Source organism: Dawidia soli, from assembly GCF_018598185.1.
GTDB lineage: Bacteria > Bacteroidota > Bacteroidia > Cytophagales > Cyclobacteriaceae > Ohtaekwangia > Ohtaekwangia soli.
Window position 1 is genome coordinate 57,294 of the sequence record NZ_JAHESC010000022.1, and the last position, 57,671, is coordinate 114,964.

Annotated in this window: 52 protein-coding genes and 1 pseudogene (2 of these 53 cut by a window edge); 19 read left to right on the forward strand and 34 right to left on the reverse strand. The window is 54.2% G+C overall.

The annotated features are described in order from the left end of the window. Nucleotides 1-56, reverse strand: the start of a protein-coding gene (locus KK078_RS15855) for a sialidase family protein (RefSeq protein WP_254091272.1). Its footprint begins 1,048 nt before the window's first position; the window shows 56 of its 1,104 coding nt (coding positions 1-56); its start codon is at nucleotides 54-56; its stop codon lies off the left edge, out of view. 16 nt (nucleotides 57-72) lie between these two features. Next, nucleotides 73-1,839: a cellulase family glycosylhydrolase gene (locus KK078_RS15860; RefSeq protein WP_254091273.1), complete on the reverse strand. Its 1,767-nt coding sequence runs from the start codon at nucleotides 1,837-1,839 to the stop codon at nucleotides 73-75. Nucleotides 1,840-1,996: 157 nt separating this feature from the next. Here KK078_RS15860 and KK078_RS15865 point away from each other — a divergent pair, with 157 nt between their 5' ends. Beyond that, on the forward strand, nucleotides 1,997-4,930 hold the full coding sequence (locus KK078_RS15865; protein WP_254091274.1) for a two-component regulator propeller domain-containing protein: 2,934 nt from the start codon (nucleotides 1,997-1,999) through the stop codon (nucleotides 4,928-4,930). Nucleotides 4,931-5,084: 154 nt separating this feature from the next. Further along, complete coding sequence (locus tag KK078_RS15870; protein WP_254091275.1) at nucleotides 5,085-5,969, forward strand: oxidoreductase; 885 nt, start codon at nucleotides 5,085-5,087, stop codon at nucleotides 5,967-5,969. A 69-nt stretch (nucleotides 5,970-6,038) separates the two neighbouring features. Here the strand turns inward: KK078_RS15870 and KK078_RS15875 are convergent, their stop codons facing one another. Further along, complete coding sequence (locus tag KK078_RS15875) at nucleotides 6,039-6,416, reverse strand: DoxX family membrane protein (RefSeq protein WP_254091276.1); 378 nt, start codon at nucleotides 6,414-6,416, stop codon at nucleotides 6,039-6,041. Nucleotides 6,417-6,817: 401 nt separating this feature from the next. On the opposite strand from KK078_RS15875, the gene KK078_RS15880 reads away from it, so the two are divergent. Both KK078_RS15880 and KK078_RS15885 read left to right on the forward strand, forming a co-directional pair. Then, nucleotides 6,818-7,267, forward strand: a complete 450-nt coding sequence (locus KK078_RS15880; protein WP_254091277.1) for a DUF1579 family protein — start codon at nucleotides 6,818-6,820, stop codon at nucleotides 7,265-7,267. A gap of 11 nt (nucleotides 7,268-7,278) precedes the next feature. Continuing rightward, a complete protein-coding gene (locus tag KK078_RS15885) occupies nucleotides 7,279-7,833 on the forward strand; it encodes an alpha/beta fold hydrolase (protein WP_254091278.1) in 555 nt (184 codons plus the stop codon). A gap of 6 nt (nucleotides 7,834-7,839) precedes the next feature. On the opposite strand, the gene KK078_RS15890 is transcribed toward KK078_RS15885, so the two are convergent. Then, nucleotides 7,840-8,214, reverse strand: coding sequence for a VanZ family protein (locus tag KK078_RS15890; RefSeq protein ID WP_254091279.1), 375 nt, complete (start codon nucleotides 8,212-8,214; stop codon nucleotides 7,840-7,842). Between the two features lie 178 nt (nucleotides 8,215-8,392). On the opposite strand from KK078_RS15890, the gene KK078_RS15895 reads away from it, so the two are divergent. Both KK078_RS15895 and KK078_RS15900 read left to right on the forward strand, forming a co-directional pair. Next, nucleotides 8,393-8,806 (forward strand): SWIB/MDM2 domain-containing protein, encoded by a 414-nt coding sequence (locus KK078_RS15895; protein WP_254091280.1) that lies wholly within the window; start codon nucleotides 8,393-8,395, stop codon nucleotides 8,804-8,806. A gap of 131 nt (nucleotides 8,807-8,937) precedes the next feature. Beyond that, nucleotides 8,938-10,170 carry a restriction endonuclease PLD domain-containing protein gene (locus KK078_RS15900; RefSeq protein ID WP_254091281.1) on the forward strand — a complete coding sequence of 411 codons (1,233 nt, stop codon included), beginning with the start codon at nucleotides 8,938-8,940 and terminating at the stop codon, nucleotides 10,168-10,170. Nucleotides 10,171-10,189: 19 nt separating this feature from the next. Here the strand turns inward: KK078_RS15900 and KK078_RS15905 are convergent, their stop codons facing one another. The 7 genes from KK078_RS15905 to KK078_RS15935 form a co-directional block, all read right to left on the reverse strand. Beyond that, nucleotides 10,190-12,562 (reverse strand): ABC transporter permease, encoded by a 2,373-nt coding sequence (locus KK078_RS15905; protein ID WP_254091282.1) that lies wholly within the window; start codon nucleotides 12,560-12,562, stop codon nucleotides 10,190-10,192. A 131-nt stretch (nucleotides 12,563-12,693) separates the two neighbouring features. After that, nucleotides 12,694-13,293, reverse strand: a complete 600-nt coding sequence (locus KK078_RS15910) for an OmpH family outer membrane protein (RefSeq protein WP_254091283.1) — start codon at nucleotides 13,291-13,293, stop codon at nucleotides 12,694-12,696. 78 nt (nucleotides 13,294-13,371) lie between these two features. Further along, nucleotides 13,372-14,142: a peptidoglycan editing factor PgeF gene (pgeF, locus tag KK078_RS15915; RefSeq protein ID WP_254091284.1), complete on the reverse strand. Its 771-nt coding sequence runs from the start codon at nucleotides 14,140-14,142 to the stop codon at nucleotides 13,372-13,374. A gap of 279 nt (nucleotides 14,143-14,421) precedes the next feature. Then, entirely contained in the window at nucleotides 14,422-16,302 is a 1,881-nt protein-coding gene (locus KK078_RS15920; RefSeq protein ID WP_254091285.1) for a RagB/SusD family nutrient uptake outer membrane protein, read from the reverse strand. A 20-nt stretch (nucleotides 16,303-16,322) separates the two neighbouring features. Next, nucleotides 16,323-19,841 (reverse strand): SusC/RagA family TonB-linked outer membrane protein, encoded by a 3,519-nt coding sequence (locus KK078_RS15925; RefSeq protein WP_254091286.1) that lies wholly within the window; start codon nucleotides 19,839-19,841, stop codon nucleotides 16,323-16,325. Nucleotides 19,842-20,034: 193 nt separating this feature from the next. Continuing rightward, a complete protein-coding gene (locus KK078_RS15930) occupies nucleotides 20,035-21,039 on the reverse strand; it encodes a FecR family protein (protein WP_254091287.1) in 1,005 nt (334 codons plus the stop codon). Between the two features lie 91 nt (nucleotides 21,040-21,130). Beyond that, complete coding sequence (locus KK078_RS15935; RefSeq protein WP_254091288.1) at nucleotides 21,131-21,709, reverse strand: RNA polymerase sigma factor; 579 nt, start codon at nucleotides 21,707-21,709, stop codon at nucleotides 21,131-21,133. Between the two features lie 266 nt (nucleotides 21,710-21,975). Here KK078_RS15935 and KK078_RS15940 point away from each other — a divergent pair. The 3 genes and pseudogenes from KK078_RS15940 to KK078_RS15950 form a co-directional block, all read left to right on the forward strand. Next, a pseudogene (locus KK078_RS15940) lies at nucleotides 21,976-22,206 on the forward strand (VOC family protein); the annotation flags it as partial. Between the two features lie 29 nt (nucleotides 22,207-22,235). Beyond that, the gene (locus tag KK078_RS15945) at nucleotides 22,236-22,547 is read left to right on the forward strand and encodes a GNAT family N-acetyltransferase (protein ID WP_254091289.1); all 312 of its coding nucleotides are present in this window, start codon (nucleotides 22,236-22,238) and stop codon (nucleotides 22,545-22,547) included. Nucleotides 22,548-22,555: 8 nt separating this feature from the next. Beyond that, nucleotides 22,556-23,176: an alpha/beta hydrolase gene (locus KK078_RS15950; RefSeq protein ID WP_254091290.1), complete on the forward strand. Its 621-nt coding sequence runs from the start codon at nucleotides 22,556-22,558 to the stop codon at nucleotides 23,174-23,176. Nucleotides 23,177-23,186: 10 nt separating this feature from the next. On the opposite strand, the gene KK078_RS15955 is transcribed toward KK078_RS15950, so the two are convergent. The 6 genes from KK078_RS15955 to KK078_RS15980 form a co-directional block, all read right to left on the reverse strand. Beyond that, nucleotides 23,187-24,464: an acetyl-CoA C-acetyltransferase gene (locus tag KK078_RS15955; RefSeq protein ID WP_254091291.1), complete on the reverse strand. Its 1,278-nt coding sequence runs from the start codon at nucleotides 24,462-24,464 to the stop codon at nucleotides 23,187-23,189. Between the two features lie 95 nt (nucleotides 24,465-24,559). Further along, nucleotides 24,560-25,024 (reverse strand): hypothetical protein, encoded by a 465-nt coding sequence (locus KK078_RS15960; protein ID WP_254091292.1) that lies wholly within the window; start codon nucleotides 25,022-25,024, stop codon nucleotides 24,560-24,562. Between the two features lie 3 nt (nucleotides 25,025-25,027). After that, on the reverse strand, nucleotides 25,028-25,441 hold the full coding sequence (locus tag KK078_RS15965) for a hypothetical protein (RefSeq protein WP_254091293.1): 414 nt from the start codon (nucleotides 25,439-25,441) through the stop codon (nucleotides 25,028-25,030). A gap of 11 nt (nucleotides 25,442-25,452) precedes the next feature. Beyond that, complete coding sequence (locus KK078_RS15970) at nucleotides 25,453-26,010, reverse strand: RNA polymerase sigma factor (RefSeq protein WP_254091294.1); 558 nt, start codon at nucleotides 26,008-26,010, stop codon at nucleotides 25,453-25,455. A 70-nt stretch (nucleotides 26,011-26,080) separates the two neighbouring features. Then, on the reverse strand, nucleotides 26,081-28,147 hold the full coding sequence (locus KK078_RS15975; RefSeq protein WP_254091295.1) for an ATP-binding protein: 2,067 nt from the start codon (nucleotides 28,145-28,147) through the stop codon (nucleotides 26,081-26,083). Nucleotides 28,148-28,396: 249 nt separating this feature from the next. Further along, a complete protein-coding gene (locus KK078_RS15980; protein WP_254091296.1) occupies nucleotides 28,397-28,897 on the reverse strand; it encodes a CinA family protein in 501 nt (166 codons plus the stop codon). Nucleotides 28,898-29,078: 181 nt separating this feature from the next. Between KK078_RS15980 and acnA the strand changes: the two genes are divergently transcribed. Beyond that, complete coding sequence (gene acnA / locus KK078_RS15985; protein WP_254091297.1) at nucleotides 29,079-31,841, forward strand: aconitate hydratase AcnA; 2,763 nt, start codon at nucleotides 29,079-29,081, stop codon at nucleotides 31,839-31,841. 314 nt (nucleotides 31,842-32,155) lie between these two features. Then, nucleotides 32,156-32,410, forward strand: coding sequence for a hypothetical protein (locus tag KK078_RS15990; RefSeq protein ID WP_254091298.1), 255 nt, complete (start codon nucleotides 32,156-32,158; stop codon nucleotides 32,408-32,410). Nucleotides 32,411-32,437: 27 nt separating this feature from the next. On the opposite strand, the gene KK078_RS15995 is transcribed toward KK078_RS15990, so the two are convergent. The 3 genes from KK078_RS15995 to KK078_RS16005 all read right to left on the reverse strand — a co-directional run bounded on the left by KK078_RS15995 (nucleotide 32,438) and on the right by KK078_RS16005 (nucleotide 35,895). Then, nucleotides 32,438-34,780, reverse strand: a complete 2,343-nt coding sequence (locus tag KK078_RS15995) for a GAF domain-containing protein (RefSeq protein WP_254091299.1) — start codon at nucleotides 34,778-34,780, stop codon at nucleotides 32,438-32,440. A 74-nt stretch (nucleotides 34,781-34,854) separates the two neighbouring features. After that, complete coding sequence (locus KK078_RS16000; RefSeq protein ID WP_254091300.1) at nucleotides 34,855-35,460, reverse strand: chemotaxis protein CheB; 606 nt, start codon at nucleotides 35,458-35,460, stop codon at nucleotides 34,855-34,857. Nucleotides 35,461-35,649: 189 nt separating this feature from the next. Beyond that, nucleotides 35,650-35,895 carry a hypothetical protein gene (locus tag KK078_RS16005; RefSeq protein WP_254091301.1) on the reverse strand — a complete coding sequence of 82 codons (246 nt, stop codon included), beginning with the start codon at nucleotides 35,893-35,895 and terminating at the stop codon, nucleotides 35,650-35,652. Between the two features lie 248 nt (nucleotides 35,896-36,143). Between KK078_RS16005 and KK078_RS16010 the strand changes: the two genes are divergently transcribed. Next, nucleotides 36,144-36,578 (forward strand): response regulator, encoded by a 435-nt coding sequence (locus KK078_RS16010; RefSeq protein WP_254091302.1) that lies wholly within the window; start codon nucleotides 36,144-36,146, stop codon nucleotides 36,576-36,578. Here the strand turns inward: KK078_RS16010 and KK078_RS16015 are convergent. From KK078_RS16015 to KK078_RS16030, 4 genes are all read right to left on the reverse strand, one after another. Next, on the reverse strand, nucleotides 36,575-38,098 hold the full coding sequence (locus KK078_RS16015) for a sensor histidine kinase (protein WP_254091303.1): 1,524 nt from the start codon (nucleotides 38,096-38,098) through the stop codon (nucleotides 36,575-36,577). The genes KK078_RS16010 and KK078_RS16015 overlap by 4 nt on opposite strands. Before the next feature lie 84 nt (nucleotides 38,099-38,182). Next, nucleotides 38,183-38,617, reverse strand: a complete 435-nt coding sequence (locus tag KK078_RS16020; RefSeq protein WP_254091304.1) for a response regulator — start codon at nucleotides 38,615-38,617, stop codon at nucleotides 38,183-38,185. Between the two features lie 69 nt (nucleotides 38,618-38,686). Then, nucleotides 38,687-39,073: a response regulator gene (locus KK078_RS16025; RefSeq protein WP_254091305.1), complete on the reverse strand. Its 387-nt coding sequence runs from the start codon at nucleotides 39,071-39,073 to the stop codon at nucleotides 38,687-38,689. 145 nt (nucleotides 39,074-39,218) lie between these two features. Next, on the reverse strand, nucleotides 39,219-39,638 hold the full coding sequence (locus KK078_RS16030; protein WP_254091306.1) for a response regulator: 420 nt from the start codon (nucleotides 39,636-39,638) through the stop codon (nucleotides 39,219-39,221). A gap of 132 nt (nucleotides 39,639-39,770) precedes the next feature. Here KK078_RS16030 and KK078_RS16035 point away from each other — a divergent pair, with 132 nt between their 5' ends. After that, nucleotides 39,771-40,205 (forward strand): response regulator, encoded by a 435-nt coding sequence (locus tag KK078_RS16035; RefSeq protein WP_254091307.1) that lies wholly within the window; start codon nucleotides 39,771-39,773, stop codon nucleotides 40,203-40,205. Here the strand turns inward: KK078_RS16035 and KK078_RS16040 are convergent. The 4 genes from KK078_RS16040 to KK078_RS16055 form a co-directional block, all read right to left on the reverse strand. Further along, nucleotides 40,202-40,639 carry a response regulator gene (locus KK078_RS16040; RefSeq protein ID WP_254091308.1) on the reverse strand — a complete coding sequence of 146 codons (438 nt, stop codon included), beginning with the start codon at nucleotides 40,637-40,639 and terminating at the stop codon, nucleotides 40,202-40,204. The genes KK078_RS16035 and KK078_RS16040 overlap by 4 nt on opposite strands. A 254-nt stretch (nucleotides 40,640-40,893) precedes the next feature. Then, nucleotides 40,894-41,754, reverse strand: coding sequence for a helix-turn-helix domain-containing protein (locus KK078_RS16045; protein WP_254091309.1), 861 nt, complete (start codon nucleotides 41,752-41,754; stop codon nucleotides 40,894-40,896). Nucleotides 41,755-41,762: 8 nt separating this feature from the next. Continuing rightward, nucleotides 41,763-42,797: a PAS domain S-box protein gene (locus KK078_RS16050; RefSeq protein WP_254091310.1), complete on the reverse strand. Its 1,035-nt coding sequence runs from the start codon at nucleotides 42,795-42,797 to the stop codon at nucleotides 41,763-41,765. 285 nt (nucleotides 42,798-43,082) lie between these two features. Then, nucleotides 43,083-43,499 carry an OsmC family protein gene (locus tag KK078_RS16055; RefSeq protein WP_254091311.1) on the reverse strand — a complete coding sequence of 139 codons (417 nt, stop codon included), beginning with the start codon at nucleotides 43,497-43,499 and terminating at the stop codon, nucleotides 43,083-43,085. A 312-nt stretch (nucleotides 43,500-43,811) separates the two neighbouring features. On the opposite strand from KK078_RS16055, the gene KK078_RS16060 reads away from it, so the two are divergent. The 4 genes from KK078_RS16060 (at nucleotide 43,812) to KK078_RS16075 (ending at nucleotide 52,333) form a co-directional block, all read left to right on the forward strand. After that, a complete protein-coding gene (locus KK078_RS16060; protein ID WP_254091312.1) occupies nucleotides 43,812-47,798 on the forward strand; it encodes an ATP-binding protein in 3,987 nt (1,328 codons plus the stop codon). 113 nt (nucleotides 47,799-47,911) lie between these two features. Next, entirely contained in the window at nucleotides 47,912-49,294 is a 1,383-nt protein-coding gene (locus tag KK078_RS16065; protein ID WP_254091313.1) for a glycosyltransferase, read from the forward strand. A gap of 545 nt (nucleotides 49,295-49,839) precedes the next feature. Next, a complete protein-coding gene (locus KK078_RS16070; RefSeq protein WP_317195922.1) occupies nucleotides 49,840-50,628 on the forward strand; it encodes an SDR family oxidoreductase in 789 nt (262 codons plus the stop codon). Nucleotides 50,629-50,734: 106 nt separating this feature from the next. Next, nucleotides 50,735-52,333 carry an alpha-amylase family protein gene (locus KK078_RS16075; protein WP_254091315.1) on the forward strand — a complete coding sequence of 533 codons (1,599 nt, stop codon included), beginning with the start codon at nucleotides 50,735-50,737 and terminating at the stop codon, nucleotides 52,331-52,333. 30 nt (nucleotides 52,334-52,363) lie between these two features. Here the strand turns inward: KK078_RS16075 and KK078_RS16080 are convergent, their stop codons facing one another. Next, complete coding sequence (locus tag KK078_RS16080; RefSeq protein ID WP_254091316.1) at nucleotides 52,364-52,687, reverse strand: hypothetical protein; 324 nt, start codon at nucleotides 52,685-52,687, stop codon at nucleotides 52,364-52,366. A gap of 68 nt (nucleotides 52,688-52,755) precedes the next feature. After that, nucleotides 52,756-53,136: a hypothetical protein gene (locus KK078_RS16085; RefSeq protein WP_254091317.1), complete on the reverse strand. Its 381-nt coding sequence runs from the start codon at nucleotides 53,134-53,136 to the stop codon at nucleotides 52,756-52,758. A gap of 140 nt (nucleotides 53,137-53,276) precedes the next feature. On the opposite strand from KK078_RS16085, the gene KK078_RS16090 reads away from it, so the two are divergent. After that, complete coding sequence (locus KK078_RS16090) at nucleotides 53,277-53,864, forward strand: DUF4142 domain-containing protein (protein WP_254091318.1); 588 nt, start codon at nucleotides 53,277-53,279, stop codon at nucleotides 53,862-53,864. A 12-nt stretch (nucleotides 53,865-53,876) separates the two neighbouring features. Here the strand turns inward: KK078_RS16090 and KK078_RS16095 are convergent, their stop codons facing one another. Next, complete coding sequence (locus KK078_RS16095; RefSeq protein WP_254091319.1) at nucleotides 53,877-54,641, reverse strand: DUF2071 domain-containing protein; 765 nt, start codon at nucleotides 54,639-54,641, stop codon at nucleotides 53,877-53,879. A gap of 3 nt (nucleotides 54,642-54,644) precedes the next feature. After that, a complete protein-coding gene (locus tag KK078_RS16100; RefSeq protein WP_254091320.1) occupies nucleotides 54,645-54,803 on the reverse strand; it encodes a hypothetical protein in 159 nt (52 codons plus the stop codon). A 150-nt stretch (nucleotides 54,804-54,953) separates the two neighbouring features. Here KK078_RS16100 and KK078_RS16105 point away from each other — a divergent pair, with 150 nt between their 5' ends. After that, nucleotides 54,954-55,535 carry a DUF4142 domain-containing protein gene (locus KK078_RS16105; RefSeq protein WP_254091321.1) on the forward strand — a complete coding sequence of 194 codons (582 nt, stop codon included), beginning with the start codon at nucleotides 54,954-54,956 and terminating at the stop codon, nucleotides 55,533-55,535. Nucleotides 55,536-55,625: 90 nt separating this feature from the next. Here KK078_RS16105 and KK078_RS16110 read toward each other — a convergent pair whose 3' ends face one another. Next, nucleotides 55,626-57,053, reverse strand: coding sequence for a baeRF7 domain-containing protein (locus tag KK078_RS16110; RefSeq protein WP_254091322.1), 1,428 nt, complete (start codon nucleotides 57,051-57,053; stop codon nucleotides 55,626-55,628). A 343-nt stretch (nucleotides 57,054-57,396) separates the two neighbouring features. Beyond that, nucleotides 57,397-57,671 carry the end of a cytochrome-c peroxidase gene (locus KK078_RS16115; protein ID WP_254091323.1) on the reverse strand. It continues 1,597 nt past the right edge of the window, so 275 of the gene's 1,872 nt are visible here — the last part of the coding sequence; its start codon lies off the right edge, out of view; its stop codon occupies nucleotides 57,397-57,399.

Sequence of the window (57,671 nt, forward strand, 5' to 3'; positions counted from 1 at the left end):
AGCAGGGTGACTAACGTTATCGTTGCACGATATGCAGGTCTTTTTCCTTTGAGCATTTTGTGATCGTTTGCACTATTTCTTCCTTCGAGCATCTTTAACGATTTCTATTGTCTTGAGGTTGAAGCCACCGGCGACGGCGTAGATCCGAATGGCATTCGCACCTTTGGCTAGTTGCAGGGTGCCGACGGAGACGGTCTTCCAGTCGGTGGCTTTGCCGGTGTGGGGTACGACGGCTGTCGCGGTCATCGTCTTGTTCAGGGCTGCATAGAGCTTGCCGCCGGAGGCTTCGGCGGAGGTTGTTACCCGTACTGTGTAGTTGCCCGACTGGGGTACGGTGACGGTATATTCCAGCCACTCACCGGCGTCGATGTTTGCTACATAGTATACCTCGGGGGTGCTTCCCTCCTGTCGCACGATGTCTACGCCGTCGTTGCGATAGGTGTGGCCTTTGTTGCCGGTAGAGCGTGTGCCGCCGTTTGAGATATAATAATTGCCGGTGTCGAGGTCGAAGTAGGCGTATCGGTTGCGGCCCAGGTCGTAGTCGACTGCGGCAATGGGCAGGCCGACGGTGTGAGGTTTGAAGGGCACCACCTGGTCGCTATGCGGCTGGCGGATCATGGCGTCTACTACGTCGCGGTGGTAGATGTTGTTTTCAATCCGGAGGTTTTCGGTCAGGGCGGTGATGGCGGGGTATGCCTCCTCGGGCGTGGGCTTGGGGCCCTTGCCGGCCCAGTAGTCGAGGATCTGCTCGTAGCCGGCAGGGACCTTTACTTCGAGCGGGTTGTTGGCGCCGAGCTTTTTAAGCGGCCACCAGGCCCAGCCGATGTGGTTGCTTTCCATGAGGTGGATGGCGTCGCGAAACCAAACGTTGGAGTTTTCGCCCGACTCGCCGAGCCACACGGGTACATTATATCTTTGGCGGATGTCGAGGAATTTCTGGATGTCGGTTGTTTCGTTGTTGTTCCAGTATTTGTGAAAGCTTACCACGGTGTTGTTATCCCACGGGGGGAAGATGCCGTTGTAGTTGTTGCCCCAGCAGTTGCCTTCGATGATGATGATGTGTTTTTTGTCTACTTCGCGAATGGCGGCAGTTATGTCTACCATCAGTTTTTTGAGGGGCTCGTTCTTTTGCTCGGCGCAGCCGTTCTTGTCGTCGGGGCTTTCAAAGCCCCAGTTGGGTTCGTTGATGATGTCGTAGGCGCCGATGTACGGTTCGTCTGCATAGCGCTCGGCCAGCTTGCGCCAGAGGGCGATCATCTTTTGTTGATTGTGTACGCTTTGCCAGAGCGAGGGCTTGGCGGGATCGCGGTCGGATATGTTCAGGTCGTTGCCCTGCCCACCGGGGGCGGCGTGCAGGTCGAGGATGAGGTATAGCTTGTTGGCTTTGCACCACTGCAGCAGGCTGTCGGTCATGGCGAAACCCTGGTCGAGCCAGGTGTTGGCGCCGGGTGTAGGTTCCTGGTCTACGGGCAGGGTGTAGAGATTATAGTGCATGGGCAAGCGCACGGAGTTGAAGCCCCAGGCGGCGAGCGAGTCGATGTCGGCTTTGCGTGTGTGGTTGGCGAGCCAGCCGGTATAGAAGGCGTCGGTGCGCTCTTTGCCGATGAGCTCTTCGAGGCGGCGGCGGATGACGTGCTGCTGCTGGCCTTCGCTGCGCACGCGCAGCATGTAGCCTTCTTGCAGCATCCAGCCGCCGAGGCCGACACCGCGCAGGATCACTTCCTGTCCTTTTTCATTTACGATCTTTTGGTCTTGTGTGTGCAGAAAGCCCTGGCCACGGGTAACGGTGATGTGTAGCAACAGGCTGCCGAGCAGGACGAGGTGTTTCAGGTTCATCATGGAGGGATTGTTGGTGGAGCAATGATACTAATTTATATGCCAACTTCGTCTTACCGGCTAAACACGCCATTTGGCATGCGCGGTTTGCTCCGGGCGTGTGTGCGTCGCGCACAGGAATTGTTTTTTCTATTTTTCCGGCGTAATCCCCGCCCTACCTATGCGCACTACGTTGCTCGTATACGTTATGCTATGGCTTTTTGTGTCGCACAGCCTGGCTCAAACCCGCCACTGGCAGCAGCTTTCGGTTGATGCCGGCTTGTCGCAGAACACGATCAATACCATCTTTCAAGACAGCCGGGGCTTTATGTGGTTCGGCACGCAAAACGGTCTCAATAAATACGACGGCACCGGCTTCTCTATTTTTAAAAACCGCTCTACCGACAGCGCTTCGTTGGCGAGCAGCGACGTCTATTCTGTCTATGAAGACCATGATACGAACTTGTGGTTTGGCACACGCGCAGGATTGTCGCGATACCACCGGGAGTCTAACTCCTTTTCCAACTACGATCTTCCCCAAAAAAGCTGCTACGCCATGCGGCCGGTGTGGGCGATCGTGGGCGACAGTGACAAAGAACATCTGTGGCTGGGGGCCTCCGGGGGGTTGTTTCGGTTTAACCGAAGGTCGGGGCTGTTTAATCACTACCGGTTAAACGACAGCATTCAGAATGCCAACTCGGTGCGTACGCTGTGTCGCGACCGGCAGGGCCATCTATGGATGGGGACGTCAGTCGGTACGCTCCTGCGTTTTGATCCTGCTTCCGCGCGTTTTACGCCAGTCTCCACAAACCACCCCGATGCTATGGGCCGGTCGCCCATCACGGCGATTCGCCGCGATGGTGAGGGCCACATGTGGGTGGGACGGGAAGATGGCACGTTGCTGCGGTACGATGCCCCCTCCTCTTTTCGTCTGTACAAGGCGTTGCAACACCGGTTCCCGATACGCGCCCTGGGAGAAGATGCCAACGGCAATTTGTGGGTGGGGACGGACCAGGGCGGTGCTTTCCTGCTCGACAAGCAAGCCGACACCGCGGTGCCGCTACACGATGGACCACCGCGCGACGGCACGGACGTAATACTCTCATTCTGCCGCGACTCCAAGGGCGATATGTGGCTGGGCTCCTACCGGGGCGGCGTCTTTTTATTTGACAAAACCGACACGGCTTTTACGCAACTGGCGCCATATGCCGAGATCAAGCACGCAGGTGAGAGCAACTCTGTATTGGCCATACGTCGTGACGGCGGTGATCTGTGGATCGGCACCGACGGCGGCGGGCTGGTGCGAAAAGGAATGGAGGGTACTACCTATTACAAGAAGCAGCGTGGTGGCCTTGCCGACAACACCGTGCTTTGCCTGGCCAAAGTAGATCATCGGCTCTATATCGGCACGTACACGGGCGGCTTGTCTGTGTTAGATCTTACGACTGGATCTTTTACTACGTACGACAAACACAATGGCTTAGGCGATAACAGCGTGTGGGCACTGTACCCGGAGGGCGACCTGCTCTGGATCGGTACGAACCACGGCGGACTGCAATTACTCGATACCCGCTCGAACACTTTCCGCTCTTTTACGAACACACTGAAAAACCCGCGCACGATCAGCTCTAATACGATACGCTGCATCTACCGCGACAGCCGGCAGCAGTTGTGGGTCGGCACGGTGTCGGGGTTGAATGTGTTTCACGAGCGCAACGGCACATTTACGACGTATTATCACGACGACGGCGCGGGTAGTATCAGCAGCGACAACGTTGTGTGTATGTATGAGGACAGCGAGAAGAACCTGTGGTTCGGGACGCATGGCGGGGGCATTAACCGCTACGATTACGACACCCATACGTTTACCAGTTTTCAGGAGGAAGATGGATTAGCGGGTAACATTGTGTGCGGCATGCTGGAGGACGAGCAGGGTTTTCTGTGGGTGAGCACCAACCGGGGACTGTCGCGGTTTGATGTACGAAAGAAAACGTTCAAGAATTTCGATACCCATGCCGGGCTCGCCAGCGCGGAGTTTAACATCGGTGCGCGGTATGCCGGCGGTGACGGACGTCTTTACTTTGGAAGTATAGCGGGCGTGACGTCGTTCCTGCCCCACCACATACGCGAGAATACGTTTGTACCGCCGGTGGTGATCACCGACTTTCAGGTGTTTAACAAGCCGCTGTTGCCGATGGACAAAACACGGGAGGTGACGCTGAACCATACGCAGTCGATGTTCAGCCTGCGTTTTGCTGCTTTGAGCTTTAGCCACGCCGATAAGAATCGTTATGCGTACCGCCTGGTGCCGTTTGACGAAACGTGGATCCAGGCCGGCACGACCAACACCGCCACGTATACCAATCTCGATCCGGGCACGTATACGTTTCAGGTGAAGGCTTCGAACAACGACGGTGTGTGGAACGAGCAATATGCTTCGCTGCGCATTGTGATCACGCCACCGTTTTGGAAAACCATGTGGTTTACGGTGCTGCTGTGCGCGGTCGTTACGGGCGGGCTGTATGCTGCATACCGTTTGCAGATCAACAGCCTGCGTCGCCGGCAGCGTGCGTTGGCACAACTCGTAGCACAACGTACAACGGAGATCGAGGCCAAGAACAAACAACTATTAGAGTCGGAACGGAGGCACGCGCAACTTGTCAACCAGCAACTGAACGACGAGCTGGCCGCGAAGAGCCAGGAGCTGACCGGCTCGACGTTACTGATCATTCAAAAGAACAGACTGCTGGACGAGCTTAAGACAAAAATGAAAGATCTGCTGCGCAGTCCGGGCTCTAACAACCTGCGTGACTTTCGCCAGTTGGTGCAGCTGATCAATTATAATTTCAGTCCGGAAAAGGAATGGATGGAATTTACGTTGCACTTCTCGCGCGTGCACGGGCGATTTCTGGATACGCTGAAAAACAACTACCCTGAGCTGACGAACAATGATCTGCGGTTGTGCGCTTTGTATCGTATCGGGATCGCTACGAAGGATATCGCGGCGGCGATGAGCATTTCGCAGGCGAGTGTGAAGATGGCCCGGTATAGATTGCGGAAGAAACTGGGGTTGACGCCGGAGGAGGATATTACAGCGTTTTTGGAACAGATATAATCTATAGGTCAACCCAGTTGTTGGTTATAACGGTGGTGGTGCCGCGCCCTGGGCTAATATGAGCTGAGCCCCACAACAAACCACATTGAGCTTCAAAACAAAGCCCGAGCGTTGTTGCTGCTCTACCTTTGCTGTTGTTAAATCAAGAAAGACAATGACAAAAGTATGGTTCATTACCGGCAGCTCCCGCGGTTTGGGACGTGCCCTGACAGAAGCAGTATTAGCGAACGGCGATCGTGTGGCGGCTACGGCGCGCAATCCTGAACAATTGCAAGACCTGGTGCAGCAGTATCCCGACCGGCTTTATCCCGTGCGGCTGGATGTGACAAAACATGACGAGATATACCAGGCCGTGCGCAATGTGGTTGCTCATTTTGGGAAGATCGATGTGTTGGTAAACAATGCCGGCTTTGGCATTACCGGCGCGGCCGAGGCGTTTACCGACGAGCAGGTTCGCAGCCAGCTGAATACGAATCTCTATGCGCCGATCGAAGTGACGCGGGCTGTATTGCCCTATATGCGCAAGCAGCGGTCGGGGCACATTCTGCAGATCAGCTCGATCGGTGGCCGTATAGGCAACCCCGGGCTGACGATGTACCAGGCGGCAAAGTTCGGCCTGAGCGGCTTTAGCGAGGCCTTGGCGAAGGAGGTCGCGCCGCTGGGCATTCGTGTTACGTGTGTGGAGCCGGGTGGCTTTCGTACGGACTGGGCCAGTGCGTCGATGAGCTATGCGCCGCATGTGGAAGGGTATGAGACCACGGTCGGCTTTATGGCTACGCGTTTTAAGGGTGATGGTTTTATACCGGTGGGTGACCCGAAGAAGGCTGCAAAGGTGATGATCGAGCTGGTGGCCGGTCCGACGGCGCCGGTGCACCTGGTGCTGGGCAGTGAGGCGGCGGGGTTCCTGAAGCACGCTGACAAACAACGGCAGGCGGAGTTTGAGCAGTGGATGCCGGTCACGCTTTCTACGGATCATGATGATTCGGAGAATTTCCTGGAGTCGGATGCAGCGAAGGCGCTGATGGGTATGACGAAGTAATCCGGCCATACAACCCGGCTGCGGCCAGTTATGCTTGTATGCGCTTCGCGCATACAAGCATTTTTTGTTTTACTTCGCCGTCAGCAGGGGTTTGTAGTGATCGCGTTTGGCGTAGGCCAGAAACAAGGCGCCGGCGAGGACGAAGATGGCTACGGGCATGCCGTCGGGAGCGAGCAAGAGGTGGACAAAGAAGATGTTGACGATAATGGGGAAGAGTACGACCAGTGCCAGGGGCACAAAGAAGCCCGAGATGAGTGCCAACGAGCAAATCAGCTCGGTTCCTTTAATGAGGGTCATGAGGTAACCCGACGCCGCGAGGCCCTCGCTGAAGGTTTTCATGTTGCCTTCCAGCGGCGGCACAGGTATGAGGTTGAAAAAATACGATACGGATGAGAAGAGGAAAAGAAGGCCCATCAGTACGCGGACAATGATTACAGCGATTTTCATAATTATTCAGAGTTTAAGGTTTGACAATGTTGTTTTCTACCGGGTTTCTGTATCAATTTACCTGAAACCTTTTGGTTGCACAAACATACTTGCTAAAAAGGCGGTTGTGTGAGTGGAGTTCGCGACAACATGAGGGGGCAAACAGGACAGCCTTGTTGTACAAGCATGCCTGGCTAATTCCTTGAAAAACTGAACAAAAACCAGACGTTCCCTACTGGCACCCCGCCCCCATGTGAAGCTTTGCCAATGGGCTTGTCTCATTATCCCCCCGACGTTGTCATGTTAGCGACGGACAGGCGCCCTTCTTAGATTCTATCTTTGACGTATAGCTGGCAGCACACCGGCCGGCACGCAGGCATAACACTTTAGCAGACTACCCGATACATAAACATAAAACAACCATGGCAACGGAGAATACACAGCCCACGACAGCGCATAAGCTGATGGGCACACTCGAAGGACGCTGGCGCACGCAGGGGCAGACGGTGGCAACAAAAGATGCACCTTCCATTAAGATAGAAGGAACGGATACCTATGAGTGGCTGCCGGGCGGATTTTTTATGATACACCGCGTCGACGTACGGATGGGTACAGACGACGCAAAGACGCTGGAGGTCATCGGTTACGACGTCGCCACAAACACTTATCTCACAACGTTCTTTGACAACCTGGGCAATACCGGCTCTTACCGGGCGACTGTACACGGCGATGTGTGGACTTTCCAAGGCGCGGCGGATCGCGCTACCCTCACCATCAGCGACCGGGGTAACGCCATGCGGGCTCACTGGGAGCGCACCGATGACGGTGTGCATTGGCAGGACTGGATGCAGATCTCCTTAACCCGTCTGTAATAGCCCGCCCTATGAAACACACCATCTTATTTATTCACAGTGCCGGTTCCCAGGAGGGAGAGCATGAGGGAAGCAACGATCTGCTGCGGCATCTGCGTGCCGGGCTCGGGGCGGATGTCACCCTGCTGGCGCCGCGCATGCCTTCGCCCGATAGCCCCACGTATGCCTCGTGGAAGCAGGCGCTCGACGCGTTGGTTCCGACGCTGCCCGGGGAAGTAGTGCTGATGGGCCACTCACTGGGCGGGTCGGTATTGCTCAAATATCTCTCGGAAGAAGCCTTCGCTCCGCGCATCGCGGGCATGGTGCTGATAGCCATGCCTTACTGGGGAATGGACGATTGGGAGGTAGATGAATACTTGTTGCGGAAGGATTTCCCTACCGGACTACCCGTTATTCGCCCCCTGTATCTGTATCACAGCGAAGACGATGACGTCGTGTCTTTCGAGCATGTGCATTACTATGCCGGGAAGCTGCCGGCGGCAACGGTACGCACACCTGTCGGGATGGGCCATGTCTTTGCGAAGCCCTGCCCCGCGCTGGTTGGCGACGTCCGGAGCCTTTTATAAGGAGTGTCAGAGGCGATTCCGCTTCTTTAAATAGCGAAATACATAATAGCCAATACCGACTCCGATGGTGTTGGCTACCATGTCGAAGACGGAGAAGCTACGCCCGGGAACGAACCGTTGGAGGAACTCGATGCCGATGCCCGCGACAATGCTGAAGATGGCGGAAATGAGTACCGGACGGGCCGGTGCGCCTCGTAGCGCAGTGTGTTTCCCGAGGGCATACGCGGTCAATACCATCTGAATACCAAAGAGAATGAAGTGAACGATCTTGTCGATCCGGAAGGAAAATCCTACTTCGGGAATGGCGGGACCGGGAATGAGTGTAAGCACCAGCACTATGAGCAGCCACACGAGCGCGGGCCACGAGTATCGCATTATCATGGGGGCGAAATAACTAAAAAAGTCTGAGATGACGCTGTTTTCCGAGGGGAGTAAGGCTTGTACCGCGGGTGCTGGCATGCACTTTTAGTGCTCTGAAAAAAAACTGTATCGCATATTATTTGGTGTGATGCAGAAGGGATGTATATTTAAAATTATTTACACTAAACTCATTCGAAAAATGGCAAAAAAAGCGAGTAAGAAGGTTGCAAAAAAAGCAGCCCCGAAAAAGGCAGCGAAGGCTGCTAAGAAAGTAGTAAAGAAGGTTGCTAAGAAAGCTGCCCCTAAGAAGGCTGCTCCTAAGAAAGCTGCTGCTCCCAAGAAGGCTGCTAAGAAGTCGGCCCGCAAGCCGAATGCAGCGTTCATGGCTCCCATGACACCTAGCCCTGCGCTGGCAGACGTAATCGGTAACAAGGCAGTACCCAGAACCGAAGTGATCAAGAAGATCTGGGACTACATCAAGAAGAACGGCCTGCAAGACAAAAAGAACCGTCGTATGATCAATGCTGACGCTAAGCTGAAAGTTTTATTCGCCGGCAAGGGTCAAATCTCGATGTTCGATTTAGCGACAATCGTAACCAAGAACGTAAAATAATTCGCTGAAAGGGCACTACGGTCATTTGCCTCGAAGCAAATGACCGCCCCTTTAAATTTCCCGCTCACACCCCGCACGCCCATCCCCATCGTTAACCGCTACGCCTGTAGCCCCCAGCTCTCCCTCCTTCCATGCTCGTAAAAAAGCTTGCAGTACCTCTGATCAACGGCAAAATACTGGCCGAGGCCCAGCATGTTTACATTGCCACGGCCGCCATTTCACAGGCAGGATTTGACTTTATCAACAGTCGCATTCCGCCGAAATGCAAGATCGAGATCGTCACCGGGTTTGACGTCCTTACCTCTGTACAGGTGCTGCGCCGCCTCTGGAAACACTACCAGGACCGTATCACGCTGAGTGTTTATACCAAAAATTTCTTTCACCCGAACCTCTATATTTTTGATCTGCCCTTTCGCAAGTCGGTTGCGTTTGTCGGCTCCGGGCACTTTACGCTGGGCGGGATCAAGGACCACGAAGAGATTTTCTTTCGGGTGGATGACCAAAAAGAGATCGAGGCGCTGAAGTCCTGGTTCACGGGCTATTACGAGTTTGCCGAGCCTTTGACAGAGAATCTATTGCGGGAGTACGAATCGATCTACCCGGCGCTCAAACAACGCGAGATTGCGTCGCGACGGGAGCTGGATCAAGCGCTGGCCCTGACCACCGCCGGGTTTCAATGGGATAGCATTCGCTTTAAGACCCAGTATTTTAAGAAGGAAGACTTTCTGACCTTCGACCGCCAGAAGGCGTTGCTCGCTACCCCCGAGGTACAGGCCGAGCGGCAACAGGTCCTCACCAAGTTGTCGCAATTATATGATGCCTTAAAACCTGCCCTGCGCACGGTAGGGCTCGCGGGCCGCACCGACGTGGCGCCCGCTACAGCGAGCCTCCTGCCGGCCGAGCATCCCTATCAAAAGCTGCGCAGCCTCTGGTTGGATCTTGCGCCGCAGCCGGCACCCGACGGTTTGTACCTGCGTCTGACCGTTGGCCCGCAAGACGTGAGCATGGGTATTACCTCCGACCTTGCCGGCACCGGTAAGGCCGACCGGCAGCATTTCCATAAACAGCTCTATGATCCGGGCTATCGCTCGGCGTTTCTGCAACGACTGGCAGCACTGGGCCCCGGCTATACGCTGGAGTGTGCCGGCGTGGTACAGCCCGTGGAGAGCTTTCAGCAGGCAGATGTGCTTTGGGAGTTTCTAAAGGCAGATGAAGAAATGTATTTTCCGCTGATCATCAGCCGGTCGTACGGACCGGGCGACCCGGCCGTGGGAACGGATAAGATCACAACCACGATTACCCAGGCCCTGGACGCATTAACGCCCCTGTACCGGCACATCGTACCGGCGGCCTCCTCTCAGTAGCCTGGATCTGATCTTGCTTCTAATCGCGCCGCAGGGTGTCTACGGGGTTTCGTACGGCCGCGCGAATGGCTTGTGCGCTGACGATCACAACCGTAATGATCAACGCAGCCGCGCCAGCCAGCGGAAAGATCCACCACGGCATGCCGATGCGAACGGGGTACCGTTCCAGGAACTGCTGCACGCCCCACCATGCAACGGGTGCAGCTAGGATAAAGGCCCATACCACCAAACGCGAGAATTCGCGCGTGAGCAATAACACCACGCTGACCACCGATGCGCCCATGACCTTGCGGATGCCGATCTCTTTGGCGCGCCGCTCGGCGGTAAAGGCGGCCATGCCGAACAGCCCGAGGGCGGTAATGAAAATGGCCAGCACGGTAAAGGCCCCGGCCAGGTCACTGATCATGTTCATGGTCCGGAACTTGGCGGCGAAATCGGCGTCGGCAAATTTGTACTCGAAGGGATAGTCGGGGTTGTATTTCTTAAACACCTCTTCTACCTGCGTGACCCGGGCCGGCAGGTTGTCGCCTTGCGGCAGGCGCACGCTGATGGTGTTCGACCAGCTGGGGTCGAAGTTCATGACCAACGGGCCGATGTGATGTGCCTCCGAGCCCATGAGCACGTCGTCCATGACGCCGATGATGTTCCACGTTTGTCCCCACATCTGTATTTTATCGCCGACGGGATCTTGCAGGCCCAGGACTTCCACTGCGGCGCGGTTGAGGATGACGGCGGTGGTATCGCTCCTGAAGTCTTCGGAGAAGTCGCGGCCCTGGAGCATGCCGATGCCCATGGTGCGCGTGTAGTCGTACTCCGTCGCAATGTTCGTCGCCTCGATGTGCTGGCCGGGGCGCTTGCCTGTCCAGTCTTCAATTTCGCTCGTGGCATAGATGCGTGTAATGGGGCTGTTGGATTTGCAGACGGACACGGCGGCGCCGGTCTGCAGCAGCTCACGCTTCAGTGTTTGATAGTTCTTTTCGATGTCGCTTGTGGACGTGATCATGAGCAGGTTCTCGCGATCATAGCCCGGCTCGCGCGACTGCAAATAACGTATCTGCTGGTGCACGGCCACCGTGCCGATGATGAGCAGTATGGAGAATGCAAACTGTACACTGACCAACATGCGACGCGGCCTGGCGCCTTTACCCGCCACGCCCTCGCTGCCCCGCAGGATGCGCGACGGCCGGAAGGAAGACAAATAGAATGCGGGGTAGCTGCCGGCCAGTATGCCGGTGATCAGTATGAGGCTTAGCGAGAAGGTCCAAAAGAGCGGCGAGGAAAAATCGATCGCCAGGCGTTTTGCGATGAGGGTGTTGTAGAACGGCAGGGCTATTTGCACCATGACCATGGAAAGCGCGAAGGCTACCACGGCCATGAACAGCGATTCGCCCATGAACTGCGCGATCAACTGCGGACGGCTGGAGCCTACGCTCTTGCGAATGCCTACCTCGCGCGCCCGGTGTTCGGAGCGGGCCGTGGCCAGGTTCATAAAGTTGATGCAGGCCATGACGAGTATAAAGACCGCGATGCCGCCAAACAACGTAACGTAGTCGATCATACCTCCGGCTTCGCGGCCATCCTCAAAATGGTTATGCAGATGCCAGCGGCTCATGGGATGTAAAAAAAGCGATATGTCACGCGAGGATGGATTGTTCTTCTTTACGATGTCGCGGAGGGTGCCGCTCACCTCCGCCGCATTGGCGCCGGGCTGAAGCTCGACGAACGTCTGGAACGCATTGTTGTTCCAGTTGTCGCGTGCGTAACCGATCCACACCGACGTGGCTTCGAAATAGGAGAAGGGCAACAGGAAGTCGAACGAGAACGATGTATTGGCGGGCGGATCGGCTATGATGCCGGTCACTTTCAGATCATCTTTATTTTCCAGTTTGACTTGCACGATCTTACCGATGGGGTCTTCGTCACCAAAGAGCGCCACGGCGGTAGACTTTGTCAGCACGATGGAGCGTGGATCGGCAAGGGCCGTCGCGGGATTGCCCGACAGCATCCGGAAGTCGAACATCTCGAGGAAAGACTCGCTTACGTCGTAGCCCACTTTGTTGATCTTCTTATCGTCCACCGAGAGCAGTGCATATTGGCCCACGGTAACGGCGTAGCGCTCGATGCGGCTGTCGGCGGCCAGCAGATGCTCGCGCAGGGGCATAGAGGTTTCTTCGCTCGTGGTGATGCCCTGATCGGTGACGGTGTGCGATTGTATCCTGTGCAGCCGGTCGTACTTCGGAAAGTACCGATCATACGTAACTTCGTCGTGCACCCACAGGAGAATAAGGATGCTGCAGGCAATGCCCACGGAGAGGCCCGCGACGTTGATGAAGGAATAAACGCCGTTGCGCAGAAAGGCGCGGAGTGCGATACGAAAGTAATTTCTGATCATGACAGGCAGGGCTATGCATTTCCCTTGCCAAAGTACGGCTTTCAAAACAACCTGTAAAAGCACCATTTCTCAGCTTTGCCGCCAACACCTGTCCACTGGCGGGAAATATTGTTCGAAAGCGGGATTGGCCGTTACTGCTTAATGGGCGATAAGCGCTCGTTTACACCCAGCCAGCTGTAGAGATTGTTGCGGGGTTGTTTGTATTGCTGTTTGTCTGCGTCTGATAACGTCACGCCCAGCACGGTCAGTACCGGGAGTGTAATGTCCAGCGCGGCCTCGCCGTATAGCACGTTTTCTGCCTGCATCAACACCAGGCTAAAACCTTCTGTACGCGAGACGGCCTCTACAGCCTGATGTATTTTCACGAGCACCGGTTTCATAAGCAATGCCTTCTTTTGCTGTAGCGCCGCGACGGCGTCTTCCTGAAACTTTTGCAGATTGTTCTCCAGCAACAGTATATCCTGCTGCGCGATGCGACGCATCGATTCCGAAAGGGTCTTTTCAGCGGTAACGTACTCTTGCTGTTTGGCCTGCAATACGTGTGCCTTTGCCTCCAGCTGTTTACTATATTGCTGTTGCAGGGATGACAATTCTGCCTCCGCTGTTTTTACTTCGGCCAGGCGCGTGAAGATGTAATGGATGTCGATATACCCGGTCTTGCCGGACGTTGTTTGTGCCTGACAAAATATAGGGCAATAGCATGCCACGAGCATAAGGATGCACTTTTTCATAGTGTATATCAAAAAGGATTTAGTGTCGTATAGGACTATCTATACGATGTGAGGCCAGGCAAAAAAGTTTTATGATCCTTACGCTAACACAATTCCCGCGGCAAAACGGCCGGCGTCCTGCCGACGGGCCGAAAAGAAATAGTTATTGTTTTTGACGGTGCACAGGTTGGACACTTCAATTTGGGTGGCGGGCACGCCAAACCCGAGCAACTGGTACGCATTGGCCTTCCACAGGTCCAGCTTGGCTTTGCCTTGTGGTTGGGGTATCATCAGGCCGCTGTCTTTGCCAAAGGCCTCGTCTACGGCTTGTACCACCTCTTCGCCTACTTCGTACGAGTCCTGACAGACTGAAGGACCAATGCCGGCAACAACGTCCGCGCCTTGTGTGCCGTAGACGCGCTGCATTTCGTGCAGGGTCTTTTCAAGGATGCGCGCTACCGTGCCCCGCCAGCCGGAATGAATGGCGCCGACAGCCTGGTTCTTTTTATCATAGAGAATGATCGGCACACAGTCGGCCGACATGACGGCCAGGCCCACGCCCCGCTGGTTGGTGATGAGCGCGTCGGTTTCCAGGAGCTCTTCCACGAGGGTATCTTCGGCAACCTGTACGATGCGGGTTTTGTGTACTTGCGACGGAAAAAAAAGGCGGTTGCCCGCGATGCCGAGCGCGGCTGCTATCCGGTGGCGGTTCTGCCGGATCTCCTCTCGGTTGGGCGAGCTGGAATAGCTCAGCGTGAATTCTTTTTCGCCGTACGGCCCGCGGTCGGATACAAAATGTTTTACACCTGCTTCGGTCCCCAGTTGGTCGAACTGCCAAAGGCCTAATCCATCGATCTGTACTTTCTTCATCGTCCGCAAAGAAACTGGATTTCTTCGAAATTCCAGGGCGGGCGGGAAATTGCTGCGTACCAGGATGCGGGGACGGGTGAGGCCATATGCGTGTATGGTTACCCAGATTACGACGTTACCGTTGGCAGTCGGGAGACTGCCTCCATGCCGGGCACAAGTGACACACCCGCGCTAACGCTTGGTGTTTAACACTTGCGCCAGATACTAGGTTTATAAAGCAAGAGCGCTACGCGGATGGAGCCCCGGCGTAACGCTCTTTAAACGGTAGGTGGCTAACCTCTATGGCACATCGGTAGCTTCGTAACCGGGATTCTGAACCAGCTTGTTATTGCGGTTTATCTCATCGCGGTGAATGGGCAGGTAATACATTTTATCCAGCCAGAGGCGGTTCTCAATACCGGGGTCGATCTCCTGCGCCTCGTACACATAGTTGTAGGAGTCGGTATCGTATCGGTATATCTTTACATCTTTGCCGGGCTTGAGCGTGGCCGTGATATTCATCCGCACGGCCTTCTGCCCGATCGTTTCGGCGGCGATCATCCACCGGCGCGCATCGTGGTAGCGTTGTTCTTCATAGGCCATTTCCACCCGGCGCTCGTTGCGGTATCGTTCCTTCAGGGCCTCGCCGCTTTCGGCAACGGCCGGCATACCAGCGCGGAAGCGCACTTTGTTCAGCCAGGTTCTGGCCTCTTCGTCTTCTCCCAGCTCAATGCAGGCCTCCACATAGTTCAGGATCGCTTCCGTGAAGCGCAGGATGGGCCAGGGTATTTGCTGGCGTGTATTCTGATCTACCACGGCCGGATCTGAATCGATAAACTTCCGCATGTAATAGCCGGTGCGCGACCCGTTCCAGTCCTCGACCGAGCTTTGACGTGTGTCGAGTCCGAAGTAGGTCGTTACCGCGCCGGAGGCACTGACGATTTGATACTGGCCCGTCTGAATCTCGTTGTAGGGATCTTTGGCGGCCACGTCGGCAGTGCGTGGTTTCCAGCCTGCGCCGTCGTACAAAATGGTGGCGTAGAAACGAGGGTCCCGGTTTGCATAGGGCGCGCTGGCGTGTGCGGGATTGTTCCAGTCAAAGGAAGTGCCGTCGATCATTTCAAAGTCATCGACCAGGTTTTGTATCGGCGTGTTACCGGCCCAGTTGTGGTAACCGTTGGGGCCGTTGTTGCGGCCTACCCACGCTCCCCCCTCGTCTTTGGCGTTGATGAAATAACGCGCGAAGATCAGCTCACGTTCTCCACCGTTGCGCGCCAATGCCGCGTTGCTGTGATTGGCCGTACCTTGTTCGGGCGTAACGGGCGCGGCAAGCGCTACTTCGTAGCCCAGGCCGCCGATATCGAGCACGGCTTTGGCAGCATCGCGTGCTTTTTGCCAGCGCGCCACACGGTCACCGGTGGTATACCCTATTACTGCGGGTTGCTTGGCTTTTGCCACTACGTCGGACTTGGCGGCGGCCGTAGGGATGTCATGCAGGTCGCTGGCGGCATAGAGCAATACACGTGACTTGAGGGCTAATGCACCGGCATAGCTGGCACGGCCGCTGGCCATGTTCTTACCCTGCAGTAGTTGCGCCGCGGCGTCGCAGTCGGCTACGATAAAGTTGACACATTCTTCGTAGGTGTTGCGGGCCACGGTATAGTCGGATTCTCCCAGCGTGTAGGAACGATCGATGAGCGGGATGCCGCCATAGTAACGCAACAGTTGCTGATAAAAGTACGCGCGCATGAAGTGCGCTTCACCCCGTAACCGGTCGGCTTCGATGCCGGCAGTATTTTCAAATTGCGGCGCGGCCAGGTTTTCCAGCGCCAGGTTGCACGCGCGGATGCGCTGGTACATTTGCGTCCAGTTGAGGGTGTTGTTGATCCAGCCCTGGTCTGCCGGGTTTGAGCGAGACTCGGTAATGGTATTGATACCACGGCCGGGGTGGGTGAAGATCGCTTCGTCGGTAAGCGATGCTACCATTTGCTCGTCAAAGCCGCCGTTGCCCAGGCCATTGTAAATATCCGTCACAAACGCCTGCGCGAGGCTGGCATCCTTCCATACGCGGTCGGTCAGCACTTCGTTCAGGGGCTGGGTGTTCAGGAAATCGTCGTTACACGCCAGCAGGCTGATCAGCATGACGATCATCATTCCTGTATTTCTCTGTATGCTTTTCATGGTATACATGTTTTGCGTGATTAAAAAACTACGGTTAGGCCCATGTTGATGATTCTCGCCTGCGGATAGTATTGTCCCAGGCCACCGGTCGATTCCGGGTCGAGCACTTTGAGCTTGTCGATCGTAAACAGGTTGAGGGCATTGACGTACAACCGCAGCGAGTTGATGCCGGCGCGCTGGCCCAGCGTAGACGGTACAGTGTAGCCCAGCTCGATGTTCTTAAGCCGTAGGTAGTCGGTATTGCGCAGCCAATAGGTATTATCATTGGAATAGTACTGGTTGCTGCGGTCGGCAATGCGCGGGTGCTCGTTGCTGGGGTTGTCGATCGTCCAGCGGTGGCGGTAGACGTCCAGCAGGTAGTTGCCGATACTGCCCGACTCGCCGGTGCTGATATATACCTGCGCGCCGGTCGCTCCCTGAAACAATACAGACAAGTCGAAGTTCCGATACTTGGCCGACATGTTCAGACCACCCTGGAAGGTGGGAATGTTCGTCTTGTCGTTGCGCACACGGTCGTCGGGGGTGATGCGACCATCACCGTCATAGTCTTTATAGCGCATGTCGCCGGGACGTAGCGTATTGGTAATGGCGCTGTAGTCGAGCTCGTTGGCGTCGATCTCTTCCTGCGTGGCAAACACACCGTCGTAAAGATAGGCCTGATAGGTATACATGGGCTTGCCCGTAGTGCGTTGCCAGGCCGGGGCGCCGGGAGCTTCGTCCCAGTAGTCGATGCGGTTCTTGGCGTAGCCGCCGTTCACGCTGACGTTGTATTGCAGCTCACCGACCTGCCCGTGGTAGCCTACCTGCAGTTCCCATCCGCGGTTGCTCACTTTGCCAATGTTCTCGGCGGGCAGGGTCATGCCCGTAGTTTGCGGCACCGAGGCGTTCTTGCGCCACAGGATGTTGCTGCGTTTGTTCAGGAAGATGTCGGCTTCAAAGCTGATCTTGCCTTGCAGGAACTGTCCCTCCAGGCCGAGGTCGTAGTTGTTGGCCACCTCCCACGTTACCAACGGGTTGGGCACACGGGCTTCGTAGATCGTTCCGACTTCCTGTCCACCGACGATGTAGCTGCGAAAGGCGTTGGTAGACATATACTGATACTCCTGCAGCTCTTCCGGATCGATGATGCCGTTGCCGTTCAAATCGTAATAGATCTGGTCGTTCCCCAACTGGCCCCATGACGCGCGCAGCTTGAGGTAATTCATGATGGGTACGTTGGTCTTCCAGAACTCTTCTTCCGAGATCTGCCAGCCGGCCATGATGCCGGGGAAAAATCCATAGCGTTTGCCTTCGGGGAACATGTATGACCCGTCGTAACGCCAGAGGAACTCTGCCAGGTATTTTTCCTTGTAGTTATAGGCCACGCGGCCGAAATAGTTCAGACGGGCGCGCTCCCAGGCTCCTCCTCCATTATTCTTTTCGGGGTTACCTCCGGCCACCATCTGGTCTACGGCCGTGGAGATAAAGAAACGACGGTAGGCGTTAAAGCTGTTGTTCTCTATGGTCTCGCGGTTTGTACCGGCCAGCACGGTAAAAGCATGGTCTCCGAAGGCACGCTCATAGGTAATGATACCGCCCAGCAGCACATTGAGCTGGTCCTCATCGCCCACCGAGAGGCGGGGCTCGGAGGGACCTCGCTGGCCGCGTGACAGCTTGGGAGTTACGCCATCGTCTTCATAGGTTACTTTGTCCCAGGTATAAAGGAACCAGGGGATCTCCCATTTCTTGGTGCGCTTTACATATTTATCGACGGAAGCGGTACCGGTAAATTTCAGTCCTTTGATCCAGGGCTGGGTGATCTCTACAGCGCCGTTGGTCTGGACGTAGTAGCGCGTGTCGCGATCATAGCCTGTTTGATTCGTCGTGATCACCACGGGGTTTTCACCGTATTCGATATCCGGGCCGGGCATGCCGTTGGGCCAGAAGGCCGGCTCTGTCGGGATGCCGCGCATCTGCATGCGGAAAATTGCCGCCGCCGTACGTGTAGGATAAAAACGATTTTCCTGGCGGCCCATGATGCCCAGCGTTGTTTTGACATACTTGTTGATGTTGGCGTCGAGGTTTATGCGCAGGTCGTATTGCTTGTAGCCGGTGGCGGCGTTGCGGTAGTAGGCGTCCTGGTTTTGGTAGCCCAGCGAGGCCATATACTTGACGTTATCGGTACCGCCGCTTAGCTGCAGGCTGTGGCGCGACTGCGGCGACCAGGTTTTGAGTGTCTCGCCATACCAGTCGGTATTGGGATGTCCCCACGGGTCGGCGCCGCTGCGATAGAGCTCGAAATCTTCGGGGGTATAGGGCGCGTCGAGCACGGTGCCGTTGGGACGGGTATAGCTGCCGCTTTCCTTGAAGGCCTGGTTGGCGGCGGCCCACTCCGATGTAGGCAGGTTAAAGATCTCCAGCTCATTGCGCATCTCGGCAAATTGTGCTGCATCGGCCAGTCGGGGTACCGTGGTAGGTTGCGACCATCCCTGATTAAAAGAATACATCAGCTCGGGTTTGCCGGTCTTGCCGCGTTTGGTGGTGATAAGGATAACGCCGTTGGCGGCACGTGAACCGTAGATGGCAGCCGATGCATCTTTCAAAACCGAGATCGATTCGATGTCGGCGGGATTGAGACGCTCCAGGCCACCGGCACGGGCCGGTATACCGTCTATTACAATCAGGGCATCGTTGCTTCCCAGCGTGTTCGAGCCGCGTATGCGGATGCTGGAGCCGTCCGCGCCGGGCTCACCGCTGCGGTTTACAGCCACCACGCCGGGCATGCGCCCGGCCAACGAGTTGGAAAGGTTGACAGACGGCGACTTTACGAGGTCGGTACCGCGCACCGTAACAACAGATCCGGTAACAGTCTCTTTCTTCTGCTCGCCGTACCCCACGACGACGATCTCTTGTAACGACTGCACATCGGCCGCCAGAACAACGTCGATGACGGAGCGGTCGTTGACGGGGATCTCTTGTGTTGTATAACCGATAAAGGTAAACACCAGGACCGCAGAGGCGTCAGCCACAGAGAGTGTATACTTGCCGTCGATGTCTGTGGTCGTGCCGCTGGAGGTTCCTTTTACCAGCACATTTACACCGGGCAGTGCGCCGCCGGTTTCGTCGGTCACGCGGCCGCTGATGTCGGCAGGGGCCGTGGCTTTACCCGGTATATAGTCATCGGCAGCAAGCTCGCCTGTGGGCACGGGCTTGAGCACGATCTGGCGGCCGATAACCGTCCAGTCGACACGCTCGCCGAGCAGTTCGGTCAGCACTTCGCCCAGCCTGATGTGGTGTATACGTACGGACACTAACCGGTGGGATTCAATAAGCCGGGGACGGTAGGTGAACTTGACATCGGCCTGTTTTTCAATCTGGCCAAGTACGTCGCGCAGTTCTTTACGATCGGCTTCCAGGGTGATTTTGCGATCCAGCACCTCCTGCCCATGCACGTCGTGTGCATAGGCTGCCAGGACTGTAGCCCCTGAAATAAACAGCTGGAGCATAGTAACTCTCATAAAGAACAACAGTACATAGTGAATAGGTGTAGGTTTATTCATACCTTGTTTTGTTTTTGTTATACAATGGCAAAAGCTTGGTGCCCCATGCGATTTTTCGCACGGCACGACACCGGCCGGTGATGCTGGTACCATCGCCGGCCTATTTTATTTCTGTTGTTGGGGGAGTAGTGTTTAGTGTATCATAGGCTTTCGGAGTTTGGGTTTGTTTGGGGTTATATTCCTGCTATCACTGCTACGGGCAGCCCGTGCCCGTAATGACAATGCTGGTATCTTGTACTATATAATCTGCGCCGATCGCCTCGCACACAATGCGTATGCGCGCATACAGATCTTCGTCTGTCAGCGTGGTGGTCAGGCTGCAGCCGGCCAGGGTATTTTCATCGTACACAAAATCGACCCCGTAGCTTTCTTCCAGCGCCTGAAATATACTGGTCACGGGTGCCGCATCGTAGCTCATGGTAGGATTGGCCGACGTGGCGGGAATGATACGCGGATGCGCCACCAATGCCTTTTTAACCCGATCGTTTTGACGACTGTATACCGCTTGCTGGTTGGGCGAGAGGACGACCGCCGCCGCGTCCTGGTTCGTGCGTGATCTTTGTTTATATACCGCCACACGCCCTGTGGCGACGGCCACCGTTATCTCCGGTGCGTTTTCATAGGCCTTTATCGTAAAGCTTGTACCTAACACGCGCGTGGTCACTTCTTGTGTATAGACTAAAAAAGGACGGAGCGTATCGCGCTGTACGTCAAAGAATCCTTCACCCAGGAGCGTCACTTCGCGTTGGTCGCGTCGAAAAGTCTGCGGGAAACACAGCGTGCTGCCGGGATAAAGCATCACGCGGCTACCGTCGGTCAGCGAGACCATGCGCGGCGTCTCACTACTATTGTGCTCGGCGCTCCAGCCTGCGGGTAGCGTCTCCGCGGTGATCGTTGAAACTTCAGCGTGTGGCGTAGGGGTAAAATAGTACCAGCCTCCCGCCGCCAATAGGAACAATGTCAGGCAAGCAGCAATTTTCAGCAACAGGTGGTGGCGCGGCGGCCGGCCGTCGCGCAGGCGGGCGCTGAGCTGCCTCCAGGCTTTGGCCTCGAGTATAATGCGTTGCTCCTCGGGTAGTGCCTGGCGGCCGTTGGTGTCGATGGTGTTATACCACTCTTGAACCAACGCCTCCTCTTGTGGTGTGCACTGCCCTTGGCAATACCGGGTTAGGAGTTCTTTGAAGGCTTCGGGTGTCATGTTGGTAAGACGCATGACCCGCCAAATGCCCTAAACGCTCCGGCAACTTTTTTCAAACGTTATCATAAACAGCGCAGTTGCCTCACAAGCGTTAGAGATGCGTCAGCATGGCCGTGAGAAAAATAAAATCGCGCAGGTGGTATCGCAGTTGCTTGAGCGATTTGGTGAGATGATATTCGATGGCTTTTTCGGAAAGCTGCAGCAGCCCGGCAATCTCGGCAACGGAGCGGCCTTCCAGGCGGTTTAAGCGAAAGACCTCCCTGGATTTTTCAGGTAGGTGACTGACAGCTTCTTCCAACGCTTCGTGCAGATTGTCATACTCCACGGTGTCTTCTGTTACCGTGCGTTGCCACGGAATGAATGTTTTATAGTACTCCCAGTATTTGCGTTGAGTGACCTGCTGGCGGATGTGGTCGATGACACGGTTGCGCACGGACGTCTGCAGATAATACCAGAGGTTGGTGACATACAACGTCGCGCGCTTCTCCCAGAGCGCAAAAAAGATGGCCTGTACGATCTCCTCCGCCTCCGCATGCGACTGTACTTTGGAACGCGCGATGTTATAACTGCGCGTCCAGAAACGCCGGAATATTTCCTCGTATGCCGCTTCGCTACCATCGCGCAGGGCAGACAGCAGTTGTTGCTCCGTATATAGGCTTAGGTCCGACATGTTAAGGGCGCTTTATACAAGTTTAAATAATTTTTAACACAATCGTTTTCGGATAGCGGGAAATTTACGCGCGACGTTTTCATTATTTCGATGAACACAACTTTTTAGTGGGTGGAACTGCGATAGCGGCAGCACAGTACATGACGGCCGCTTTGACGGTATGCGTGCTGCGAAAAAGTACAGCACAATTTCACGGTCCGGGCATGCCCGGTCGTTTTTAGACATATTGCATTCCAAACGTGCACCAAACGCCTTTGGACATCATTATGGAAAACAGCATCCTTGGCATTCATCACATTACGGCCATTGCCGGTCAGGCCAAACGCAACCACGATTTTTATACGCGTGTGTTGGGGCTGCGCATGGTCAAGAAAACCGTGAACTTTGACGACCCCGGTACTTATCATTTTTATTCTGGTGACGAAGCCGGCACGCCTGGTACTATCTTAACCTTTTTTCCGTGGGAAGGCATTACCCAGGCCGGGCACGGGCATGGCGACTGTGGTAAGATGCGTACCTTTACCCTATGAACGACATAACCCTAAAATTGAACGATGCCGGCCGGGGCGCTTTCCTGATCGAAGAGAACAGCGAGCGTCTGGGTGAAATGGAAATTGGTATTACCGGCGGTAACCTGGTGGTATATCACACCGAGGTGTCGGACAAGCTCAAAGGCCAGGGAGCGGGTGGTAAGCTATTAGCCGCCATGGCGGCGCACGCGCGGCTACACAACCTGAAAGTGATACCGCTGTGCCCCTATGTGTTGGCTCAATTCAAGCGCCACCCGGAACAGTATGCGGACCTTTGGAACCAGGCTTGGCACGGTAACAAATCCTGAACAGTACCATGCATCAGAAAAATATACACTACGCCGGACGGACGCTGACAGAAGCCACCCGGGCGTTGATATTATTACACGGCCGTGGTGGTACGGCCGGCGATATCCTGTCGCTGGCACCGCTGCTGCACGTGCAGGATTTTGCATTGCTCGCCCCGCAGGCCATGCAGAACACCTGGTACCCATATTCCTTCCTGACGCCGCCCGCAGACAATGAACCGTGGCTTTCTTCCGCCCTGGGCATTGTCGGCAGCGTTATAGAAGACATCACGATGGCGGGCATCGCCACGGAAAATATATACTTCACCGGCTTCTCGCAGGGGGCCTGCCTGACGTTGGAGTTCATTACGCGACACGCGCAACGGTGGGGTGGCGTGGCGGCCTTTACCGGCGGACTGATCGGTGACAAACTTTACACGGAAAACTACCGGGGCGACTTTGCCGGCACGCCTGTTTTTATCGGCACGAGCGACCCCGATCCACACGTGCCGGTAACACGCGTACAAGCGTCCGAGGCCGTCTTGCGCGAACGGCATGCCCAGGTCACGCTCAAGGTATATCCCAACATGGGCCACACCATTAGCCGCGACGAATTAGAGCAAGCCAACACGCTGATCTTTAAAATGTAGGGAACGACTGTTATCGCTGCAGGATGGCCGTAATGCCCTGGCCGCCGGCAGCACACACCGAGATAAACCCACGGCCACTTCCTTTTTCGTGCAACAACTTGGCCAATGTGGCAATGACACGGCCGCCGGTAGCGGCAAACGGGTGCCCCGCCGCCAGGCTGCTGCCCACAACATTCAACTTGCTACGATCAATGCTGCCCAGCGGCTCCTGCCCAAACTGACGGCTTAGCTCGGGGCTCTCCCAGATCTTCAACGTAGTGAGTACCTGCGCAGCAAACGCCTCGTGTATTTCATAGAAGTCAAAATCCTGTAATGTCAGCCCGGCCTTGGCCAGCATGCGTGATGCGGCATGGACGGGCGACATCAATAAGTTATGACGATTGTCCAGGTATTCGATCGCAGCCAGCTCGGCATGTGTAATGTATGCCAACACGGGAAGACCTTGCGCGCGTGCCCATTCCTCGGAGGCCAGTAGTATACACGAGGCACCGTCGGTCAACGGTGATGAATTGCCGGCCGTAAGCGAGCCGTTTACTTTGTCAAACGCGGGCTTAAGCTTGGCCAGCTTCTCCATGCTGGTATCGGTACGCAGGTTGTTGTCGCGGTTCAACCCGTTATAGGGAGTGATCATATCGTTAAAGAACCCGCTGTCGTAAGCGCGCGCCATTTTCTGGTGGCTTTCGAGCGAGTATTGATCTTGCTCCTCGCGCGAGATGCCATAATGCCGGGCGGTGATCTCGGTCTGCCCCCCCATCGAGAGCCCTGTACGCGCTTCGACGTTCTGCGGAGCTTCGGGGGCCAGGTCTTTTAATCGGATCTTCAGGAACTGGCGCAATCGCTCGCCGGTCGTCTTTGCCCGGCGCGCGGCCAGCAGGATACGACGCAGGTTCTCGCCCAGCAGCAACGGCACGTTGCTGGTAGAGTCTACCCCACCGGCTATGCCCACCTCTATTTGCCCGAGGGCGATCTTGTTGGCAATGTACACCGCCGATTCGATGCCCGTGTCACAGGCTTGCTGAATATCACAGGCGGGCGTGGCGCGGTCCAGCGACGTAGACATGACACACTCGCGCATGAGGTTTATTTCGCGGCTGTCTTTTATAACGGCTCCACCGGCCACTTCGCCGAGGCGCAGTCCCTGCAGCTTGTAGCGGTCGATCAACCCGTTCAGGGCTGCAACCATCATGTCTTTGTTATTGGCCTGCGTATAAACGGTGTTGTTACGGGCAAAGGGTATACGGTTATAGCCTACGATAGCGACTTTACGGGATTGGGCGATGGCGAGCATGGTGATAGTATTAATGCGCGCTTAAGTTACCGAATTAATGGTTGTGACGACATGTCAATTTTATCGTTTCACCTGCCTTCCCGAGGTTTGCGGCGTCAATTCTTTTCGCGCCCCCGGCGACGTTCCTGTATCTGCTTCAGTATCAGCAATCGAAACTTGCGTTCGACCTCGGGTAGCATCCGCAGCTTCTGCGCGGGAATAACGTTTAGCAGTTGCCCGGAATATTGCCGTTCCAGATCCACTTCTTTCTGCTTCACTTCCAGGCCCAGGGCCACCAGGTCTTTTTCATTCTGGTCAGCGGTTTTACCGGGGTCGGGATGGCGTCTGGCATAGCGCAGGTCTTTCAGCAACGCTTTGCGCTTGTCCGTAAACTCGCGGTAGATGGGCCAAAATTTTTCCGCTTCTGTGGGGGTCAGCGCCAATTGGTCCGTGATGTACGCCACGCGCGCCGCGTGTATTCGTTCGCGCACCGTGGGGCTGCTTTCGCCGGGCAGGTCGTCCTCCTGCGCGTATAACGGGATGGCCAGTATGACCAGTATGATGGAAATGAACGTTTTCATGTCTTATAAACTATTAAGGTCGTTCAGGTTGTCTTCTATGGCGTCGAGTACGTCGTCGTCCAGATCCAGGTGGTAGACCTCTTGCTCGATAGCCTGCGCGTCGTCGGTATCCAGCAGGTCGGTGTCCAGTAGCTCTTCCGTGGAAAGTCCTTCGGACTCTTCCAGGTAGCTCATCAATTCTTCCGTGGCAATGCCTTCCAGGATATCTTGTGGCGAAGATGCCTGACGCGTATACCATAAAATGCCGGCGGCAAACAACACAACTGCCGGCAAGGCATACCGCAAGCTGTAGCGCCACACAGGCCGGATCGCAGGGGTCTGTTTTGCCACGCGCGCCTGAATGACGCCGGGCAACGTATCGAAATAGCCTTCGGGCGCTGTAAAGATCTCTTTTTTGGGTATGTCTTCCAGTTTCATACAGGTAGCGGTTAGTGGCCGGCGGTGTTTATATCGTGGCGAAGATAGTCTTCGATCTTTTTTACCGCGTGGTGGTAGCTGGCCTTGAGTGCCCCCACGCTGGTTTGTGTGATCTCTGCGATCGTTTCATAAGGCAGATCTTCAAAGTATTTCATATTGAAGACCACCCGTTGTTTATCGGGCAGCGAGAGAAGGGCTTTCTGCAAGCGGCGTTGTACGTCGTCGCCGGACAACCCTGGCTGCTGGTCGAGCTTGCGGCTAAGCTCTTCGGTCACGTCGCCGATGGGCAGGAAGAACCTGCGCTTTTTACTGCGTAAGAAATTCAGGCATTCGTTGGTGGCGATGCGGTACACCCAGGTGTACAACCGGGCATCCTCCCGAAAGCTGTCGATGTGCTTGTGGATCTTGATAAAGACCTCCTGGGTCAGGTCGTCGGCATCGTCGTGGTCAATGACCATCTTGCGGATATGGCCGTAGACACGCTGCTGGTACGCGCGCACCAACAGGTTAAATCCGTAATTCCGGGTCCCGGGGTCCCGGATCTTTGCCAAAAGCTCTTTATCCTCCAAGGAGATCGACGGTGAATTCCCAAGTTAGACAAAAGCCCGGGCGCCGGGTTTAACGACCGGTGAAAATAATTCAGGCGTTACGGGGCAGCGTAATGACAAAGGTCGCCCCGGCCCCCCAGACACTTTCCAGCGTAATGGTACCGTGCAGTTTCTCTACCAGGGTTTTGACGATCGACAACCCCAGGCCGGTTGAGCTCTCGCCCCCGGTGGGGCGTGCGGAGAGACGGGTAAATTTGCGGAAGACCCGCGACAGATCGTCTGGATGGAACCCCGGGCCCTCATCGCGAATACGAAGGGTGACCGCGGCCGGTTGCGCCTCTGTGTCGATATAGATGCTCCTGCCGGGCGGCGAAAATTTGATGGCGTTCGTGAGGATGTTGTCGATTATGCGGTTGAGGCAATGGCTGTCGGTCTGCACCACACTGTCCGGGTCGTTGCGCAAGACCATGGTAAGTTGTTTTTTCTCCAATGCACCTGTATAGTGCGCTGCTAATGTGTCGACGAATTGTCCCACGTTTAGCGGGACCAGCGTTAGCGCTTCGTGATGCTCGTACTGATTGATCTCCAACAGGTCGCGGATCAGGCCATTCCCCTCCGAGCATACCTTTTGCATTATGCCCACCAGCTCCTTGCCTTCGTCGTTGAGGGACTGCCCCATCTCCACCAGCGTAGCAAGCCCCGCGATGCGGTTCAGCGGGCTGCGCAGGTCGTGCGCCACCACACCGATCAGGCCGTCTTTCTCGCGGTGCAGCTCTTCCAGGGCTTCGTTCTTTGTGGCCAGCATCTTATTTTGTTCTTCTACGCGATCCATCAGCACCTTCAACTCTTCATACGCTTCGGATATCCGCTCGTGTTGCTCGCTCACCTCCCGTGCATAACGCGATTTGATATAGCCCCAATACAAAATGAGGCCGGTTAATAACACAAAGAAAATAACGGATATGATCAGCAGCTTTTTGTTCGAGGAAAGCTTCAGCTCCTCCATCTTTTTAGCTTCGCTCAGAAGAGCAATTTCTTTATCTTTCTTCTCGCTCTCATAGAGCTCTTGCATTTGCGCGACCTGCTGGCTTTTACGTTCGTTGAACAGGCTGTCTTTGAGGTGTGAATATTCTTTAAACCACTGGTAGGCCGACTGGTAGTTCCCACGCGCGGAGTCCAGCCGCGAGCTGTACAGGTATACCTTCTGCATCCAGGGCATCGCGTCAGACCGTTCGGCCGCTGCCTTTACTTCCTCCAACGGGGCGGCTGCCCGCCGGGGTTGCTGTCTGCGGATGTATAGATCGGTCAGACCGAGCAAGGACTTGACGAGCGCTTCGTCGCTGTGGATCTCGCGGGCTATACGGATCGATTCCTGGTAATAAGTTTCCGCATTCAGAAACCACCCCATGTTGCGATAGGAGTCACCCAGGCTGGCTTCGGCAAACGACATGCCGCGCTTGTCACCCATCTGCCCGTATTTGATCAGGGCGCTATCAAGATGTTGGTTGGCTTCCTTGTACTGTTTCAACCCGATAAAGGCCTCGCCGATATTCAGCAATGCCACGGCTTCGGACCGCAGGTCGTTCATCTCGCGGGCAGCGGCACGGTACAGGCGAAAGTATCGCAACGCTTCGTCGTATTGGGTCGTGGCCATCTTCACCACGCCGAGGTTGTTGACAAGTGTGGCATAGTAGAGCCTGTCGGCAAACGTAGCGCTGATCTTCATGCCTTGCAGGTAATACTCCTGTGCCAGGTCGTAGCTGCCGCGGTTGAAGTATGTTATGCCCATGCTGTTGAGTACGCGCACGCGCATGTCTTCGTTGGGGTGGCTGTCGAGCACCGCCAGCGCTGCGCGGTATTGCTCGTTGGCTTCTTTGTAACGTGCCTGGTGGTCGTACGCCTGGCCGATGTAGAGGTAGGTATCGGCCAGTCTGCCGAGCTCGTTCGCTTCGGTAAAGGCCGTATGTCCTTTGTGAAAGTGCGCCAGCGCGCTGTCGTAATCACCCATGCGAAGATAGGCTTGCCCCGAGCCGATCCACGCATTACCTTCTCCTTTGGGATAGTGCATCGCGCGCGAAATAACGCGCGCCTCGGTTGCATTCTTTAAAGCTTCATCGTACTGCCCTGCGCGGTATAGCTGTCGCGTTAGCGCGATCAAAATGGTGGCACGCGTTGTATCTTCTGCGGGATGCGCCCGTAAGGCCTGGCGCAAACTATCCAGCTGCGGGGTAGCAGTCGATTGTGCGCTTGCTGTATGTGGCCCACATAAACATGTGGTGTAAACCAGCGCACATACCATCATAGAACGCAGGACAGGCAAAGTAAAATTGGGCATACTCCTGCCATATACGTTTTCCGGAAAAAAAGTTTCACACACGAAAACGATTCTTCCGAAAATGCATTTTTTTCAATCGCGCCGCCGTGTGCTTAAATAGTTACTAAAGTCTTCCAGCACTTGCGCCGCATAATAGCGTTGCACCGGGTAGACGCCTTCTTTAGTGGTTTCCATCTTTTTCTCCAACACCACCGCGCCGTTGTAGGCCACGGCATAGAATGCAAACAACGTTCCCTCTACCCCACACTCCGGAAAGGGCGCGGCATAGCCCGTGATGCCGATGCCCCAGTCACTCGAAAACAATGTGCTGACATGACGCGCCATCTGGGCGGCTACACGGTCGGATACGCTGTTGCATGCGAGGGCATGGATGGGCTCCACTTGCAATAGCCGGGCCTTTTGGCCAATGTTGTAGGCGGTCAGTCCGCCCTGGAAAAAAAGCGTGGCCTGGTCGGCCAGCGAAATAGCCGCTTGCAGTTGACCGGCCGTGACGCTTTCCGCAACGGCCAACGTTTCTTCGTGGGCTACCATGTAATGCCTGATGTCGGAAATGTCGGCTAGTTTGTGCATCATCCCAGGGTAGAAATACGCATAAACCGTGAAAAAATTGTACCTGGCACCATTTCTTGGCAGCCAAAAGCAAAAATTGTCCGTATTCGTAAATAAAGATGTCCGATGGGGAGAAAACAACCCCCTGAATTCTGTTTACTCTGGAAAAAGTGTAGCTTAAAACGTCCATGTAAGCGTATATCATATGACAAATCAGGATCATTTTCACACCAAAAAAGAATTGACCGTTGGTGACAAACGGTACTCCTACTACAGTCTGAAAGACTTGCAACAACAGGGGCATGCTATCGAGCGCCTGCCGTTCTCCATCCGGATACTGCTGGAGAATGCCCTCCGGAATTTCGATGGCTATGTCACCACGCAGGAACACGTTGAGACGATCCTGAACTGGTCGCCCAAACCCGAAGACAAAGAAATACCCTTCATGCCCGCCCGCGTTTTGATGCAGGACTTCACGGGCGTGCCCGCCATCGTAGACATCGCCTCCCTGCGCGACGAGATGGCCCGGAAAGGGAAAAATATCACGCGCATTAATCCGCTCATACCGGTCGACCTGGTGGTCGACCACTCCGTATTGGTCGACTACTACGGCACGAACGACGCCTACCGCCTGAACGTAGAAAAAGAATACGAACGCAACAGCGAGCGCTACCGCTTCCTGAAATGGGCGCAAGGCGCGCTCGATAATTTTTCGGTAGTCCCTCCCGGCATGGGCATTTGTCACCAGGTGAACCTGGAATATTTCTCAACCTGTGTAGTAGAACGCGGCGGTTTTATCTTTCCCGATTCGGTGATCGGTACGGATTCGCATACGCCCATGGTCAACGGCCTGGGTATTGTAGCGTACGGCGTAGGCGGCATTGAAGCAGAAGCTGCCATGCTTGGACAGCCACAGTTCTTTTCGTTGCCGGAGGTGATCGGTCTCAAGCTCACGGGCAAGCTGCCGGTGGGCGCCACTGCCACGGACCTGGTACTGACCATTACAGAGCTGCTGCGCAAGACCAAAGTAGTCGGCAAATTCGTAGAGGTCTTTGGAGACGGACTAGATGCACTTTCCGTGCCCGACCGTGCAACGATCGGCAACATGTCACCGGAATTCGGCTGTACGGTAACGTACTTCCCCATCGACGAAAAGACGCTGGATTATCTTGGGAAAACCAACCGTCCGGCAGGGCTGATCGAGCTTACGCGGAAGTACACACAGGAAAATCTGTTGTGGCGTGAAAATGAAGATGCCATTCTGTACAGTCAGGTCGTGACGCTCGACCTCGCTACGGTCGAGCCGACCATCTCGGGCCCGAGCCGCCCGCAGGACAAAATCCTGCTGCGCCAGGCAAAACAGACGATCACAGACTACATCGAAAAGACCTACAGCCGGCGCTATGTTACCTTCGGCGATCGCCCGCTGAATCGGTGGAGCGGCGAGGGCGGCAATGTTGATCCGTCGCAAGTGAAGACTGTCGGCCAGGGTGGTCACACCGATATGCATACCGTGGAAGTGACCTATAACAACGAAACGTTTCACCTGAGCGATGGCGCCGTTGTCATCGCGGCTATCACAAGCTGCACCAACACATCCAATCCCGACGTCATGATCGGCGCCGGACTGCTGGCGGAAAAAGCGCTGTCGAAAGGCCTTCGCGTGAAACCCTGGGTGAAAACGAGCCTCGCACCCGGTTCCAAGGTTGTAACCGACTACCTGCGCGAAGCGGGGCTGCTGGCAAAACTCGAGCAAATGAAGTTCAACGTGGTAGGATACGGTTGTACATCGTGTATCGGCAACTCCGGGCCTCTGCCCGACCCGATCGCGGCAGCGATGCAAGAGCACGATCTGATCTTAGGCGCTGCGTTGTCCAGCAACCGTAACTTCGAAGCGCGAATCCATCCGCAGGTGAAGATGAACTTCCTGATGTCGCCGCTGTTGGTCGTAGCCTATGCCATTGCCGGCCGTATCGACATCGATATGACCACCGAACCGCTGGCGTATAACGATCACAACGAGCCGGTATACCTCAAAGATATCTGGCCGTCGGACGAAGAGATCCACAGCACCGTGAGCCGCGTCGTAAAAAAAGATTATTACAAGAAAAACTACGCCGAGATCTTCGACGGCAACGAGCAATGGCAAAATCTCTCGGCACCACAAACGAAGGCCTACAAATGGGATCCCGCTTCTACCTATGTAAAGGAAGCGCCGTTCTTTGTTGATCTGCCCGAAGCGGTCGAACCGATCAAACCGATCGCAAAAGGTCAGGCCCTGCTGGTGCTCGGTGATTCTATCACGACGGATCACATCTCGCCGGCCGGCAGCTTTAACGAAAAATCGCCGGCAGGTCAATACCTGGTCAGCCGCGGCATTTCAAAAGATCAGTTTAACTCGTACGGTTCGCGTCGTGGCAATGATGAAGTCATGATCCGCGGAACATTTGCCAACGTACGCATCAAAAACCAACTGGCCACGAAGGAAGGCGGCTTTACACAGCATATTCCTTCCGGGCAGGAAATGACGGTATATGATGCGGCCATGAAGTATAAGGAGACGAATACCCCGCTGCTGGTGCTCGCCGGCAAGGAATACGGCAGCGGCTCTTCACGCGACTGGGCCGCTAAGGGAACATTCCTGCTGGGCATCCGCGCGGTGATCGCCGAAAGCTATGAGCGCATTCACCGCAGCAACCTGGTGGGCATGGGCGTGTTGCCGTTACAATTCCTGGAAGGTGAAGGTCATCAGCAACTCGGCCTCACGGGGCGTGAAACATTCGACATACCGGAGCTGACCGACGCGATCAAACCGGGGCAGCAACTTACCATCACCGCAACAGCCGAAAATGGCAGCCGGAAACAGTTTAACGTGCGTTGCAGGTTGGATAGCAAGATCGAAATTGACTATTATCGCAATAAGGGCATCTTACAATATATGTTAAGACAGTTTTTGACAAAGAATTGACACGCCGCATAGAACGTCAATCCGTGGAAACGCCGCACCACCCTGATGTGAAAGGCGTAATTTTTCCTCAGCACGAATTTGCGGGAACGGGAAAATACGCGCGAAACACGATGGCACAGTATTTATACTTCTACGGATAGTAGATTAGTCCCGAAGGAGTGGTACATTCACTTGTATCTGAGAACATATCCTGAAAACTTGCTCCGGGTAATGCCGGCGAAAGGAAACGAGATCAATCATACGAAGGAGGCTGCTTTATTAACGTAAAGCAGCCTCTTTACTTACCGATATTCGATCTTAAACTTTAGAGGGTTATGAAACCGATCAGCATTTCTGACAGTGACAAAATCACGTTCCGTGATTTTAATGAAGGCAATTCCGTACAGGTACGTGTATCTGTGCCCGAGACCGAAATAAAAACATACACCAAGGGGACTTCCGTCACGATCGTTCACGGTGGACAAGAGGCTACCGGGCGTATTGTATCCGATCCGATTGTTGTTAGTGGTACCCCCGGCCCGGGTGAGCGCCTGCTTTCATTGATCATAGAGAAAGCACAATCGGCGTAAGACGCCAGGGCTCGCATCAGGCCGTGATTATTGCACGCCCACACGCAGCGCGACCAGGCCGTGTATGCCCTGCAGTTCTTCCAGCTCCAGCTCTTCGAGATCGTTCTTCAACAATCCTTCCTGCTGTAGTGCCTGGATGTACTGTTTGTAGCGCTCGGCCACAAAGCTGTTACGGTAATAAACAACGGCAATTTTGCCGGGTTGTGTCAGGCGCTCGCGGGTGTCTTTGACATTTGCCTTGTCGATGCGCTTCTTGATGATCTGATAACGAATGTTGTAACTACCCTCTACATCAAAGCGGCGTTCGTCGTTGCGGAAGCCGATGTCGATCGCAGCGGGATGAACAAAGATCAGCTGCGTGGTTTGCAACGGCACTTCCATGCGCGGCATAAGCCGGCGCGTAATGCGCGATATCGATGCCATGAACCGAAGCTGTCGTTGCTGGAAAGTGTCGACATGGGCCAGCTCAAACGGAACGGTCGGAGCAATGGACTGGCCTACATAGATATCGTACTCTACACCGTCGGTCCTGAACTTTTCAAAATAACTGGGGTATAGCTTGTTCAAATCCCGGCGAAATAATTCCAGGTGTTCGCTAATGGCGGTATTGATGCGTTGCATCGACGTCTCCAGCATCCGCCGGTGTTGAAACACGGCCCCCGTCTGTTCATTGTTCGCATCGAGAAAAGTACCGATCAATGCGTGCAGCGCCGGTTGCTCGTCATGCAGGATATGCAATTGGGGCAGTACCTCGTCCTCGATAAAATTCTTCAACGCCGTCTCGTCGATGTGTATCGATCGATCTTCCACCCTCCCGCGCCAGATGTTTGATTTGAGTATCAGTTCGTCTATGCGGGGCAGGTCTAGTTGCGTGTCGATTTCATCCAGGGTATGCAGTAGCAGCTTCACCTGAAAGACTAGGTCCGCGCGCAGGGCGGTGTTTCGTTCCACCGTTGAATTTCGTATGTCGATCGCTCCGTAAAGCGGGTATACATCTTCAAATGAAACGGTGGGAATAGCATGTCGACGGGATCCAAAGAAATGATCTTTTCGATACTGCCATACGGCCTCACGGAATTTCCATTCGACAGACGGCTGCAACGGCGTAAACACATCCTTGATGGTGTGATCCATGAACGCATTAAAATCGAGGATGCTTTTTTGCAGCAACTGTGCGAGCAACGGAAGCACATTCTCCAGTTGATTGAGGTTGGCCTCCTGCAACACGCCGGCGCGATCGCTGTAAGCCTCCAGGATCCCCACCAGGGCATTGTTGTGAAACACGGGAATCAACGCCAGCGATTGCATGCCGGTATGCTGAAAGAGTTGATCAAACCACGAAATGTTTTCTATCCCATCGGTGGCATGAAAGACGAGCGACTTGGGCTTAGTGCGATAGCCGTTCATATAATCCAGGAATACGGATTCGGGTATTGACAGTTTGCTGGCGGTGTTGGCGAGGATACTAAACGGGTCGTTTTCGTAGGACGACAGCAGATGGCCGTTGAGCTCGACCATGGGTAACATGCCGAACTGCATGGCGCTGTTGCCGACCAGCGACTTCAGCAACGTCAACACCTGGCGGTAGACGCCCCCGGTCTCCGTGGGATCGTGCTCCAGCATGGTATTGCGGATGTTTTCCAATATCTTCTCCGTGGTAACGTCTTCGACGGTCAGGATGGCAAACCCTTCAAAGTGAAAGGCGTCCATGGGCAGCTGTTCCTGCAGGTAGCCTGTCAGGGCACAGTCTATGGCGCTCGCCAATTTTCCGGTATCGAGGTTCGGAAGCGGCCGCAGTTGTTGAACCTCTACATACCGCAGGTCTGACCGCACGGCCAGATACTTCAGCAGACCGGTGTCCTCGTCTATATAGGAATATGTCAGGTCTTCGCGCGGAAGGATCGGCAGGTTAAACACCTTGCGCAGAATAAACGAGTAGACAAATTCATAATGCCATTTGTCGATCTTCTCGTCTTCCGAGAATTTTAACGAGTCGGGTATCCGGGCATGCACGCGCTTGTCGATAAGGTTGTAAAAAGCGTTCGTGCCATAAAAAATAGCCGGCCACAACGGAGCGCCCAGGCCCCAGAGCTTGGTTTCGGTTTCACTGGCCGTGGGCTCTACGGCCGCATGTACCAGGTCGAACAGCGCATCATATTCGGCCACCCGATCGAGATCAATCGGTTGCAACCACGCAGGATGTGCTTCGAACTGCCCGATAAAGATCTCCAACTGCTGTTTCCGAATGCCCGTGGATGCGGCATGTTGCTGGCGCAGGTGCGAATAAAAATTCCGGAAGGAAAGGGTGGTTCTACCCGTCAGGGTATATTTCGTCAGGCGCTGGTTAACCAGCTGAAGATCAGAGTGCATGCGGGCACGTTTCGGATTAAGAGGCTGTGTGCGTTACCAAAACCGAAGGCGTGCGTTTTTTGTTCTGTTTCCTGTCAGGAAAATTTATGGGATGGTAAAAGCCCATCGTCCAGTTGCAGCATGGCGGCCAGGCGCTGCCCCAGCTCGCGTGGCGGCAGCACAAAGTCGGGATGGTCCACCCGCATGGTGGCCCTGGGCATGGAATCAAACTGCGCCGACGCGGGATCTTGCACCAACACCTCACCGCCGTGCCGGTATAGCATGAGGGCCCCTGCCGCGCCGTCAGAACCCATGCCGGAAAGAATAACACCAAGCGCACGGTCGCGCTGGTCGTGGGCGAGCGACGAAAAAAATACATTGATCGCCTGGTTCCACGCATAGTCGTCGGGCCGTGGTGTGAGATACAAGATGCCCTGCCGTATCTCCAGCAAGACGTTTTCGGGCATGACATATACCCGGCCGGCCTCCGGCACCACGATGCCGCGGATACGCTCTACGGGCATCACGACATAGTTCGCCATGATCTCGGCAAGCATGCTGTGGTGGTTGCGCAACAGGTGCGTGACAACCACAAAGGCGGCCGGCAAGCCCGGCGGAATGTCGCGGAAAAATTCTTTCAGCGCACTGTGGCCGCCGGCAGAGGCGCCTATTCCTACGATGTATCGGGGTGCGTCGTTCATGCTGCTATAACCATCCCTTTCGTTTAACCATATATATAGATCAACAGCGTTACTACAACTATGCCCAGCAGCACGGCCGTGTCAGGTCCAGTACCCGGTCGATGGCGGCGCCGCGACTACCAGCACCAGGCCATCATTTTTCTCATTTGACGACGAAAAAATTATGCCATCTGCCACAGAACAACGGGATCACCCGCCGTCTTTCGGCAATTCGATTTTGTCCAGGTATTTGTTTACGTCGGTGGTTTCGGCCAGGGCTATCTTATCGACTTCGTTGGTGGCGTTGTCCAGGTAAACTTCAATAAAATCCTTGCCAACGGCATACAAGTTTATCTTGAACGAGCCATGCACCACAGTCTCCAGGTATATGCCGTTCTCCCAGACCCACTTAGCTTTATCGTTTAGCGGGAGGTTTTCAAATTCCAGCTTCGTCATGCGCGTATCGTGTAAAGGGTTTCCTGTAAAGATACGGCTAATTCCGTAAGCACCTATTTTCAGTAGATGTTCTGCATATATCCGCCCGGTTAAATTTATGTGTTCCTGCTACAGTTACCAAGAGCCGTTCACTGCGAATAAGTACCTCCCGTCCCTGGAAACATATGTTTTTATAAGTATCTTCATTTTTGTCTGTGCGTAAATGTGTATCTTGATTAATCACCACACCAACCAGCGAACGAGGGAAGATGCCTAAAAGCAAACGTTTAATATATATCGACGATGACGAGGATGACATCCTGGTGTTAGCCGAAGTACTGCTACAAGTGAATAATGAGATTGAATGTATCTCTGCGGTCAACGCGCAGGAAGGGCTGGATCTGTTGGAGCACGGCGATCCGCCGCATTATATATTTCTCGACATCAACATGCCGCGCATCAGCGGCAAACAATGCCTGCAACTCATACGCGCCAATCCACGCTACGACCACGTGCCGGTCGTCATGCTCTCCACGTCCACGTCCGACGCAGATGTAAAAGAGTGTATGGCCCTGGGCGCCACGGCCTTCCTGGTCAAGCCCAGTGACTTGTCAACCTTTAGTGAAAAGTTGCGCACCCTGTTTCAAAACATTCATCACCAGACATTGCTGCGCGGTTCGTCCAGGGGACCGGGCAAACGTTAAGCCGGCAGGTATAGGAAAAAGGTTGCACCCTGCCCCGGTTCGCCGGTGGCGGTGATAAAACCGTGGTGATTGTCCATGATCTTCTTACAGATGGCCAGCCCAATGCCGGTGCCTTCGTATTCGTTCCTACCATGCAACCGCTGAAATACCTGGAAGATGCGTTCGCTGTATTGCGGATCAAAGCCGATGCCATTATCGGCTATGGCAATACGGTAATATACACCGTCACCGGCCAGCGGGCCGATGGCTTGTCCGTCCGCGGTACCGGCGGTAATAACAATACGCGGTGGCACATCGGGTTTGATATACTTCAGCGCATTAGCCAAAATATTGGTAAGCAACTGCTCGAACTGATAGGGAATGACTTTTACCACCGGCAGCGCGGCCATTTCGATCGTGGCGCCGACGGCTTCCATCCGCTCGCTCAGCTGCTCCTGCACGTTCGCTAACAACATGCCCAAATCCAACGCTTCCACGTGTTGCCCCGCGGCATTCATGCGCGAGTACGAAAGCACATCGGCGATGAGCTGTTGCATCTGCATGGACGCCTGCTGCATCCGGCGAAAGTAGTCTTTGCCCCGGTCGGTCAGAGCGTCCTCCGTGGCCTGAATACGCGTGGCAAAAGTCTGTATCTTCCGCAGCGGCTCTTGCAGGTCGTGGCTGGCGACAAAGGCAAATTGAGCGAGCTCTTCATTTGACTTCTGCAACGCGTGGTTCGACTCTTTCAACTCGGCGGTACGCTCCTGCACTTTTTTCTCGAGCTCTTGGGTGAACGTCTTTTGCTGCGTAATGTCGACGGCCGTGCCGTACATGCGCAACGGCTTGCGATCATCGTCATGCACGATCTTGCCCCGTACACGTATCCAGTGCACCGACTTGTCGGGCCAGATAATGCGGGCTTCATATGACAGCCCCCCCGTGGTAAACGAGGTGCTGACCGCCTTCTCGCGGATGTGCAGGTCGTCGGGATGTAATGCCTCGATCAGCTGCTGGTGCGACACGGCGTCGTCGGCCGGAAATCCGAATATCTCCACCAGGCGCGGTGAGCTGTAAAACTCCTGATTCTCCAGGTCCCAGTCGAATGTGCCCAGGTTGGTGGCCTCTATCGCCAGGCGCAGACGCTGTTCGGCCGCTTGGATCTTTTCGCGTGCTTCGACTTTTACGGTAACATCGTTTACCGTCACCATGATACCCGACACAGTCCCGTTCAATTCCCGCAAGGGCGTATACTCAAAATCGAGGTAATATTTTCGGCGACCATCGTGCGAATCTACGTACGTCAGGGCCTCGCTTTCACGCTGCGTGTTACCGGTCTCCCAGACCGCACGCAATAGCTCGGGGAATCTCTGTCCTTGCAACTCCGGCAATACGTCCATCAATGGGCGGTTGGCTACCTCTTCGCGTGCACGATCGACAATGGTGAGGTATGTATCGTTCACCATTTCGATGACCAGCTCCCGCCCCCGCAATACCACCATACCGATAGGTGCTTGCATGAGCGATTGGTAGAACTTATCCATGGCGACAGATTTGAGACGTCAAGATAACGATATATCCGTACACGACCGACACGGTAGGCCGCACCTTTTCAGTGCACGGGAATGTTAGAATTGCAATACATATTTTTCTTTGCTCGGCTGTACCGTGTGCAGGCTCCAATCGATAGCCATGATCTGTCGGATGGCTGACTTCAGCTTGTCGAACGTGCGCGGTTTGTGAATATAAAAACTGGCTCCCTGACGGTAGGTACGCTCAATGGTACTTTCTTCATTTGACGTGGAAAAGATCACCACGGGTATAGCGCGGAATTTTTCGATCTGCCTCATTTCAGCGAGGCACTCGAATCCATTCTTACGCGGCATATTAATGTCCAGAAAGATAACGCAGGGCAGCGGCACAGTTTCTTCCAGCTTTTCCATCAGATCGACGCCGTCGGTGGCCATGATGAGATTCGTATCGGCCGAGAGCTCACGAAGGGCATCTTCAAACAACAGGCGGTCGTCATCGTCGTCATCCGCCAGAAAAAAACTCTGCGCCATACATATACGTTGTGGCGCTAAAGATAGCCAATTCAACGAAACCGGCAACGTAGGGTATTCCCCGATTTACTACGCCATCTCCAGGGCCAGCCGCAGGCTTTGTTCCTGTAAAGGCTTTGTCAGATAATGATCCGCGCCCAGCTCCTTGGCTCGTTGACGATCCTCCGGATCGTCGGAGGATGAAACGATAAAGATCCTAACATGTTCTTTACCGGGTATACGCAACCGCCGAAACGCCTCCAGGAACCCGAAACCATCCATAACAGGCATGTTGAGATCCAGCAGGATTACATCGGGCAACGCCTTTGCGCCCTGGTAATAGTCATTAAAAAGCGTAAGCGCTTCCTGACCGTTCATGGCCATGTGGATCTCACTGGCAAGGCCCATATGTTGCAGGGTCTTCGAGCTTAAGAAATTAAAGATGCTGTCATCGTCAACCAATAATACACGCTTCATGGCTCTTCTTCTTTATAGTGGAATCTTTTAAAAATGATGTATCTATTTTCCGCAACGGTTGCACCGATGTCCCCACCTGAAAAGTCAGGTGTCGTGCAAACCGTGCCGCTCGCAATTCCATATCTTCAGCAAGTAGATCCACACTTCACCGCACGGCGTTAGGGTGTCTGCACTTCGTCCAGTACCGAAAAATGAGATTCATCGTATCTTCCAATTCCCGGAACGACGATTCCTTTAGGAAAAACCCGTGCGCGCACAAATTATAAGCTTCTACCACCGTTGCCGGCGCTACGGCCGTGGAGAAAAAAACAAAGGGAATGCTTTTGTTGCGAAGGTAATCGTCGCGTTGAATTTCACGCTTAAGCTCCAGCCCATTCATAATGGGCATATTCAAATCGCAGATGATCAGAAATGGTTTATCTGTGGTAACACGTAAATATTCCAACGCATCCTTGCCGTTTTCGAAGTGCTCCAGTTCTCGTTTTTGCCCTATTTTTTCCAGGACCTCCGCCAGAAGGTCACGGTCGTCACTATCATCGTCTATCAGTACAATCGGGTCTCTCATGAACAAGGTAATTTAAGGCCCTGCCAGCATCTTGTGTGCTGAACCTAGCAAATTTCCCGATAAAATAATACGCCCTGGCAATATCCCGGAATTGCGTTTTTTGTGTGTACATTTATCCCCAAGTTGAAACAGATGGGAAAGCATATCTTACTGGCAGATGATGATGACGACGACAGAATGCTTTTCCAGGAAGCCTTACGAGAAGTTAGTCGCGACACGCGACTAACGATGGCCATCGACGGCGAGCAGCTCATGGAGGTATTGGATGCCATGCTGCCCGAGCGGCCTACGGTACTGTTCCTCGATCTGAACATGCCCCGTAAGAACGGTTTTGCTTGCCTGGAAGAGCTACGTCAACAGGAGGTCTTTAAGGACATGCCCATTGTCGTGCTTTCAACTTCTGACGATGTCGCTACCATCGACAGCTTATACCTGTCAGGCGCCAGCCATTATATGTCAAAGCCACCCTCGTTTGAAGTATTGAAGTCGGCTGTGGAGTATTTCTGGCGCATCGATTGGAACGCTTCCCGTCCTCCTTCACGTGAAGCGTTCGTCCTGATGTTCTAATACTGCAATAAAAATTCTTCTTTGGAAGGCTGCGTGGCACGCAGCTTCAGGTCGAGGCTTAATACATCGTGAATAGCCTGCTTGAGCTTCTCAAAGGTGTTGGGCTTGCAGATGTAATAGTTCGCACCCTGGCTATACGATTGCTGGATGATGCTTTCCTCGTTCGAAGTGGAGATGATCACCACCGGTATATCCTGGAACAATGTCCGCTCGCGCATTTCGCGCAAACATTGAAAACCATTCATGCGGGGCATGTTGATGTCTAAAAAGACAAGATTGGGGAGAGACGGCAGACGCTGCTGTAGCTTTTCCATAAGCTCTTCACCATCGGTAGCCATGACCAGGTCGGCACCGGTATATACCTCGTGAAGTGCATCTTCAAACAGCATGCGGTCATCTACGTCGTCGTCTGCCAAAAACAAACTCTTTTTCATGCTATGGGTTGGTTTTGGTGGGTATGCCTATTGATGGAGAACATAGTGCGCGGCGCAGAAAGTTCCGCACCTTCGACGCCGTGTCTGTCTAACGAGTTTACGCATTTGGTTTTGTATTTACCAATATTTGCCGCACGAAAAATAAGGTGTGCGCATGTTTTCGCAAACACCGAACATTTATCGCCGAATACTCCTGCGTATCGCAGGCCGTTGGCATTCAACGAATGCGGCGAAACAAAAATTGATGGATTACGTCAACCCGCTTGCTTGACCATGCCATGCGGTTGCCGTCTGAATTCGGCCGGTGCAATACCCGTTGTTTTGACAAACAACCGGTTAAAGTACGCTGGATCTTCATACCCCAGGTCGTACGATATTTCTTTCACCGTCATGTCCGTATACAGCAACAGACGCTTTGCTTCCAGCATGATGCGGTCTTTTATGATATCGTTGGGGGTCTCCGACCGGTAACGGCTCAACCGCTTGCTAAGCGCTTTGGGTGTAATGTTCAGCAGGTCGGCATAGTCGGCAACGCCATGGCGCTTTCGGAAATGGCTCTCCACCAGCTGGCTGAATTGGCGAAGGAACTCCGCCTCGGGCTGATCGTCATGTTTTGCATAGCCCGCATGTTCTTTCCAGAGCCGTGTCGATTTGATGATCACCTTCTTAACAAGGATGCGCAACATCTCTTCTACGGCCATATCGTCGCGTTGCATCTCGTCTACGATCTCTTCCAGTATCGCTTCCATCGTGCGCGCATGTTCCTTTGTCAGCGCTACCGCAGAAGAACCGTATACGTTGTTATACAAAATGCCGTCGCACGACACTTCCTTCTCATGGATCTGTATACAATAAAAATCGCGATTAAAGTAAATAACATAGCCTTTAAAGCGATTGTCGTCTTCCACTTCAAAGAATTGATTGGAGCCTATAAAAAACAACGAGTCTTGTCGCAGGACGTGCTTCTGAAAGTCGACACGCAACGCCGAGCCTGCGCGCAAAAACAGGATCCGGTTAAAATTCTTGTCGGTCAGCGCTACTTCCGGCAGATCCGTGGCAGCATCAAATTTTACAATACCGATCTTCTTGTGTGTAAACTGTTTGAACAGGCTCATCCCAGGGGTTAGTTATGGAACTGCTGGTGGTAGATAAAGTCACCCAGTTCGCGGCTGTACTTGTCCAGGTCATCCACGCACCGCTTCAGGGCTTGCCGCACCAGGTCCCATTGATCGGTGTCGATGGCGTCCATCCGCAGCAGCTCCAACAGGCCTTGCATAGTGCTGATGGGGCTGCGAACACGGTGTGATGTCATGAAAGCGATACGTTCCAGTGCCTCGATGTAGTCTGTTTTTTGCAGCTCGGCATTCTTGAGGTCTGTCACGTTGCGCCCAATGCTCATGAACTCATACAGGTTGCCAAAGGAATCAAATATCCCCCGCACGTACAAGAGGATCCATTGCTTTTCCTGCCGGGCGTTCTCTAGTTCAAACACTTTTGATATCTCGGGGTTATCGGGTGTCAGCAGAAAGGCCTGCCGGATGAACGAGAGCGGTACTCCCTTGAGCGTAAACTCGTATATATTAGTCCCTATAATTTCAATGAAACTTTTGCCGGTGAATTCCTGGTACTGCGAGTTTACATAGATGCGATCCCCGTGCGAATTGAACAGCGCAATAAGATCCGATTGATTTTCAATGAGCGCCCGGTAGCGGGCTTCGCTGTACCGCAGATCGGTTAATGCCGCCTGCTTTTCTTGTAAGGCTACTTTGGTATCGGTGATATCGTTGATCAGGAAGAGGTATAGCGTATGGGCTGGCTCCTGCCCCGTGTATATAGGCAACAGGTGCGTTTGAAGCCAGACACGATCACCAAACGCTGTGTCATAACGTATTTCGCCCGACCACTGCACACCTGTCGATACGATCGGAAAGAGTGTCTGAAACATCGTGGACTGCAGCAGGCCATCGAAATTGGCGAGAGGCTCGCCGATCAGCTCGTGCGCTGCACGGCCGAACGTTTCACAAAACTGGGCGCTCGCCCAGCCGATCCGGAAGTCTTTGTCCAGTACGGCAAAACGAACGTTAGCCGCCGTTGCATTTACACTGGCATTCAGAAATGCCTGCTCGTCTTTTGCCACGTCCTCGAGGGTAGGTATCATTTTATGTGTTGTTTGTCGGCTTTGCACCGTACAAGCACTGCGGAGGCCTCATTACTACCCCTCTGACAATCAACACCGCGCCTTCCTGGTATAGGGAGGCTTCGGAGGCTCCGCAGAAACTTATACTGTATATAGTGAAGCATACTGCTTGCTGGCAGTATACTGTAAGAGACTGATATAACAGCCGTATACGTGGCAATAATTCCCCGGTTAATACTTTTTACTAAAATATTACCGCTATCGTTACCAGTATTGCCGCATTGTTAACACGTATTCCAACGATTATTACAACAGCGAGGCCTCGAGCGAAACAGACGCGCGGAGCACTTGCGACACGGGGCAATTTTCTTTCGCTTCCCGGGCGGCCTTCAAAAATTCCTCTTCGGTGATGCCCGGCACCCGTGCTTTTAACACGAGATGCGATTGTGTGATGGCGCCATTCTCGAAGGTGATGACGCAATCGGTAGCGAGATCTTCTGGAGTAAAACCCGCCTCACCTAGTACAAAGCTTAGCTTCATGGTAAAGCAGCCCGCATGCGCGGCCGCGATCAGCTCTTCGGGATTCGTACCAATGCCTTCTGCAAAGCGCGTGTTGAAGGAGTATTGTGTTTTATTCAACACGGTAGACGATGTTGTCAAGGCACCGTGTCCTTCTTTACCGGAACCGTTCCATACGGCACTTGCTTTTCTTTTTACGTTCATATTGGTTGTATTTTGTGTTTGTTAAATGATAAAGCAAAGGTGCGCGGATGGCGTGTACCGCGCATGAGACGAAAAGGAACCCGTCTTGTACTTTTTGCCCTGGCATGAAATTATATCTGCCAAAATCATGTCAGACGATAACCCGATGTTAAAACACTGTAAAAGGCTATAATTTAATTCGGGTTCAACTTTGATCCGTATCGTTACAATTCTATATTCACATAACCGTTAGCCATTACTTCAAAAAAGCAACCCTCCCGCTTGTATTGCTTGGAACAGTTCAGGATAATTTGAAATGAAGTGACTCACTCCATGGAGCCAACGACCTATGATCCCCGTACACTGCATGATCAGTATGCCTTATCCATTATTACACCATCGGAAACTTTTACTTTGCTCGGTCCCTGGCACCTCGACCCCGAGGATGGCCAGCCGCTCAGAGAGGATTTGAACCGGCTGCCCGTAAGCTTCGACTTATTGGTGGCATTGAACGGCACGCACTACCTGGTCCATCCGGAAGATCTTCCGGCATTTCAGGATGTAATGGCTCGCCTGCGCGAGGGTAAAAGCACAGACTATCATTGTCGCATCATTCATTGCTCCGGATATACCCGGATGTTACACGGCTTTGGCACGGTAACCGGCGATACCAAACCGTCCTTGCACACGCCCCGGCGTAAGATGGCGCGCGCGCTCCGTGAAAACCAGGAGCTGCTGGAAACGGTACTACATACCTCGCCCCTTCCGCTTATGACCCTGCGCAGCGTGCGCAACGAGCAAGGTATCATCATCGACTTTGAATATACCATGGGCAACGCCGCCAGCGAGCAGCTGACACACCGTACGCTCCCAGGCAAGCGTATGCTGCAGGAGTTTCCCTACACCCGCGCCATGGGCCTCTTCGACGACTTTGTAAATACAGTGGAAACCGGCCTGCCCCTGGACCGCGAGCATTTCTATAATGCCGAGGGATTCAATAATTGGTACCGGTGGATCGCCGTCCGGCTGCACGATGGCGTATGCGTGACGGTTGAGGATGTTACCTCGCGCCGGCAGTCGCTGCAGCAGAAGCACGAGCTCGAAACCATGGCGGCGGTAGAGATGGCCCGCACGGCGTTCTTTAGCAATGTGAGCCACGAATTCCGCACGCCGCTCACGCTGCTGTTAAATCCGCTGGAAGAAATGCTCGAACAGCCCGGCCGCTTTTCAGCCGCAGATGCCGAGAAGCTGCAGATGGCGCATCGCAACGCACGGCGGCTGCAGAAATTGGTGAACACGCTATTGGACTTGTCGCGCATCGAAGCCGGCCGTGCCGTGGCGGCCTATTGCCCCACCAATCTCTCGCAGTTCACGGCCGATATCGCCGCGACCTTCCGCCCGGCAATGGAGAAAGCCGGGCTGGCCTTTACCATCGATATACCTGCGACGGACATCGCGTATTATATAGACCGCGACATGTGGGAGAAAATCGTGCTCAACCTGTTATCCAATGCCTTTAAGTTCACCTCCCGCGGCTCCGTATCCATCACGCTGCGGTATACCGATGATACCGCGGTACTCGGCGTACACGATACCGGGCCGGGTATTGCGGCCGATCTGATCCCGCAGATCTTCGAACGCTTTGGTCGCATCGAAGGTATGCCCACGCGGATAGAAGAAGGTTCGGGCCTGGGCCTGGCGTTAGTGAAAGAGATGGTCGTATTACACGGTGGCCATATCGAGGTGGATAGCACACCCGGTCAGGGCACGAACTTCTATATAACGATCCCCGCAGGCAAGGACCACCTCCCGCCCTACCGTGTGCAAGAGCGGGAAGATAACGCTCCCAGCTCGTTTGCCGACACCGCCGCCCGGTGGCAACCACCAAGCAGCGAACCGGTCGAGATTCCCAGGGCCGATACGCCCGAGGCCGTCAGGCCCGTCGTCATGCTGGTAGAAGATCATCGCGACATGCGAGCCTACCTGACCGACCTGCTGAAACCCTACTATAATGTACTGCCTGCTGAAAGTGGAACCAGGGCACTGACCCTGTTGCGTGAAGGGGTTATCCCCGACCTGGTGCTGGCCGATGTGATGATGCCGGGGCTGGACGGATTTCAGTTGATGCAGGCCATCCACAACAGCCACGAAGGCAGCCGTATCCCCGTCATTTTACTTTCTGCCCACGCATCGGAGAAGGCGCGGCTGGAAGGGTTGCAGCAAGGCGCCGACGACTACCTCATCAAACCCTTCTCGCCACGCGAGCTGCTGGCACGCGTCAAGACGCGCCTGGAACTGGCGCAGGCACGCACCCGGTCGGAACGACAGCTCAAGACTGTCAACCACCAGCTCGAACAACGCATCCTGGAGCGAAGCCGCGCACTGCAGGAGAGCTACGAGCTGCTGAGCGGTATCTTCGAAGGTGTGCAGGTCAACCTGAGCTTTCAGAAGGCCCTGCGCGACGGCCAGGGCACGGTAAAAGATTTTATCCTCAATATTATCAACCCGGCGTTCCTCCGCGCTACCGGCCTGACCGAGCAGGCCCGCGGCCAGCATTTGTCCGCCCTCTTTCCCGACATTCGCGACCACGAGATCTGGCACCGCATGGAGGAAGTATTATATACCGGCAAACCGCAGCGCTTTGAAACACGGCACAGCTATACCGGCACCGAGCTGTGGCAGGACATTTCCCTCGTTAAGTTTGGCGACGGCGTGATCTCTTCTTCACTGCCTATTAATGAGCGCAAGCGCGCCGAAGCAGCACTGCGTTATCAGAAAGACCTGTACAAAAAAAGCCTCGATGCCATTCCACACCTGGTATGGGTGTATGATCTGAAAACGGGCGTGACGGAGTTTAACGATCAGTGGTATAGCTATACCGGGCTGTCACCCGAGCAATGCGCCGGCTTTGATCATCATACGTCCGATGTATTCCATCCGTCGCAGAGCCTCGAGATCCGCCACAAGTGGTCCGGCCACATCGCCGCGGGCAAGGCCTATTCGGGCGAAATGCTGGTGCGAAACGCCGCAGGCGAATACCGCTGGCACCTCGACATGACCTTGCCCGTAACCAACGAAGACGGCGCCATCGATATGTGGATCGGCACGCTCACCGATGTGCACGAACAGTTCACCAGCGAAAAGAAGCTGAAAGAAAGCAACGACCTGTTGCAAACGGTATTCGACACGTCCATCGCCTGCATCGAAGTACTGGAGTGTGTATACGACCAACGGTATGACATCGTCGACTTCACCTGGAAATACTACAACCGCCGTACAAGTGTCTTCTTGCAGCGGCAGGACCTGTTAGGCAAACGGTTGTTGCAAGAGTACCCGGTGGCGTTAAAGAACGGTTTGTTTAACCGGTATATCAGTGTAGCGCGCACCGGTCGGCCGTTGGAGGTCGAGCTGGCGCCCTTCCCCGGCGCGAACACCTGGCTCCATGTCATGATCTCGAAACTTGACGACGGCGTGGTCGTGATCTATCACGACATCACCGCCCGCAAGCAGGCCGAGCTGCGATTAACGGAAAGCGAGCAGGAGCTGCTGGATCTGAACGCCATGTTACGGCAGAAGAACTATAACCTGGAAATGCTGCATAAAGAGCTCAGCCATTTCGCCTTTGTCGCCAGCCACGACCTGCGTGAACCGTTGCGCAAAATCCACACGTTTGCCGACCTGCTGCTGGAACAAGAACAACACTTATCCGACAAAGGAAAGACCTGGGGCCAGAAGATCATCGGGGCTACCACACGCATGAATGCGTTGATCGATGGTGTTCTGAGCTTTTCACAGACGAGCACCAGCCAGTTCAACCAAAAACGTCTGTGTAACCTGGCGGAGATCTTAGAGGCCAGTTTACAGGATATGGAGGAAAGCATCCGCGCTACGCAAGCTCAGATCGAGTACGACACCCTGCCCTTGCTTTATTGCAATGTCTTGCAGCTCGGCCAGCTGTTCCAAAGCCTGATCGGCAATGCGCTGAAATTCCGTCGACCGGATGCAGTACCACATATTCGCATTTCTGCTAACTTTGTCGAGCCAGACACCGCCATACACCCTGCCGCGAGACCCAACCAGGGATACTTTGCCATACATATTGCCGATGAGGGGATCGGGTTCGACCAGCGTTATGCCGATCAGCTGTTTAAGATCTTCCAGCGCCTACACCAATCACCGGAGTATGATGGCACCGGTATGGGACTAGCCATTTGCCGGAAGATCATGGAAAATCACGACGGTTTTATCACCGCGCGGGGGGTAGAAGGGCAAGGTGCTCTATTCACCTGTTATTTCCCGTATCAAAATGAGCAACTTTAGCCACAGCCAAATGCATTTCAACGGCACGTGGTCTCAGTTTTGATTGGATCTCGTTCGCAGACTTGAAGATATTGTCCAATAATCAACAAAAACACACCAGGAGGCAGAAAAATATGAAGGTGCTGATGTTCGGGTGGGAATTTCCTCCACACATCTCCGGCGGGTTGGGTACCGCGTGCTACGGACTGACCACGTCTTTGAAGAAGGAAAAAACGGATATACTATTCGTTGTGCCAAAAACATTCGGCGACGAGCCTGACAAAGCCATCGAGCTCGTCAGCGCCAGTGAGGTGGACGTGCCGTTGCGCCGCGACCAAAAGCTCATCGTCCAGTCGGCCCGCATCAAAGAGATCGTTAATGTTCGTCACGAAGAAGGCATCACAACGTTTGAGGTACCGTCTACGCTTTCACCCTATGGGGTAACAAAAGCATCCGAACAGGCGCACGGTATCGAACACTGGAGTTATCCGGTATATGAGCCTGGCGTCATGCTTCAGCTCGAGGAAACGGAAGTGACCGTGCCGGGTGCCGAAGAACGCACACGCTACGCGTTTAAGGGTGGCTATGGAGACCAGCTGTTGCAGGAGGTGTCGCGCTATGGCGAAGTGGCCGGCATTATCGGCCAGCGCCAGGACTTCGACGTGATCCACGCGCACGATTGGATGACCATCCCCGCCGGCCTGGCCGCACAGGCCGCCAGTGGCAAACCGCTGATCATACATGTACATGCTACCGAATTTGACCGCGCCGGCGGTACCGGGCATCCGGGGGTACATGCCCTGGAAAAAGAAGGGATGGAGAAGGCCGATCACGTCATTGCCGTGAGCCAGTGGACAAAAGATATCATTGTCGCAAAGTATCACATACCCGCCGATAAGATCTCGGTCGTGCACAACGGCATCATCGAAGAGAAACACGACCGGAGCGGCGTGTGGCACCCTATGCAGGGACAAGTCATTACCTTTTTAGGAAGAATTACGCATCAAAAAGGCCCTCTCTATTTTGTTGAAGCCGCACGTAAAGTGCATCAACATTTTCCGGATGCACACTTTGTGATGGCCGGCTCCGGCGATATGCTGCCGGCCGTTATCGAGCGCGTCGCCAGCCTGCGTATGTCGTCGCACTTTCATTATACCGGATTTCTCAAGAAACAAGAGATCAATAAGGTCCTCGCCTTTACAGACATCTATGTCATGCCCTCGGTATCCGAGCCGTTTGGTATCACCCCGCTGGAAGCCATCCAGGCAGGCGTGCCGGTCATTATTTCGAAACAGTCCGGCGTGGCCGAAGTGCTGGACAGTGCCATCAAAGTAGACTTCTGGGATGTAGACGCACTGGCAAACGCCATGGCCACCATTCTCCGTTACGAAAGCCTGTCCACAACGCTCAAAAAGAACGGCCGGGAGGAAGTGCAGACCATCACCTGGGACAAAACCGCCAAACGCGTAAACGAGATCTATGCTCAGGTATGCCGCGAGCAGGTCGCCGTAGTCTGATTGACAGTAAAATACGAATGAACCCCAAAAATTAGTTTGCGACGCGCGGGCATACTGTCCGCGTGTCGCAATATATAGTCGTGCTGTTATGCCGAGGCTAATAGGGAAGCATTAATGCAGGACTACCAACAACGAGGCCGCCAGGGCCGATATCAGGGTCACAACGCCGATGTGTTTCCACGAAGGCAGGATGGGAGCTTTTATTGCAGTTTTCATAGTAGTATAGTTTTGCGTGTTCCTATCAAAATTCTGTTCCACCACACGGTCGGTTTTCCCCAACGGCCGACTGATGCCGGTAATTTCCGGCGAATGTCCGGCGGCGGGGTTCCAGAGACCTGATTGCCAGCCGGCTTGTAGAGAAATAGCAACTATAATTTTACCCCGTTGGCCGCTGGCAGGCACCCACCAGCATGCGCTGCCGTTGCCGGCGAGTGGTATATTTTTTTCTTAAACGCGTTAAAGCCCTTCTTATTATGCAAAAACAAGGAGAACAAAAACCTTTGCGCGAACCGCAGAGCCAGCCGCGCCCAGGGGATCAATCACGCATGTCGCCAACCCCGAAAACCGAGGGTAGCCAACGCGGCTCGGGCAAGCTGGCAGGGAAAGTGGCCCTGATCACAGGGGGCGACAGTGGCATCGGCCGGGCAGTGGCGATACTTTTTGCCAAAGAAGGCGCCGACGTCGCGATCGCCTATCTCAGCGAGCATGGCGACGCGGAAGAAACCAAGCGTCTGGTAGAAGAGTATGGTGAATGCATCACGATCCCTGGCGACCTGGGCAACGAAAAACACTGCCAGCAGGTCGTACAAGAGACCATGAACCGCTTTAGTAAGCTCGACATCGTCGTAAACAATGCAGCGTTGCATTACGAATGCGAAAAGCTCGAAGACATCTCCGCCGAGCAGCTTGTCAAAACTTTCACCAACAACGTATTCCCATATTTCTGGGTAACGCAGGCCGCCCTGCCGTTCCTCCCCGAGGGCGGCAGCATCATCAACACAACCTCTGTGACGGCCTATCGCGGCAGCGACAAATTAATAGATTATGCTTCCACGAAAGGAGCCATTGTGAGCTTCACCCGCAGCCTGGCCTCGAACGTCGTGAAGCGCAAAATACGCGTAAACGGTGTTGCGCCCGGGCCCATCTGGACACCCCTGATCGCTTCCTCGTTTGATCCCGACAAGGTCGCGCAATTTGGCAGCGACGTGCCCATGGGTCGCGCCGGCGAGCCCGCCGAAGTAGCTCCCTGCTATTTGTTCCTGGCCAGCGAAGACTCCTCCTACATGACCGGCCAGGTGCTCCATCCCAACGGAGGTGAAATTGTCAATGGATAATCGTAGCATACATATGCGTTTTTATTACCGGGCATATGTTGCCTGCATCGCTATATACTTAGCAGGATCAAGCCTACTCTTGTGCGCGCAACCCGCACCCGATTATGTGTGGTATCGCAATGCCGTTGTCTACGCGCTGGACGTTGACACCTTCAAAGACAGCAACGCCGACGGCATCGGCGACTTCCAGGGCCTGATCCAACAACTGGATTATCTGCACGGCCTGGGCATTACTGTTCTGTGGCTGTCGCCCTTTCAACCCACGCCCGACCGCGACGACGGTTACGACATCACAGACTATTATGGGGTGGATCCCCGGCTGGGTACACCCGGCGACTTTGCCGAATTTATGTTTCAGGCCCGGCAGCGGGGCATGCGGGTGATCATGGACCTGGTCATCAACCATACTTCCGACGAGCACCCCTGGTTTCGTTCCGCGCGCCAGGGCAAGCACTCGCCTTACCGGCAATGGTATGTGTGGCGCGACAACCGACCGGCCGATGCCGGCAAAGGCATGGTATTTCCCGGAGTACAAAAAGAAACATGGACATTCGACTCCGTTTCCACCACCTATTATTTCCATCGCTTCTATGACTTCCAGCCTGACCTGAATTATAGTAATCCGCAGGTGGAAGCAGAAAGCAAGCGCATCATCGGCTATTGGCTCAATCAGGGCTTTTCCGGATTCCGCCTCGATGCAGTGCCCTTTATTATCGAGGAGGATGGAAAGAACGTAGACCGACCGGAACATCGGTTCGACCAGCTGGTGGCCATCCGCCGGCATATACAGCTTCACGGACAAGAGGCGATCTTACTGGGCGAAGCCAACGTTGCTCCGGAGGAGAGCAACGACTACTTCGGCAAAGACGGTGTCGGCATGCAGATGATGTTTAACTTCTTTGTGAACCAGCACTTTTTTTACACGCTTGCCACCGGTGAGCTGCAGCCGCTCGTACGGGCCCTGGAGCAGACGCGCGACATCCCCGAGGGTGCACAATGGGCAAACTTTCTGCGTAACCACGACGAGATCGACCTGGGGCGTCTCACTACGCGCCAACGCGAAAAAATTTATGCTGCCATGGGGCCGGACAAGAACATGCAGCTTTACGACCGCGGTATACGCCGCCGCCTGGCACCGATGCTGGGGAATAACCCGCAGCGGCTTGCCATGGCATACAGCCTGCTGTTCGCGCTTCCCGGCACCCCGGTGCTGCGCTATGGCGATGAGATCGGCATGGGTGACGACCTGCGCCTGAAGGAGCGACTCTCGGTACGGACGCCGATGCAATGGACCGACGCCCCGTATGCGGGTTTTAGCACGACCGCCCCTTTCCGCCCGGTGATCGATGCCGGTGAATATGATTATCGCAAAATCAACGTAGCATCACAACGTACCGACCCCGCGTCGTTGTTAACCCTGACGACGAAATTGATCCGGCTACGGAAGGAACATCCCGCGATCGGTCTCGGAAAATGGATCATATCTGACCACAAAGCCGGCGACCTGTTGATCACACAATTCACCGACGAACGTGAAACGATTCTCACAGTTCACAACTTCGCGCCCAACCGAGCATCGGCCGAGTTAGCCTGCCCGGGCCAGGTTCTTACAGACCTCTTTTCAGGAGAGGATATACCGGTTAAAAATGGCAAAGTTCAGTTGACCGTCAAAGAATACGGATATCACTGGTTCCAGGTGCGATAAGATCTATAAAAACGACGCCCGCGATATTTGTTATTCCAGGCACTGCGTCGCATAGAGGGCACGTTTGAGGATCGCCGCATTCTCATAGTCCTCCAGCTCGACAGCCCTTTCAATCGCCATGCGATAGAATTGCTCGTCACTGATCGTATAGGGGATAATCTTCTCGCGAGCGCCAAAGGCCTCAAAGACGACCCCTTGCCGATATAAAAGTTGATTTACATACCGAAGCCCCGGTAACCCTTCTTCTGCACTGGAAAAATTATCAACAGCGTGGATCAATGACTGAATATAGAGATGCACCTCGAGCATGCCGACAGCATCACGGCGCTTGTCGAAGTACAAGTGGATTAGCACGGAACCCTTCGCTATTGCAAAAAACCGCCATATGGCGTTTTTTTTATGACACTTACTTTCCGTTACCCTTAATTTTTAACACTTTCGATTTGTTGGACACACTGGAGATAATATTCGCGCGCCTTCTTTAACACTGCCGCATTCTCATAGTCCTCAAGCTCCAGTGCTTTTTTGATCGCGGTTTCGTAAAACTGTTCATCGGTAATGGTATACCCAATGATCCTCTCCGAGGCGCCATAGGCTTCCAGGATGATATCCTGGTGATACAACAACTGATTGATGTAACGCAACTCCGGCAGGACATCCCGCAGGGCCGCAGGGCCGTCAATGGAATGTACTACCGATTGAATATATACCGGGGCTTTCAGGTTTGTCAGAAGCACCGCCATTTGCTTGATGAATTCGTGTTGACAAGCCCGATCGCTCAGTTGTTGCGCATCATCGTTCATAACAGTAACATTTTGATAACCATAAAAACTATAAAACTATACCCAGCGAAGCTCGATCGGTTGTATGTTCCACCATGGAATACGTTCAACCGCCAGGGCCGGTACACTTTTTTAAATATTGTTTTTAAGACAAAAATATCATGAAAACCTCCTATCTGCCTGTGGTTGCGTTTACCAGCGTATTACTCGCCGGCGCGTGCGTCGAAGACGACAGTAACGTAACCACCATGGACCGCCATTTCGTACGGGAAAGTACCTATACCAGCCGCGCGGCAACATTACTGGGCTCCGTAGCGATGCTCCGCGCCGAGTATGTAGAGATACAAAACTTCGGCGAGAGCATGATAACTGAGTACGAAAATGCCCTGACCGAGCTGGAGGCCGTGGCCGACGAGGTCGATGTCGTGCCTCCCGATGGTTATGCAGAGGACTTCGAAGCAGCCAAAGACCGGTTGAACGGGCTGGGAGGATACGAGTTCGACACAGCCTACATTCACCACCAGGTAAAAATACACCGGGAAGCCGCCGCGCTGTTCGAGCGGGAGATCGCCGAAGGGAACGATGTAAAAATACGCGATTATGCGGTGAAGTATCTCGCCCGGGTTCGTAAGAATCTGCACCGCGCCGACAGCTTATCCATTGTCATGCAATCCGATCCCGTAGGATCTCTTGAGCCCATAACAAACAACGGCAGAAGACGCCACGCTGTGATTGCACAAAACGACTAACGACCTAACAGATTAAAGGCGCTGCCGCATGCGGATGGCGATATCAGATCCCTCTGCCAGGTAAACCGAGCTTGGCTTTGCATGGTTGAGAAATTCGAATTGCCTGCCAAAAAGGGCATTGAAATCCACATTAATTTTATACTTTTCTACCGGGTACATGTCCCATACCGGGTGTTCAACACGGTATTGCCACGGCGTGGAGGTGTCACGCCCGGTATAACCAAAGGGCTGCATCATCAGGAAATGCTCTTCGGTTCCGGACACGACGCGTACCGGTCGGTTGCCGGCTTTCACTTTCATGAAATATTCGTAGCCGTCCTGCCGCCAGGTGTAGCGGATGCGCTGCTGCGGCTTGCTGTCGTGGATATTCCAGGAGCGCTCGATGGGCATTACACGATAATGCTCTTTGTAAAAAATGTTAGCGCCCCATGCCAATAAGGGTTTTCCCGTGATCTCCCGAATAAAAACAACACCCCTGCGATCCTGCCCGGCGCCTTCCGGTTTTACGTAACAGCGGAAGTTGATCTCCGTCACCTCCTGGTGAAAGGGTACACGTATACCCCGGATCTTTACATGATCGAACGTAAAGCCGGCAAGCGTGACATAACAGTTGCCGTTCCACACGTTGAGCGAAGTCTTTGGCGGCAGATAGGGCAGCAGTAGCGCCGGGTCGACCACATAGTTGGCCATAATGAGCTTTCGCCACTCGCCGGTAATGACGATGGGCGCAACCGACACCTCTTTTTTGATGTGGGGCAATAAAATGGTCTGCGCCATGGCCTATGGCTTTGATGTTTTCGGATCGATCGTTACGCCGGTTCTTTTTTTCCGCTCCAGTTCTTCGTCGCGTTGGTTTTTCGGCGCTGCTTTCGGATCTGCCTCGACCTTATCCTTTGCCACCGGGTTGATGGGCGCTGTGTGTTTTGTTGTTGACTTCATAAGCGTAAACATTAGTTATACTACAGGGTAAAAAACGGTGCCGTCTCCCTTCGTCGCAAGTACCGTCCAAGCACCTGTCGGTGCAGGCACAATATTTTCATTGCTCCTCACATTCATTACACTTTAACATTCACTAAATAACAACCCGCTATGAAAAAAAATATGTATCTGGCTGCAACGTGTATGCTGGTCACCTCGCTGATGTTTTCCTGTGGAAAGAAGGCTGAAACCGAGACCGACAGCAAAGAAATTGCCGAAGAGCAAAACGAAGCAAAGCACGAAGACTCTAACATCGAAAAAGACACCGAGTTTGCGATGGAGGCAGCAGATGCCGGCTTACTGGAAGTACGCCTGGGTGAGCTGGCTCAGACGAATGCCGCTTCTCAACAAGTAAAGGAATTCGGCCAAATGATGGTAACCGATCACAGTAAAGCCAACGATGAGCTGAAGTCCCTGGCGGCCCAAAAGAACATCAGTCTGCCGGGCGCACTCAGTGAGAAATGCCAGAAGAAATATGACGAGCTGGCCGAGAAAAAAGGCGCTGACTTCGACAAAGCTTTTATGAAATCGATGGTCGACGATCACGAAGAAGTGGTGAAGGCCTTTAAGAAGGAAGCCGAGGAAGGTAACGACGCCGATATCAAATCGTGGGCATCCGGCAAGGTTGCGGCATTGGAGCACCACCTCGCCTCCGCGAAAACAACCCGCGATGCGGTGGAAAACAATAAATAATACCTTTATGAAATAATCCCTTTATAGCACCCGGCATAAAAAAGCCCCTGTATCTCTATACAGGGGCTTTTATGTATATGACTATCACTTCTAGTAGCGCATGATCGCCGCCAGGGAGGCGTCTACCGGCATGGAGGAAGGCTCGAGCTCGTGTACTTCTCCGCCGTTCTGAATCGTTTTGACGATCGCCTTTTCATAGAGCGACTCGTCGCCCTCCTGACGCGCTTCGTGCACGCGGAGCTCGTTAGACTGTACGTCGAATGTGCCCCACAGCTGATCGCCCTTGCGCACCAGCAGCGTGGATACCCTGCCGTAATATGCCGCCGGAATGATATCGGCGACGACCGAGGTGCTCAACGATGTGGCCGACTTGTTACCATACTCTTCACAAGCCCGCTCGGCGCGTTCTCTGAAATAAGGCTGCATCACTTCACGTGCCATGTTGTACAGCGTGTTCGTGTCGGTATACTCAAAGTTGCCGGTCAGCGACTCCGGCCACACATTCTTGTATTGCGTGCACTGGCGGAAAATAGACGTGAGGTATTCGACCCCCGCCAGCAGGACCGGACAGTTTTCCCGTCCGAGCACTTCCTTCCAGAGGGTCTCGTCTACCTCGTCCAGGTATATACTGATGTTCTTTTTATCATCAGGAACACCGGCGCCCATACCGTGATAGTTTGCACCTTTACCCGCGCCGCTGCTGCCCGTACGGAACAGGTTCTTGTCGTCCTTTTCCTCGAAGTGTATGACATCGTCCATTCCGTTCGGCATTTCCGGTATATCCAGGACCTCCATGCCGAAGGCGTCGGCTTTGAATACCTGCGCCTGCTTTTTCGATAACATCACCAGGTAAAAGCGTTCTTTCGAAAGGATCAACGGTGTCAGCGGCGCCATGTAAAACGTCGCGTTTACATGCACATCTTGCGCAGGTGTAAAGGGCAGGCGACAGTATTGCGCAAAGCCGTCTGCCAGAAAAACGGCAAGGCCGCGGGACTGATCACGCCAGAATACATCGTCCTTGAGCAGCTGCTGTGCCGGCTTCAGGATGCGCTGGATCTCCTCCGCCCCTACGTTCTGTTCTTTCAATTCAGCGGAAACCTTTTGCAAGGCGTTTTTAAACACGATCGTATCCACCTGTTCGTTCACCTCTACTCCCGACGGGTGCGTAGGAATAAAGACACTGATGCAATGCTGATATTGCCGGTTCGCGAGCGTATTGAAATCTTCGCCCGTTCGGATTTGTACCTCTTCCATACGGGCGGCCTGTACGCCGGGTTGGGGTTGTTGCGCACCGGAATTGGGTGGTGGCACATCGTTCTTCTGCGTACGGATCTCCCGTTTGTTCACATTTCGATTCGGATGCCGGATAATGGCGTTACTCAGCAGCTTATCATCATTCTCGGCATATGCTACAACGTCTTCGATCATTTCGCTGCTCGCGACGTCGTGTCCATTGCCGGACGGACGTCCTTTCGGAGGATGATAGCTCCCCTCCCGGTCTTTTCCTGTCTTAGCCATAATCTGTAATATTTAAGTTCTTGATCTTTAAGGCGTCGGCGAAAAAACTATACCCATGCCCCACCAAAAACGATGTATGTAGCATGATGGCGACGCCTGGGCCGCTTCGACCTGTAGCAATAATTCTACGGCAGCATCCGTTCGTACAGCAAGTCCCGTGAATGCGGCATACTCACCTACCCCAGGAATGGGGACGAAGACGAGCATCATGCCCGGCACCGGACACATCGTCGCTGTCTCAACCTAAACTTAATGAAGCGTCCGTACCGCGCATATTTTGCGGCATGATGTGCCCGGTCCGGCATGATGGCTGGATATAATGTCAACTTGCGCGCCCCGATCCCTAATATTCGCCGCCTACTTTTCGTGCGTTGAGCGCCGCATCCGGGAACGCCGGCAGGTAGCGCGGGGGTGTCGTCAGACCGGCCGTGTCGGTCAGGCTGTGGATAAAGGCGATGATGTTCTTTTGCTCTTGCGTCGTGAGTTCGAGCTTGTCCGGGGGCAGGGTCTGGTTGGGCAGCACGATGCCGATGCCCGCACCACCGCCACGGTTGTAGAAGTCGACCACTTGCTCCAATGATGTATATACACCGTTGTGCATATACGGCCCGGTAAGGC

What these genes read in the sequence shown, in the direction of transcription:
- KK078_RS15860 (WP_254091273.1), bottom strand. Translation starts at nt 1,839, where the DNA reads ATGATGAACCTGAAACACCTCGTCCTGCTCGGCAGCCTGTTGCTACAC.
- KK078_RS15865 (WP_254091274.1), top strand. Translation starts at nt 1,997, where the DNA reads ATGCGCACTACGTTGCTCGTATACGTTATGCTATGGCTTTTTGTGTCG.
- KK078_RS15870 (WP_254091275.1), top strand. Translation starts at nt 5,085, where the DNA reads ATGACAAAAGTATGGTTCATTACCGGCAGCTCCCGCGGTTTGGGACGT.
- KK078_RS15875 (WP_254091276.1), bottom strand. Translation starts at nt 6,416, where the DNA reads ATGAAAATCGCTGTAATCATTGTCCGCGTACTGATGGGCCTTCTTTTC.
- KK078_RS15880 (WP_254091277.1), top strand. Translation starts at nt 6,818, where the DNA reads ATGGCAACGGAGAATACACAGCCCACGACAGCGCATAAGCTGATGGGC.
- KK078_RS15885 (WP_254091278.1), top strand. Translation starts at nt 7,279, where the DNA reads ATGAAACACACCATCTTATTTATTCACAGTGCCGGTTCCCAGGAGGGA.
- KK078_RS15890 (WP_254091279.1), bottom strand. Translation starts at nt 8,214, where the DNA reads ATGATAATGCGATACTCGTGGCCCGCGCTCGTGTGGCTGCTCATAGTG.
- KK078_RS15895 (WP_254091280.1), top strand. Translation starts at nt 8,393, where the DNA reads ATGGCAAAAAAAGCGAGTAAGAAGGTTGCAAAAAAAGCAGCCCCGAAA.
- KK078_RS15900 (WP_254091281.1), top strand. Translation starts at nt 8,938, where the DNA reads ATGCTCGTAAAAAAGCTTGCAGTACCTCTGATCAACGGCAAAATACTG.
- KK078_RS15905 (WP_254091282.1), bottom strand. Translation starts at nt 12,562, where the DNA reads ATGATCAGAAATTACTTTCGTATCGCACTCCGCGCCTTTCTGCGCAAC.
- KK078_RS15910 (WP_254091283.1), bottom strand. Translation starts at nt 13,293, where the DNA reads ATGAAAAAGTGCATCCTTATGCTCGTGGCATGCTATTGCCCTATATTT.
- pgeF (WP_254091284.1), bottom strand. Translation starts at nt 14,142, where the DNA reads ATGAAGAAAGTACAGATCGATGGATTAGGCCTTTGGCAGTTCGACCAA.
- KK078_RS15920 (WP_254091285.1), bottom strand. Translation starts at nt 16,302, where the DNA reads ATGAAAAGCATACAGAGAAATACAGGAATGATGATCGTCATGCTGATC.
- KK078_RS15925 (WP_254091286.1), bottom strand. Translation starts at nt 19,841, where the DNA reads ATGAATAAACCTACACCTATTCACTATGTACTGTTGTTCTTTATGAGA.
- KK078_RS15930 (WP_254091287.1), bottom strand. Translation starts at nt 21,039, where the DNA reads ATGACACCCGAAGCCTTCAAAGAACTCCTAACCCGGTATTGCCAAGGG.
- KK078_RS15935 (WP_254091288.1), bottom strand. Translation starts at nt 21,709, where the DNA reads ATGTCGGACCTAAGCCTATATACGGAGCAACAACTGCTGTCTGCCCTG.
- KK078_RS15945 (WP_254091289.1), top strand. Translation starts at nt 22,236, where the DNA reads ATGAACGACATAACCCTAAAATTGAACGATGCCGGCCGGGGCGCTTTC.
- KK078_RS15950 (WP_254091290.1), top strand. Translation starts at nt 22,556, where the DNA reads ATGCATCAGAAAAATATACACTACGCCGGACGGACGCTGACAGAAGCC.
- KK078_RS15955 (WP_254091291.1), bottom strand. Translation starts at nt 24,464, where the DNA reads ATGCTCGCCATCGCCCAATCCCGTAAAGTCGCTATCGTAGGCTATAAC.
- KK078_RS15960 (WP_254091292.1), bottom strand. Translation starts at nt 25,024, where the DNA reads ATGAAAACGTTCATTTCCATCATACTGGTCATACTGGCCATCCCGTTA.
- KK078_RS15965 (WP_254091293.1), bottom strand. Translation starts at nt 25,441, where the DNA reads ATGAAACTGGAAGACATACCCAAAAAAGAGATCTTTACAGCGCCCGAA.
- KK078_RS15980 (WP_254091296.1), bottom strand. Translation starts at nt 28,897, where the DNA reads ATGATGCACAAACTAGCCGACATTTCCGACATCAGGCATTACATGGTA.
- acnA (WP_254091297.1), top strand. Translation starts at nt 29,079, where the DNA reads ATGACAAATCAGGATCATTTTCACACCAAAAAAGAATTGACCGTTGGT.
- KK078_RS15990 (WP_254091298.1), top strand. Translation starts at nt 32,156, where the DNA reads ATGAAACCGATCAGCATTTCTGACAGTGACAAAATCACGTTCCGTGAT.
- KK078_RS15995 (WP_254091299.1), bottom strand. Translation starts at nt 34,780, where the DNA reads ATGCACTCTGATCTTCAGCTGGTTAACCAGCGCCTGACGAAATATACC.
- KK078_RS16000 (WP_254091300.1), bottom strand. Translation starts at nt 35,460, where the DNA reads ATGAACGACGCACCCCGATACATCGTAGGAATAGGCGCCTCTGCCGGC.
- KK078_RS16005 (WP_254091301.1), bottom strand. Translation starts at nt 35,895, where the DNA reads ATGACGAAGCTGGAATTTGAAAACCTCCCGCTAAACGATAAAGCTAAG.
- KK078_RS16010 (WP_254091302.1), top strand. Translation starts at nt 36,144, where the DNA reads ATGCCTAAAAGCAAACGTTTAATATATATCGACGATGACGAGGATGAC.
- KK078_RS16015 (WP_254091303.1), bottom strand. Translation starts at nt 38,098, where the DNA reads ATGGATAAGTTCTACCAATCGCTCATGCAAGCACCTATCGGTATGGTG.
- KK078_RS16020 (WP_254091304.1), bottom strand. Translation starts at nt 38,617, where the DNA reads ATGGCGCAGAGTTTTTTTCTGGCGGATGACGACGATGACGACCGCCTG.
- KK078_RS16025 (WP_254091305.1), bottom strand. Translation starts at nt 39,073, where the DNA reads ATGAAGCGTGTATTATTGGTTGACGATGACAGCATCTTTAATTTCTTA.
- KK078_RS16030 (WP_254091306.1), bottom strand. Translation starts at nt 39,638, where the DNA reads ATGAGAGACCCGATTGTACTGATAGACGATGATAGTGACGACCGTGAC.
- KK078_RS16035 (WP_254091307.1), top strand. Translation starts at nt 39,771, where the DNA reads ATGGGAAAGCATATCTTACTGGCAGATGATGATGACGACGACAGAATG.
- KK078_RS16040 (WP_254091308.1), bottom strand. Translation starts at nt 40,639, where the DNA reads ATGAAAAAGAGTTTGTTTTTGGCAGACGACGACGTAGATGACCGCATG.
- KK078_RS16045 (WP_254091309.1), bottom strand. Translation starts at nt 41,754, where the DNA reads ATGAGCCTGTTCAAACAGTTTACACACAAGAAGATCGGTATTGTAAAA.
- KK078_RS16050 (WP_254091310.1), bottom strand. Translation starts at nt 42,797, where the DNA reads ATGATACCTACCCTCGAGGACGTGGCAAAAGACGAGCAGGCATTTCTG.
- KK078_RS16055 (WP_254091311.1), bottom strand. Translation starts at nt 43,499, where the DNA reads ATGAACGTAAAAAGAAAAGCAAGTGCCGTATGGAACGGTTCCGGTAAA.
- KK078_RS16060 (WP_254091312.1), top strand. Translation starts at nt 43,812, where the DNA reads ATGGAGCCAACGACCTATGATCCCCGTACACTGCATGATCAGTATGCC.
- KK078_RS16065 (WP_254091313.1), top strand. Translation starts at nt 47,912, where the DNA reads ATGAAGGTGCTGATGTTCGGGTGGGAATTTCCTCCACACATCTCCGGC.
- KK078_RS16070 (WP_317195922.1), top strand. Translation starts at nt 49,840, where the DNA reads ATGTCGCCAACCCCGAAAACCGAGGGTAGCCAACGCGGCTCGGGCAAG.
- KK078_RS16085 (WP_254091317.1), bottom strand. Translation starts at nt 53,136, where the DNA reads ATGAACGATGATGCGCAACAACTGAGCGATCGGGCTTGTCAACACGAA.
- KK078_RS16090 (WP_254091318.1), top strand. Translation starts at nt 53,277, where the DNA reads ATGAAAACCTCCTATCTGCCTGTGGTTGCGTTTACCAGCGTATTACTC.
- KK078_RS16095 (WP_254091319.1), bottom strand. Translation starts at nt 54,641, where the DNA reads ATGGCGCAGACCATTTTATTGCCCCACATCAAAAAAGAGGTGTCGGTT.
- KK078_RS16100 (WP_254091320.1), bottom strand. Translation starts at nt 54,803, where the DNA reads ATGAAGTCAACAACAAAACACACAGCGCCCATCAACCCGGTGGCAAAG.
- KK078_RS16105 (WP_254091321.1), top strand. Translation starts at nt 54,954, where the DNA reads ATGAAAAAAAATATGTATCTGGCTGCAACGTGTATGCTGGTCACCTCG.
- KK078_RS16110 (WP_254091322.1), bottom strand. Translation starts at nt 57,053, where the DNA reads ATGGCTAAGACAGGAAAAGACCGGGAGGGGAGCTATCATCCTCCGAAA.